The sequence below is a fragment of the Methyloversatilis sp. genome (assembly GCF_030696805.1).
GTDB lineage: Bacteria > Pseudomonadota > Gammaproteobacteria > Burkholderiales > Rhodocyclaceae > Methyloversatilis.
Map to the genome: position 1 here is coordinate 1 of NZ_JAUYRO010000041.1, position 56,024 is coordinate 56,024.

The window sequence follows — 56,024 nt, forward strand, 5'->3', positions numbered from 1 at the left end:
AACGAAACCTATTTCGAGCACGCCTACCTGGCGCGCTACCTGGGTTTTCCGCTGGTCGAAGGCTCCGATCTGATGGTGCGCGACGGCTGTGTCTGGCTGAAGAACCTGTCGGGCCTGCGTCGCGTGCACGTGATCCTGCGACGGCTCGACGACGACTTCTGCGACCCGCTGGAACTGGATGGTGAATCAGCCATCGGCGTACCGGGTCTGGTCGAAGCGGCTCGTCAGGGCAATGTGCTGATCGCCAATTCGCTCGGCTCCAACCTGCTCGAATCGGGCGCCCTGCTCGGCTTTCTGCCGCGCCTTTGCCGGCGTCTGCTGGGCGAGGAACTGGCCATGCCTTCGCTGGCCACCTGGTGGTGCGGCGAAGAGGCAGCGCTCGAGGACGCGATCGAGAAGCTCGACAAGCTGGTGATCAAGCCGGCCTTTCCGCAGCTGCGCATCCAGTCGGTGTTCGGCCAGGATCTGGACCGGCGCGAACGGGCCGCGCTGATCGCGCGCATGCGCGCGCGGCCGCACCACTACGTTGCGCAGGAACTGGTGCAACTGTCGCAGGCACCGGTGTGGGACACCCAGCATCCGCGCCGGCTCGTCGCACGTGCCGTGGGCCTGCGCGTGTTTGCCTGTGCGTCGCCGGACGGCTACGTGGTGATGCCGGGCGGCCTGACCCGCGTCGCCTCGGAGCGCGACGCGCGGGTGATTGCGATGCAGCGCGGCGGTTCGAGCAAGGACACCTGGGTGCTGACGCACGGCACAGTGAATACCTTCAGCCTGCTGCGCCGGTCGGTCGGTCCATCGGAGCTGGTCCGTGCGGGCACCAAGCTGTCGAGCCGCGTGGTCGAAAACCTGTTCTGGTTCGGCCGCTACTGCGAACGCTGCGACAACACGGCGCGCCTGCTGCGCGCACTCATTGCACAGCACATCGAACACGGCGACATCGCAGACCATGCGCTGACCCGGCTGTGCCAGCAGAAGGGCATCCTGCCGAAGGACCTCGAAGACGCGTCGATCAGCGATCTCGAGGAGGCGCTGCGCGCCGCGGCACTGGATGCCAAGCAGCCCGGATCGCTGGCCTCGGGCCTGCATCAGTTGTCGAATGTCGCCTTCAGCCTGCGCGAGCGGCTGTCGATCGACAACTGGCGCATCATCAGCCGGCTGGCCGATGACCTGAACGACGTACCGACCGAACTGGGTGAAGTGCTCGAGCGGCTGGACCGCAGCGTACTGGCGATGATGAGCCTGTCCGGCTTTGCGCTCGACGGCATGACGCGCGACCAGGGCTGGCGCTTCCTGTCGGTCGGCCGGCGCATCGAACGGCTGCAGTTCATGAGCCGGGTGCTGCGCGAGGCGCTCGCCGAGGGCGGAGACACGCCCGACTGGCTGCTCGAACTGGCCGACAGCACGATCACCTATCGCTCGCGCTACATGACGCGGCCGCAGTGGCTGCCGGTGATCGACCTGCTGGTCGCCGACGAGAGCAATCCGCGCTCCATCGCCTATCAGGCACTTGGGCTGACTGACTATCTGGCACGCCTGGCCGCGCATTTCGGCACCATCGAATCGGCGGCGCTGTCGGATGCGACGGCCGACATGCTCGCGCTGCGCGCTGACACCGATTTCCGCGTTGGTTCGCCGCGCCTGCTCGCGGTGCTCAACGCCTTGGGCGAGGCCGCCTACACGCTTTCGGAACAGCTCGGGCGCCGCTTCTTCAGCCACGCCGCGACGCCTTGGCCGGGTAACAACAGCTGATCATGGCGCGTCTCCGCTACAACGTGCTGCACGAAACCCGTTACGCCTATGCGCGCCCGGTGTCGCTGTCGCGCCAGATGCTGCATCTCACGCCGCGCGAAACACCGCGCCAGATCACGCTGGAGCATGGCGTCGACATTGATCCCGTGCCAGCTGAGCGGCGCGCCCGGCAGGACTACTTCGGCAATCTGGTGGACAGTTTCACGGTCAGCGCCGCACACGACGAACTTGTCGTCGTGGCCGATTCAACCGTCGAGGTAATCGGTCGCGAAGTGGCCGACAGTCCGGCGTCGCCTTCCTGGGAACGTGTGCGGGACCGCCTGCATCAAGTCGGCCCGGCTCCACTGCTTGAACCTTGCCAGTTCCTTTATGCCAGCCCGCACATCGAACCTTTGCCCGTCCTCGGCCGCTATGCACGGCTCGACTTTCATCGGGGCCGGCCGCTGTTCGAGGCGGCCAGCGCGCTGATGCAACGGATTCACCGCGATTTCGAATTCGATCCGGAGGCAACGACAGTCAGCACACCGCTGGAGACGCTGTTGAAGGAAAAGCGCGGCGTGTGTCAGGACTTTGCGCATTTCATGATCGGCTGCCTGCGTGCCCTCGGTCTGCCGGCGCGCTATGTCAGCGGCTATCTGCTGACGCGGCCGCCACCCGGCAAGCCCCGGCTTATCGGTGCCGACGCGTCGCACGCCTGGGTGTCCGTGTTCTGTCCGGGCACCGGCTGGATCGACTTCGACCCGACCAACTGCGTGCAGCCCGACGATCAGCACATCACTGTCGGCTGGGGTCGTGACTTCAGTGACGTCACACCGATGCGCGGCGTCATCCTCGGCGGCGGCGAGCACACCATCGAGGTGTGTGTCACCGTCACACCCGAGACGCCAGCCGATCGGACGACCAGTGCGCGGACGCTTGAACCGGAATGAATTCCCATCCATAATGCTGGTTTTTCCTCCGCGGGCACCGTCTGCAGTTGCCGAACATGGCGCAGCCGACCCGGGGTTCGATGTCCAGCAGTTGCGGCCGACTGGCGGCACTGCATCAGTGAAAGTACAGGCATGAAACAAGCTATCCACCCGAACTACGTCGCCGTTGCCGTCACCTGCTCATGCGGTAATTCCTTCGAAACGCGTTCGACGCTCGGCAAGCCCCTGCACGTTGAAGTGTGCTCGCTGTGCCACCCGTTCTACACCGGCAAGCAGAAGATCATCGACACCGCAGGTCGCGTCGAGCGCTTCCGTCAGAAATACGCCAACGTGCCGCGCAGCTGATCGGGCCGCACGTACGCTGAAAGGCAGCCAATGGCTGCCTTTTTTCATTTCCGGGTGCGCTTTCCGATGCGTCCTCCCGACCCACGCGCCGGATGGAGTCAAACGCCCGCACATCGCTTGGTGGCAAGCACTGCAGGCCCGACTGCCCCTAAAATCCGCCCGCCACCCTGACTGATCGTTCCGATGACGCTCCCGCCGTTGCTGCGCCAGACCCCACGAAACTTCCTGATCGGTGATCCGCCGCAAACTGCCTTCGTCATGGCTGTCGTGCTGGTCTACCTGTTCACCGGACTATTCGGCCGCGACCCGTGGAAGGGCGACGACGCTTTGCACATCGGCATCGCGCTGGCCTTCGCACGCGAGGGCGACTGGCTGCTGCCCCGTCTGGCCGGACAGGTCTGGCTGGACAGCCCGCCGCTGTTCCACTGGGTGGCGGCCCTCACCGGGCAGATCGGCAGCTGGCTTGGCTCAAGCTTCGCAGACAGCGCGCGCGTGGCCAGCGCCCTCTTCGCTGCGCTGTGGGTATGGGGCAGCGCCGGAGCCGCGCGCGAGCTCTACGGACCACCCGCGGCGCGAATCGCGCCGCTTCTGGCGCTCGCCAACATCGGTGTCGTGGTGCATCTGCACGATGCGCAACCGGCCACCACCATGCTGGCAGCGCTCGGTATCGGCATGTGGGCGCTGGCGCTGGTGGCGCGCAAACCATGGCATGGCGGTGCCGCACTGGTGCTCGCCCTTGCCATCGCCGGACTGGGTACCGGGCTGTGGCTGGCTGCCATCCTGCTGATCGCCGCGGCGGCGATGCCGCTGCTGCCGGTGTGGCGCAGCGTCGCCGGCACTCCGTCACGCATGGTGGCGCTGCCGCTGGCAATGGCGATCGGTACGCTGCTCGCAGCCAGCTGGGTATTGCTGCTCGACCCAGCGCATGCAACCCGCGTCTGGCAGCATGATCTCGACCGCCTGATTCCCGACGGCGCACGGATCGCTGCCGATGCAGCGGAGTGGATCAAGGTGCTTGCGTGGTTTGCCTGGCCGGCACTGCCGCTGGCGGGCTGGGCGCTGTGGACGCGAAGGCATCAGTGGCGGTCGCCGGTGTTTTCGCTGCCGCTGCTTCTGTTCGTGCTGCTGTTCGTGCAGGTCAGCGGCGACGGCATCGTGCGCAATCAGCGCGCACTGCCACTGCTGGCACCGCTGGTCGTACTGGGCAGCGCGGGCCTGCCGACCCTGCGCCGCGGTGCGGCGAACGCGCTCGACTGGTTCGGCGTGATGACCTTCTCCCTGCTCGGCTTCGTCATCTGGCTGGGTTGGGTCGCCATGCTGACCGGCTGGCCGGAGCGCTTCGCGCGTACCTTCTCGAAGCTTGAACCGGGTTTCGTCATGGCGCTGTCGTGGGGGCCGTTCATCCTCGCGACCATGGTGTCGCTGACCTGGCTGTGGATGCTGTGGCGCTCCCCCAGAACGCCGACGCGCGGAGCCGTCACCTGGGGATGCGGTGTATTGCTGATATGGTTCCTGCTCAGCAGCCTGTGGTTGCCCTGGATCGACTACGGTCGCAGCTATCGCGACGTCGCCGGTCAGATCGCAAGGGCGCTGCCAGCAGACGACGGTTGCATCGCGTTCAGCGGACTGCAGGACAGTCACCGGGCTGCGTTCTATTATTTCGTCGGTCTGAAGCTGGTCAATGTGATGAGCAAAGCCGGCCGACAATGTGACACCCTGCTTGCGTACCATGGGCGGGGCGGGCAACGCCCCGTGCTCGACGCGAGCTGGTCGATCGTGTGGGAAGGTCGGCGGCCGGGCGACCGGCACGAACGATTCATGCTGTACAGGCGAAGCTGAACCGACGCATCTACCGATAGAAGAAAGCGGAAGACATGAACCTGCTGATGCAGACGTCCGCATGGCCGGCCCTGAGGTCCAAGGCGATCCAGTTGTCGCGCGTGCACCTGCGGAATTTCTTCGAGCAGGACAGCGAGCGCTTCGCGCGCTATTCACTCGCGCACGACGGCTGGCTGATGGACTACTCGAAGCAGCGCGTCGACGACGAAACCTTGTCGCTGCTGATGGAACTGGTGCATGCGCTTGACCTTCCGCGCGGCATCCGCGCACTGGCCGCCGGAGACCAGGTGAATTTCACCGAGCGCCGCGCCGCGCTGCACATGGCACTGCGCGCACGCGATGGCGCTCACGCCGAACTGGTGCGCGACTGCCTCGGTGCTCTCGAACACTGGGTGGGCCTGGTCCGCCGACGCGAGTTGCTGGGCGCAACCGGTCAGACCATTACTCACATCATCAATCTGGGCATCGGCGGTTCGGACCTGGGTCCGCGGCTTGCGATGGAAGCGCTCGAACCGCAGTGCGACGGCCCGGTGGTCAAGCTGGTTGCCAACCTTGATCCGGTGGCGCTCGACCTGGCCTTGCGCGACTGCAAGCCGGCGCACACCGCGTTTGTGCTGTCGTCGAAGAGCTTCACCACGCAGGAAACGCTGGCCAACGCAAAGGTTGCGATGAAATGGCTGGCCGACGGGCTGGGCAGCGCGGGGGTCGGCCAGCATCTGTTTGCCGTGACCAACCGTCCCGCGGCGGCGCAGGAGCTCGGGGTCCCGGCCGAACGCTGCCTGTTTCTGCCGGAGTGGGTAGGCGGCCGCTACTCGGTCTGGTCATCGATCGCGCTGCCGCTGGCCTGCGCGATCGGGATGCCGGCCTTTCGCGACATGCTTGATGGCGCGCGCTCGATGGACGAGCATTTCACCCAGGCACCGATGAGCAGCAACCTGCCGGTCATGATGGGGCTGATCGATTTCTGGAACGCCAGCGGCATGGGGCTGGAAACGCTGGCCGTGCTGCCCTACAGCCATTTGCTGCGCAGCCTGCCGGCCTATCTCCAGCAGCTGGAGATGGAAAGCAACGGCAAGCGCTGCACGTCGACCGGTGATTTGAGCCGGGCGCCAAGCTCACCTGTCGTCTGGGGCGGCTCGGGTATCGTCGGTCAGCACGCCTATCACCAGCAGTTCTATCAGGGTACGCGCATGATGCCGATGCATTTCATCGTGCCGCGTCATGCACCCGACGAGCGCACGCGCCTGGTGCAGCTGAACGCGCTCGCGCAAAGTGCAGCGTTGATGCGCGGCAAGACGCGCGACGAGGCCCTGGATGAGCTCCGGCGCAGCGGGCTGTCGGAACAGGAAGCGACCCGGCTGTCACCGCATGTCGCCTGCCCGGGCAACCAGCCCAGCACGACGCTGCTGATGCCGCAGCTGAACCCGCGCACGCTGGGTCAGCTGCTTGCGATGTATGAACACAAGGTGTTTGTGCAGGGCTGGCTGCTGGGCATCAACAGCTTCGATCAGTATGGCGTTGAATACGGCAAGCAGATGGCGCGCGCACTCGCCAGCGGAAACCTGCCGGCCGATGCCGATGCATCCACCCGCGGTCTGCATGCTGCGCTGGGCAAACCGGGCTGACAGCTCCGACCGGCAACGTCGCCGGGCTTGGCCGAATGTCTACGGCGCCAGCCTGACGCGCGACCACGCCGCATCCGGTTGGCTGCGCCGGTACAGCAGTCGGTCGTGCAGGCGATCCGACCTGCCCTGCCAGAACTCGATTGCATCGGGCTGCAGGCGATAGCCGCCCCAGTTCTCCGGCCGCGGGGGTGCCGTACCGAATTTCGCTTCGAACTGCCGGACGCGCTCGGCCAGCGACTCGCGACTGGATATTTCGCGGCTCTGCGGCGACGCCCACGCGCCGAGACGGTTGCCGAGCGGGCGCAGCGAAAAATAGGCGTCCGACTCTTCCGCGCTGACCCGACTCACCCGCCCCTCGATGCGGATCTGCCGTTCCAGCACCGCCCAGAACAGCAGCAGGCTGGCGTGCGGATTGCCGGCAAGTTCGTCGCCCTTGCGACTATCGTAGTTCGTGAAGAAGACGAATCCGTCATCGCCATAGCCGCGCAGCAGCACGATGCGGGCACTGGGGCGCCCATCGGCGCCGACGGTGGCCAGCGTCATCGCATTCGGATCACGCTCGACCACACGGCCGGCGTCCTCGAACCAGTTGCGGAACTGCACGATCGGATCGTCCGGTGCGCTCGTCTCATCGAGGCTGCCAAGGGTGTAGTCGATTCGGTGCTGGGTCGGATCCATCAAAGTCTCCTTCATTCGGGTGCAGGAATGCGTTCGAGGCCGGCGACTTTTGCGCCGGCGGTGAGCTTGCGTGACGCAAACCAGCCCGCATTGGTTTCCAGTGCGTAGCGCGCCGGCCGGGTGGCACAGTGCGCCGTTTCATCGTGCGGCTTCATGTCGGCAATGTTGATGACCACGCCCTGCGCGTCGATGAACGCGACGCTGAGCGGAATCAGCGTGTTGCGCATCCACATGCAGTGCGTCTGCACCTGCGGAAAAACGAACAGCATGCCCGCATCGGCCGGCATTTCGGTGCGGTGCATCAGGCCGGTCATGCGCGTCGATTGCGTACGCGCGACTTCAACCTTGACGCGATACATGCCGACCGCCAGATCTACCGATGGCGGCGCGGCCTGGGCGCCCGTGCACAGAGCAATCCACAACAGGCAGTACAGTCTTCGGGTCATGGCAGGCGGTAGAGTGACGGGGATAGTGACGGAAATGAAGCTGCACGTATTGATCGACATCAGTCTGCGCTTGATCGAACGGGGCTGTGCACGGGGGCGGACGCGCATCAGTCGGGCTCGGCCTCCTGCCATTGACCCGGTTGCAGGCCGCCAAGTTGCCACGTACCGATGGCGATGCGGATCAGTCGCAGCGTCGGATGGCCGATCGCGGCCGTCATCCGGCGAACCTGACGGTTGCGTCCTTCGCTGATGTCGAGTTCGAGCCAGCAGGTGGGCACCGCGATGCGGTGGCGCACCGGCGGGTCGCGCGGCCACAGGTCGGCCGGTTCGTCGATGCGGCGCGCTGCGCACGGGCGTGTCGGACCGTCCTTCAGCGTCACGCCCGTGCGCAGGCGATCCAGCGCCGCCTCGTCCGGCACCCGTTCGACCTGCACCCGGTAGCGCTTGACCATCTTGTGCTTCGGATCGGTGATGCGATGCTGCAGTGCGCCGTCGTCGGTCAGCAGCAGCAGGCCTTCGCTGTCGGTATCCAGGCGCCCGGCCGGATAGACTCCGGGTACGGCGACCCAGTCGGCCAGTGTCGGGTGCAAGCCGTCGGCGGAGAACTGGCAGATCACGCCGAACGGCTTGTTCAGCAGCAGCAGACGGCTCACGCAGGCACGCCGGACGGCGCATCCGCATGTCCGAAGCGGCGCGAAAAACGCAGCTGCTCCGGGTAAGGAAAGAAGTCCTGTATGTGACCATCGCGGATGCGCTGCTGCGTTTCCTGCCAGAACTTCACGTCCAGCAGGTCGCGGTGATACTTCAGGAAAGCAGCCCGCACCTTGGGTGTGGACAGCAGGAAAGTGGCGAACTCTTCCGGAAAGATGTCGTTGCGCGCCACCGAATACCAGACCTCGCCCGACATTTCATGCTCGAAGCTGGGCGCCGGCGGAATGCGGCGGAAGTTGCAGTCGGTCAGGAATTCGATTTCGTCGTAGTCGTAGAACACGACCCTGCCGTAGCGCGTTACGCCGAAATTCTTCCACAGCAGGTCGCCCGGGAAAATATTGGCGATTGCAAGTTCGCGGATCGCGTTGCCGTATTCGTACACCGCGTGATCGATCTGTTCTTCGCTGGCCGTTTCGAGGTAGATGTTCAGCGGAATCATGCGCCGCTCGATGTAGCAGTGGCGGATGACCAGCGTGTCACCGTCGCGTTCGATCATCGACGGCGCCAGTTCTTCGAGCTGCTCCAGCAACTCGCGTGTGAAGCGGTGCGCCGGCAGCGCGATGTCGGAAAACTCGATCGTGTCAGCCATGCGGCCGACGCGGTCGACCTGCTTCACCATCAGGAACTTGCGCTTCACCGTTGGCCGGTCGGTGTCCTTCGAACTGCCGAACTTGTCCTTGATGATCTTGAACACATAGGGGTAGGAGGGCAGCATGAAAACCAGCATGACCAGTCCGCGGATGCCGGGCGCTTCGATGAAATTGTCGTTCGAGTGGCGCAGGTGATTGATCAGGTCGCGGAAGAACATGGTCTTGCCCTGTTTGCCCAGCCCCAGCATCGTGTAGATCTCCGAGCGCGGCTTCTTCGGCATCAGTGCGCGCAGGAAATGAACGTTGGCGGACGGCACCTGCATGTCGGCCATGAAGTAGGCGCGCGACAGCGAGAACATGACACTGACCCGCCAGGGTTCGAGCAGGATGGCGTCGAGAAACAGCCCGCCTTTGCGGTCATGCAGCACCGACACCATGAACGGATACTCCTGGTGGCCGTTGATCGCCTTGCCGATCACATAGGCCGCCTTGTTGCGGTAGAAGGCCGAACTGAGCACCTGCAGCTGGAAGTTGGCTTCCCGTTGCGGCCACTCGCCGCCCAGATGCGACTGCACGGCGCGCATCACGTAATCGACGTCGCGGTCAAGGTCGGTGTAGGGCCGCGTCCAGCCGAAGTCGCTGAAGATGGTTTTCATCGCCACCCGCAGGCCTGACTGGTTCGGGTAGTAACTGCGCCAGGTCGGCGGCGAGCTTTCGATCAGTTCGGTCGAAATGGCCGGCCGGACGAAGATGAAGTCGTTGTGGAAATACTGCCGGTGCAGGATCTTGGTCGTGACCGAATTGAAGAAGGTTTCCGCCAGCTCCGGCTGCTGGTGATTCACGAGCAGGCCGATGTACAGCAGCTTGGCCTGCTGCCAGGTGTTGTCGTCCAGCGAATCCGCGTGAAACTCGTTGTGCAGTCGATCGACGCACTCGCGCACACGGTCGTCGTAATACTGGATGCGCTCGCGAATGCAGCGGTGTTGTCCCTGCCAGTCCGCCTGCTCGAAACGCTCCTTGGCATTGCCGCTGACCATGCGGAAAAGGCGATAGTGCTTGTCGAAGCCGTCGATCAGCGCCTGCGCAATGGCCTGGGCGACCCGGTTCTGGCCTGCCGGAAGATTCATGTGCTGTCCGCCCTGTCTGTGAAGATCGCGATTCTATTGCCGGAGATTGTCTGACGGGCACCCGTGCCGCGCAATCGCGCTTGGCGAGTGCACCAGATGTCGCATCAAATCGCGATTGGGGGATAATCGCGCTGGCCTGCTGGTGGCAACCCCGCAGCAGGGACTATAACCAGACAACACACCAAGGAGCTGGATGGCATGAGTACAACTCACATCAAGATTCCCGCCGAGGGGACAAAGATCGTCGCGGGTAAACCTGTCCCGGATAACCCCATCATCCCGTTCATCGAAGGCGACGGCATCGGCGTGGACATCACGCCGGTCATGAAGGATGTCGTCGATGCAGCGGTGGCCAAGGCCTACGGCGGCAAGCGCAAGATCACCTGGATGGAGGTGTATGCAGGCGAGAAGGCCACCCGTATGTACGGCCCCGACGTATGGCTACCCGAAGACACGCTGGCAGCGCTGAAGGAATACGTGGTGTCGATCAAGGGCCCGATGACGACGCCGGTCGGTGGCGGCATCCGCTCTCTGAACGTTGCCCTGCGTCAGGAGCTTGACCTCTACGTCTGCCTGCGGCCGGTCTGCTACTTCCAGGGCGTCCCGAGCCCGGTCAAGCATCCGGAACAGATCAATATGGTGATCTTCCGCGAGAACACGGAAGACATCTACGCCGGCATCGAGTGGGCGGCCGAGTCGGATGGCGCGCGGAAGGTGATCAAATTCCTGCGCGACGAAATGGGCGTCAAGAAGATCCGCTTCCCGGAAACTTCGGCCATCGGCATCAAGCCGGTGTCGCGCGAAGGCTCGGAACGCCTGATCCGCAAGGCGCTGCAGTACGCGGTGGACAACGATCGCAAGTCGGTCACCTTCGTGCACAAGGGCAACATCATGAAGTACACGGAAGGCGGCTTCCGCGACTTCGGCTACGGACTGGCGCAGAACGAGTTCGGTGCCGAGCCGATCGATGGCGGCCCATGGTGCAAGTTCAAGAATCCGAAGACCGGACGCGACATCATCGTCAAGGATGCGATCGCCGACGCTTTCCTGCAACAGATCCTGCTGCGCCCGGCCGATTACGACGTGATCGCCACGCTGAACCTGAACGGCGACTACATCTCCGACGCGCTGGCTGCACAGGTGGGCGGCATCGGCATTGCACCGGGCGCCAACATTTCGGATCAGTATGCCGTGTTCGAAGCCACGCATGGCACAGCACCGAAATACGCCGGGCTGGACAAGGTGAATCCGGGTTCGCTGATCCTGTCGGCAGAAATGATGCTGCGCCACATGGGCTGGCTCGAAGCGGCTGACCTGATCATCGCGTCCATGGAGCGCGCCATCGGCGACCGGCAGGTGACCTACGACTTTGCCCGTCTGATGGACGGCGCGAATGAGGTGTCGTGCTCGGAATTCGGTCGCGCAATGATCGCGCGCATGTAGTAAGGCACGTGTCGTTCGCCGAAAGCGAAGTCTCGGACGCACGACGATACAAAACAAAAAACCCGGTCCTGGACCGGGTTTTTTGTTTTGTATCGCGTGTATCGCGATCAAGCCGCCTGGATGTTGGCTGCCTGTTTGCCTTTCGGGCCTTGCGTCACTTCGAAACTCACTTTCTGACCTTCCTTGAGAGTCTTGAAACCGCCCATCTGGATCGCGGAAAAATGCGCGAACAAATCCTCGCTGCCGTCGTCCGGTGTGATGAAGCCATAACCTTTGGAGTCGTTGAACCACTTCACAGTGCCGATTGCCATTTATGTCCTCCTCTCAGCGGCACGAATGACCTGAAATCCCCGTTGTTTGCGCACTTCAAGTTCTGATGCTCTGACTCCGGGAACTGCCCACCCTGCGGGAACTCCTCAACGGACTGAGAATCCGATCACGCAAGAGCTGAACCAAGTACAAATCGGCTTTTAGCCCAGATGTTCTGAGCGGTCAAGACGTTTTCATTGTGCAGTACGGCACTCCACCATGGCCACTATCCGGACCCGGTCCGCAACGAAGGCATCGCTCACATTGCCTCTGGAATGAGCGCCAGCCGGGCGGATCGGGCGCATCTGGACACCCCGGAAAAGACGCCTTGAAGCCGTAGAATTACCGTGTTGCAGAGCGGTTGATTGTGATTAGAATGAGGCTATGGTTACACGCAAGCAGGAAGAAACACTTCTTGAGCTTGAAAAGAACAGGGCGGAGCCCCCACCTCTCTTCAAGGTCATGGTGTTGAATGACGATTACACCCCAATGGACTTCGTGGTTGGAGTGCTCCAGAGGTTTTTTGCCATGAGCAGGGAACAGGCTACCCGCGTGATGCTCAAGGTACATACGGAGGGCGCCGGAGTTTGCGGCATTTACCCCAGGGACGTAGCAGCGTCCAAGGTCGAACAGGTGTGTACCTTTGCCCGCCAGCATCAACATCCGCTGGCGTGTGTCATGGAGGAAAATTGAAATGATCGCGCAGGAGTTGGAAGTCAGCCTTCACATGGCATTCGTCGAAGCACGGCAGAAGCGCCATGAATTCATCACGGTCGAGCACCTGCTGCTCGCGCTGCTCGACAATCCTTCGGCCGCAGAGGTACTGCGCGCGTGCGCCGTCAATATCGACGACCTGCGCAAGGAGCTGTCGGCATTCATCAACGAGCACACGCCCGTGGTCGATGGCAGCGAAGAAATCGACACGCAGCCGACGCTCGGATTCCAGCGCGTGATCCAGCGCGCCATCCTGCATGTCCAGTCGTCGGGCAAGAAGGAAGTCACTGGCGCGAACGTGCTGGTCGCGATCTTCGGCGAAAAGGATTCGCACGCGGTGTATTTCCTGCAGCGTCAGGGCGTCACGCGACTCGATATCGTCAATTTCATATCGCATGGCATCACCAAGTCGGCACAGCCGGCAGCTGCGAGCAAGCCCGAAGCCGAACAATCCGAGCAGGAGCCGGAAGGCAGCCAGGCCGGCGGTGCGCTCGACAGTTTCACGCAGAATCTGAATGCGCAGGCGCTGATGGGCAAGATCGACCCGTTGATCGGCCGCGACGACGAACTGGAACGCGTCATCCAGACGCTGTGCCGCCGGCGCAAGAACAACCCGTTGCTGGTGGGCGAGGCTGGAGTTGGCAAGACCGCCATCGCCGAAGGCCTCGCGCGCCGCATCATCGAAGGCCGTGTTCCCGATATTCTTGCCGACGCGACGATCTACGCGCTGGACATGGGTGCTCTGCTCGCTGGTACGAAGTATCGCGGGGACTTCGAGCAGCGTCTGAAGTCGGTGCTGAAGCAACTGCTCGACAATACGAACGCGATCCTTTTCATCGATGAAATCCACACGCTGATCGGCGCTGGCGCTGCGTCCGGCGGCACACTCGATGCGTCCAACCTGTTGAAGCCGGCGCTGTCTTCGGGCCAGCTGAAGTGCATCGGTGCGACGACCTACACCGAGTACCGTGGCGTGTTCGAAAAGGATCACGCCCTGTCGCGCAGGTTCCAGAAGATCGACGTCAATGAGCCAAGCGTTCAGGAAACCGTGTCGATCCTGAAGGGTCTGAAATCACGCTTCGAACAGCATCACGGCGTCAAGTATTCGGCGACGGCACTGTCGTCGGCAGCAGAACTGTCGGCCCGCTACATCAACGACCGCCACCTGCCGGACAAGGCGATTGACGTGATCGACGAAGCGGGTGCCGCCCAGCGCGTATTGCCCAAGTCGAAGCAGAAGAAGGTCATCGGCAAGACCGAGATCGAAGAGATCGTCGCAAAGATCGCGCGTGTTCCGTCGCAGCATGTGTCCAACGACGATCGCTCCGCGCTGCGTAACCTCGACCGCGATCTGCGGAACGTGGTGTTTGGTCAGGAGAAGGCCATCGATGCTCTGGCGACCGCGATCAAGATGTCGAGATCCGGTCTGGGCAACCCGCAGAAGCCAATTGGCAGTTTCCTGTTCAGCGGCCCGACCGGCGTCGGTAAAACGGAAGTCGCCCGGCAGCTCGCCTATTGCATGGGCATCGAACTGGTTCGTTTCGACATGTCCGAGTACATGGAGCGCCACGCTGTCAGCCGGCTGATCGGTGCACCGCCGGGCTATGTCGGTTTCGACCAGGGCGGCCTGCTGACCGAGGCAGTCACGAAAAAGCCGCATTGCGTGCTGTTGCTTGACGAGATCGAGAAGGCACACCCGGACATCTACAACATCCTGCTCCAGGTGATGGATCACGGTACGCTGACCGACAACAACGGTCGTCAAGCCGACTTCCGCAACGTGGTCATCATCATGACGACCAACGCCGGTCAGGAAACATTGCAGAAGTCGGTAATCGGCTTTACCGACGACCGCAAGCCCGGCGACGAAATGGTCGACATCAAGCGCCTGTTCACGCCGGAGTTCCGCAACCGTCTTGACGCCATCATTTCATTCAAGCCGCTCGACCGCGAAATCATCCTTCGCGTGGTCGACAAGTTCCTGATGCAGCTGGAAGGGCAGCTGCAGGAAAAGAAGGTCGAGGTCATTTTCTCGGAAACGCTGCGTGGCTGGCTTGCCGAGTCGGGTTTCGATCCGCTGATGGGTGCGCGCCCGATGGCGCGTCTTATTCAGGACACGATCCGCTCGGCACTGGCCGACGAGTTGTTGTTTGGCCGCCTGACCAATGGCGGCAGGGTGACCATCGACATCGATGCGGACAGGAAGGTAAAGCTTGTGTTTGATGAAGAGGAAGCTGTCGCACCGGCCTGATGCCGGCAGAAGCAGCAGAGGCGGCCCACGGGCCGCCTCTTTTTTTGCCTCGGTTTTCTTGCCCGACTTCAACCGTGTTTCCAATGGGAAAGGACACAGCATGACGATTCAAACAGCAGATCTGTGCGATCAATTCGAAGCCGAACTGCGGGTCTGCGCGCCCATGTTCCGCAGCTTCGGCGGGCACGGCGCCTTCGGTGGTCCGATCAGCACCTTGAAACTGTATGAGGATAATGGGCTGGTGCGCAAGGCACTCGAGACTGCTGGCAATGGCAAGGTGCTGGTGGTCGACGGTGGCGGATCGATGCGCCGGGCGTTGGTCGGTGACCAGATTGCTGCGATGGCAGTGAAAAACGGCTGGGCAGGTATCGTCGTTTATGGCTGTATCCGCGACTCGGCCGCCATTTCGCAGATGAGTATCGGAGTGATGGCGCTCGGTACCCATCCGTTGAAAACCGTGAAACGCAATGAAGGCCAGACCGACACCACTGTCAGCTTCGGCGGCATCGACTTCGTTCCCGGACATTATCTGTATGCGGATGGAGACGGGGTCATCGTGAGCGCGCGCGCCCTGATCTGACGAATACTCCGTATCGCAGCGCACCAAAATCCGTGCGGTTTCCGGATTTATTTCACACCCCCTGCCGCGTAAAAGCATCAAGCATATGTTTTTAAACATAAATATATTTCTTATATCTTATAGAAGACATCTTGTTGCTTTGCCCAAGGGTCTTTATACTTCGCCTGTCACGATCGTCGCCTGACACTGCTGTCAGCTGGCTTCCGGGCGCCCGGCCTGCATGTCACCACCCATGACGTCATGCCAACGCGGATTTCGTGGTTCGGCCCGCATCAGCACTCGATGGCCGAAAGAATGTCCGGACTACGCAACCGGACAGGGGCGTCAAGCCGCTTCAGATTCAGATGCAGGCCGCTCAGTGCGCATGCGCTGAGCGACCGTTTTTTGTTTTTTCTCCGAGGATGAGCAATGAGCACGAAAGATCAGGAAATCGCCAAGATTCAGAAGGACTGGGACGAGAACCCCCGCTGGAAGGGCATCAAGCGCGGCTACACGGCCGCCGACGTCTATCGCCTGCGCGGTTCGTTCCCGGTCGAGTACTCGCTGGCCCGCCGCGGCGCTGAAAAGCTGTGGGATCTGGTCAATAACGAGCCGTTCGTCAACTGCCTCGGCGCACTGACCGGCGGTCAGGCCATGCAGCAGGTGAAGGCCGGCGTGAAGGCGATCTACCTGTCGGGCTGGCAAGTTGCCGCGGACAACAATTCGTACGAAGCGATGTACCCCGACCAATCGCTGTACCCGGTTGATTCGGTGCCGACGGTCGTGAGCCGGATCAACAACAGCTTCAAGCGCGCTGACGAAATCCAGCACGCCAAGGGCATCTACGAAGGCGACAAGGGCTACATCGACTACTTCGCCCCGATCGTGGCAGACGCGGAAGCCGGTTTCGGCGGCGTGCTCAATGCACACGAGCTGATGAAGGCAATGATCCGTGCCGGCGCAGGCGGCGTCCATTTCGAAGATCAGCTGGCATCAGTGAAGAAGTGCGGTCACATGGGTGGCAAGGTCCTCGTGCCGACGCAGGAAGCCGTGCAGAAGCTGATCGCTGCCCGTCTGGCGGCCGACGTCTATGGCGTGCCGACCCTGATTCTGGCCCGCACCGACGCGGAAGCCGCTGATCTGCTGACCAGCGACTGCGACGCCAACGACAAGCCCTTCGTCACCGGCGAGCGCACGGCCGAAGGCTTCTACAAGACCAACAAGGGTCTTGACCAGGCGATCTCGCGCGGCCTGGCCTACGCACCGTATGCCGACCTGATCTGGTGCGAAACCGGTACGCCGGACCTGGCATTTGCCAAGGCTTTCGCTGATGCGATCCACGCCAAGTTCCCGGGCAAGCTGCTGGCCTACAACTGCTCGCCGTCGTTCAACTGGAAGAAGAATCTGGACGATGCGACCATCGCCAAGTTCCAGCGCGAACTCGGCGCCATGGGCTACAAGTACCAGTTCATCACGCTCGCCGGCATCCACAACATGTGGTACCACATGTTCGATCTGGCGCAGGACTACGTCGCCCGCGGCATGTCGGCCTACGTCGAGAAGGTGCAGGAGCCGGAATTCGCTGCCCGCGACCGCGGTTACACCTTCGTGTCGCACCAGCAGGAAGTCGGCACCGGTTACTTCGACGACGTGACCACCACGATCCAGGGTGGTGCTTCGTCGGTGACCGCGCTGACCGGTTCGACCGAAGAAGAACAGTTCCACTGAGTCAGTCCCCCGCGCAAGCGGAAAGAAAAAGCCGCCGGATGCAAATCCGGCGGCTTTTTTCCATGCGAACGTTGAAGGTTACCCGCGCCTACTCATCGTCACCCGACTGAGGCAATTCCGGCATTTGAGTACCGCCGGATTCCCAGTAAGCCAGATCTCCGTAAGTCAGCTTCAGCAGATCCACGAAAAGCCGGACGCGCAGCGGCAGGTGGCGGCGCTGTGGAAACAGCGCGAAGATGCCCATTGGCGGCGCGGCGAAGTCGTGCAGCACTTCCATCAGCGCGCCCGAGGCCAAGTCCTCGCGCACCTCCCAGTAAGAACGCCAGGCCAGTCCGAGCCCGCTGACGGCCCAGTCGCGCAACACGGCCCCGTCATTACATTCGACCAGATGCGTAATGCGCAACGTCAATGCCTCCCCATGTGCCATGAAGTTCCAGCCGCGCGACTGCGCGCGGTTCGGCCCGAGTCCAAGGCAGCGGTGCTGCAGCAGGTCGTAAGGATGACCCGGCTTGCCGAACCGCTGCAGGTATTCCGGGCTCGCCACGACGACGCGACGCGTCTCGCCCAATTTGATACTGATCATGCTGGAATCCGGAAGGCTTCCGATCCGGACCGCGCAATCCACGTTCTCATTCACCAGATCGACCATGCGATCGGTCAGATCCAGTGAAATCTTGACCTCCGGATTGAGACCCATGAAGCGCTTCACCAGAGGCGCTACATGACGGCGGCCGAAGCCGGCAGGTGCGCTGACGCGCAGCAAACCTGTGGCACGCGCCCCACCGGCACCGACAGCGGCATCGGCGCTGGCCATCTCGTTAAGGATGCGCTGGCAGTCCTCGAGGTAGGCCGTGCCTTCGTGAGTCAGCGTGAGCTTGCGGGTCGTGCGCAGCATCAATTTCACGCCCAGCCGCTCTTCCAGCGAGTCGATGCGCCTTCCGATCACGGCCGGCTGCACCCCTTCGAGCTTGGCTACTGCCGACAAGCTGCCCTGAGCAGCAACCGAAACGAAGGATTCAATCTCTTTGAAGCGGTCCATTTTGTACTTTTAGTAAAAGATAAATGTACTTAAGCGGAGCTTAACTATTACATAAGGAAAGTCTAGTATTTGTGCAGATGCAGCAATTCACGCCGGGCACAAGCCGGTCTGATGCATCGGACGTTAGACCTCGGTCCTCCCGTCTGCAGATGGCGCAACCCGACTTCTGCGGCACATCCTTCCGGCGACGGCACTACCGCCGATCGGCTGGATGTGAGGGACGGCCACCTCTGGTCCGGAGCACGTAGCACTTCCGCTCACGTCACACCGGCTCGCGAACTGCCATCGGAGCGCACGCTAATGACTATTGCCGAATCGACCCAGAAGCTCGACCGCACAACGGAACTGCCGGAAGGCGTGATCATCACCGCGCCGGTCAGTGCCGAGTACCGCACCATCCTGACGCACGACGCTCTTGCGCTGCTCGCCAAGCTCCACCGTCAGTTCGAGCCCCGTCGTCGTGAAGCGCTCGCAGCCCGCGTCAAGCGCGCGGCCGAACTCGACGCCGGCACGCCGATGGACTTCCTGCCCGACACGCTGCACATCCGCGAAGGCAACTGGAAGATCGCACCGCTGCCCCAGGCGCTCCAGCGCCGGCGCATTGAAATCACCGGGCCGACGGAGCGCAAGATGGTGATCAACGCGCTGAATGCCGGCGCCGACAGCTACATGAGCGATTTCGAAGATTCGAATTCGCCGTCGTGGGACAACCAGATCACCGGACAGATCAACCTGCGTGACGCCATCCGCCGCACGATCAGCGTCGAAAAGGACGGCAGGACCTACGCGCTGAACGACGAAGTGGCTGTGCTCCAGGTGCGTCCGCGCGGCTGGCACCTCGACGAGAAGCATGTGCTGATCGATGGTCAGCGCGTATCCGGCGGCCTGTTCGATTTCGCGCTCTACTTCTTCCACAACGCGAAGGAACTGATCGCCCGTGGCGCCGGCCCGTTTTTCTACCTGCCGAAGCTGCAGAGCCATCGCGAAGCCCGGCTGTGGAATGACGTGTTCGTCGCAGCACAGGACGCGCTCGGCATCCCGCGTTGCACGATCAAGGCCACGGTGCTGATCGAAACGCTGCACGCCGCGTTTGAAATGGACGAAATCCTGTACGAACTGCGCGATCACAGTGCGGGCCTGAATGCCGGACGCTGGGATTACATCTTTTCGTGCATCAAGGCGATGCGCAACAACCGCGACTTCTGCCTGGCTGACCGCAGCAAGATCCTGATGACCGTGCCGTTCATGCGCGCCTATGCACTGTCGCTGATCAAGACCTGCCACAAGCGCGGCGCTCCGGCGATCGGCGGCATGAGTGCGCTGATCCCGAACAAGAAGGATCCGGATGCGAACGAAAAGGCGCTTGCCGGCATCCGGGCCGACAAGCATCGCGACGTGACCGACGGCTATGACGGCGGCTGGGTGGCACACCCGGGTCTGGTCGCTCCGGCTCTGGCGGAATTTGTCGCAGTGCTGGGCGACCGGCCGAATCAGTTCGACAAGCAATTGCCGGATGTGAATTACGGCGCGGCCGACCTGCTCGACTTCCGTCCCGAAGGCCCGATCACGGAAACCGGCCTGCGCACCAACATCAACGTCGGCATCCATTATCTGGGTGCCTGGATGGACGGCAATGGATGCGTACCCATCCACGGCCTGATGGAAGATGCCGCGACGGCCGAAATCAGCCGGGCTCAGGTGTGGTCCTGGATCCGCAGCCCCAAGGGAATCCTGGATGATGGCCGCAAGGTCACGGCGGACATGGTGCGAGCGCTGATACCGCAGGAACTGGACAAGATCAAGGCGCTGCTTGGCGCCGGCTACAAGGACACCTACATGCGCGCCGCCAACCTGTTTGGCGACATGTGTGTGGCCACCGAACTGGCCGACTTTCTGACGCTGCCGGCTTACGAACGCATGGAGTAAGCCATACCCACCGCAGCATCACTGACGGCACCCCACAAGGGTGCCGTTTTTCTTTTTGCCCCCTCCCGCCGGGATCGGAAACAAAAAAGGCCCGGAAACCGGGCCTTTGCCATTTTTGCGGTGCGTCTATGCGCCCTTACTCCATCGGGAAAACCTTGCCCGGGGCAATCTTGCCGTCGGAACGACCCTTGAGGTAGGCGTAAAGGCCGTCGGCCTTCTCACCCTTCAGGAACGGGTGCGGGGGCATGCCGCGATCGGCGTGCGAACCTTCAACCACGATCTGGAGAAACTCCTCCTTCGGGACCTTCTTCAGGCTCTCGATCAGCGACGGGCCGACCATGCCTTCCTGATTGGCACCGTGACAGCGCTCACACGCCGCGGCACGCCAGGTACGCCAGCCAGTCATCGTCTTGGCGTCAACCTTGTTGCCTTCGGCAACGGTATAGGGGGCGGCGTCCTGCGCCATGGCTGTAGCCGCCATTGCAGCGAGCACGATGCCTACCAGTTGTTTGCGAATCACGATCAACTCTCCTCGAATAATGTGTGATGGTGCAGTTGGGAAAACGAATGTTCGGGTCAAAAAGATTACATGACCTGCGATAAACAAGGGATAAGTATCTGCTTATGGCTTTAACCCATCTGACTCATAATACTATCGCGCGGCTCCCGTGAAAAAAAGGGATGGCACAAACTTTCAAATAATCAAAGGCTTCCGGTCGAACCAAAGCCGCTTTCACCGCGCAACGACGCGTCGAACGTCTCGACGCGGCGCAGCTGCACTTGTACGACCGGTACAACCACAAGCTGCGCGATGCGTTCCATCGGTTGAAGGACAAACGGCGTGTCACCCCGGTTCCACAGCGACACGAAAATCTGCCCCTGGTAGTCGGAATCGATCAGTCCGACCAGATTGCCGAGCACGATGCCATGCTTGTGACCCAGGCCGGAACGCGGCAGCACGATCGCCGCCAGGCCGGGATCGCCCAGATGAATGGCGATGCCGCTCGGCACCAGCAGTGTGTCACCCGGATGAACCGTGGTCGTCGCCTCGATGCAGGCGCGCAGGTCCAGGCCAGCCGAGCCGGCAGTCGCATACGCCGGCAGGGCATCGTTCAGGCGTGGATCAATGATCTTGTAGTCGAGCACGGACATTGCGGTTTCAGCCCTTCAGCAGTCGGGAAATGTGTTCGAGGATGGCGCGCGCCACAGCCGGCTTCGACGCGCGTTCCAGCGGGTGACGACCTTCGTCGTCATACAGGACAACCAGATTGTCTTCGCTGCCCAGACCGTCCGACACCAGATTGCCGACGACCAGCGGCAGCCTCTTGTTGCGCCGCTTGTGCTGCGCGTAGGTGTCGAGATCGTGGCTCTCAGCGGCGAAGCCGACGCAGAACGGTGCGTCGGCGCGCGCGGCCACTTCGGCGAGAATGTCGGGATTGCGCACCAATTCCAATGACAACGAATCAGCCGACTTCTTGATCTTGCGTCCACTCGGGCTGGCCGGGCGGTAATCGGCTACCGCAGCCACGGAAACAAACACATCTGTACCCGGCAGGTTGCTCAGCACTGCGTCCCGCATGTCGCGAGCACTCACCACGTCGATGCGCCGAACGCCGCGGAGCAGCCCGAGCGCCGTCGGGCCGCTGATCAACGTGACACGGGCCCCGGCCCGCAAAGCCGCCTGCGCCAGCGCATAACCCATGCGCCCTGAACTCAGGTTGGTGATGACACGCACCGGGTCGATCGCCTCGGACGTCGGACCCGCAGTGATCAGGACCTGCCTGCCGGCAAGTGACTTCGGCGTGAAATGCGAAAGCACGGCTTCCAGCAGATCCGCCGGTTCGACCATGCGCCCGGCACCGACTTCGCCACAGGCCTGCTCGCCTTCGGCCGGGCCTTCCATATATGCACCGTCGCTCACCAGCGTTGCAACATTGCGGCGGGTAGCCGGGTGTTCCCACATCTGACGGTTCATTGCGGGTGCAACCATCAGCACGCAGCCTTCATCACGGGCGAGACACAAGGTGCTCAGCAAATCGTCCGCCCTGCCCTGCGCCAGTCGTGCGATACAGTCGGCCGTTGCGGGCGCAATCAACATGAGCTGCGCGTCGCGCGTCAGATCGATGTGCGCCATGCCATTGGGCATGCGCGCGTCCCACAGGTCGGACCATACGGATTGCCCGGTGATGGCCTGGAAGGTAGCTGGCCCGACGAAATGCTTCGCGGACTCGGTCATCACGACACGCACCTCCGCGCCGGCTTTCACCAGCAGCCGCGCCAGCTCGGCCGACTTGTAGGCCGCCACACCACCGCTTACACCGAGCACCACGGTACGCCCGGACATTTCGGAGACTGGTTTCATGACAATATAGTATCCTGATCCGGTTGAACTCAAGGATTGTAACGCGATGGCGATCAAGGACTGGAGCGAGGACCAGCGCCCGCGCGAGCGCCTGCTGGCGCACGGCGCGGAATCACTGTCGCCGGCCGAATTGCTGGCCATCTTCCTGCGCGTCGGCGTGACCGGCAAGTCGGCAGTCGATCTGGCGCGCGACCTTCTCGATCACTTCGACAACAGCGTGTTGAAGCTGAGCACCGCACCACTTGAAGAGCTGTGCCGCGTCAAGGGCATGGGAACGGCGAAATCGGTGCAACTCAAGGCCACGCTCGAACTGGCGCGCCGCGCGCTGTCCGAACAGCTGAAGGCGCGCGACGCGCTCGGTTCGCCCGACGCCGTGCGAAACTGGCTGAAGTTGCGCCTCGGCGGACTCGGGCACGAAGTGTTCATGGTGCTGTTGCTCGATGCGCAGAACCGTCTGGTGCAGGCGGTCGAACTGTTCCGCGGCACCCTGACGCAAACCAGCGTGTATCCGCGCGAGGTCGTTAAACTCGCGCTCGCGCACAACGCAGCCGGTGTCATCCTTGCGCACAACCACCCGTCCGGCGTTGCCGAACCGTCGCGTGCCGACGACTTTCTGACGCAGTCGCTCAAACAGGCGCTGGCGCTCGTAGACGTGCGCGTACTGGACCATGTGATCGTCGGCAGCGGCGCCACCTGCTCGTTCGCCGAGCGGGGTTTGCTGTGAAATACTTGAGCAGGAATTGAACAGTCCGCTATAATCGCGAGCTTTTCCGCTTCTGGAGCCAGAACATGTCCCGCGTTTGCCAAGTTACCGGGAAGTCGCCGATGGTGGGTAACCACGTTTCCCATGCCAACAACAGAACCAAGCGCCGCTTCCTGCCCAATCTCCAGCAACGCCGTTTCTGGCTGGAGTCCGAAGGTCGTTTTGTCAGCCTGCGTGTAAGCACGAAAGGCCTGAGGACGATTGACAAGAAGGGCATTGAAACCGTACTCGCCGAAATCCGCGCTCGCGGCGAGAAAATCTAACAACGCATTCAGTTCCGGCCGCGCCGGACTCGACACGAAGGGAATACGTCATGGCCAAGGGCGGACGCGACAAGATCAAGCTGGAATCCACTGCCGGCACCGGTCATTTCTACACGACCACGAAGAACAAGCGCACCAAGCCGGAAAAGATGGAAATCATGAAGTTCGATCCGAAGGCGCGCAAGCACGTGATCTACAAGGAAACCAAGCTGAAGTAAGGCAGTTTCCGCCGCCGTAGATTGTCGCGCTGAACAAAAAACCCGCTTCTGGCGGGTTTTTTGTTTTCTTGCAGCAACGTTCAGGTGCGTACCTCATCACCGGCATCCTGCGTCGCCACGACGTCCAGTCCGAGCCTGCGCTCGGTCACCCAGGGCACCAACCCCACCTCGGACGCGAGTTTCACCAATTCGATATCCGAGCTCACACCCAGTTTGCGTCGCGCCGTGGACAACTTGTTGGCCACCGTCTTCGGACTGAGATTCAGGTACTCCGCAATCTGGTCCAGCGAATGACCCGACACCAGCAAACGGCACATTTCGAACTCGCGTGGCGTCAGGTACCCGAACAGTTTTGATTCGGGCACATAGTTGGAAAACGCCACGCTCTCCGCGATGTGCCGGCTGAGCACGCGCTTGCCACGCGCGATCGAACATACGCCTTCCACCAGCAGGTCCGGTGAGCTGTCCTTGGTCAGCACACCCAGAGCGCCGGCCTCGAGCGCCTGCTGCACAACGCTGGGATGGGTGCACATCGTGAACATGAGGATGCGTGCGCGCGCGTCGAAAGTCACGATACGGCGCGTCGCCTCGATGCCGCTGGAACCGGGCAGCATGATGTCCATCACGACCACGTCGGGCGCGTGCTTGCGATAGGCTGCATAGGCCTCATCGGCGGTCGCAGCTTCAGCTGCGACCGCCAGCGACGGGTTCATTTCGAGCAGTGCGCGATAACCGGTGCGCACCACCGCGTGATCGTCGACAAGAAGAATGCGGGTCTGCCGGTTGTTCATGCTGCGACCTCCTGTTCGTTTCGGGCGAATGGCAGGCGAACCGTGACACGCCAGCCACCACCCGGGGCGGGACCGGCGACACACACCCCGCCGAGCGCCAGCGCGCGTTCGCGCATGCCGAGCACGCCGAGACCTGCAACACCGGTCGAAATGCAGTGCTCGCTGCCGTTGTCCCAGATATCGAGTTTCAGCATGCGCTCACCGTCTGTTTCATCCGCGGTGACGCGGATCAACAGCCGGCTGCAGTCGGAGTGCTTGAACGCATTGGTAACGGCTTCCTGCACGATTCGGTAGGCGCTTGCTTCAACGGTCGGACCGGCATCCCATGATTCGCCTTCGAGGTTCAGCACCAATTCCATCTGCCGCGGCGCCTGCGCACTGCGCTGTTCGACCAGCTGGCGAAGCGCGTTGTACAGACCCAGAGCGTCGATCTCGACCGGGTGCAGGGACTCGAGCTGGACCCTGACCTTGCCGAGCAGTTGTGCGAGGTGGTCAGCCAGTGCGTCGGTGCTGCCGCGATAGCGTGTCAGTGCAGACTCGCGCTGGCATGCCGCCGACAACAGCGCCACATGCGGCTGCATCGCCACCATATAAGTACTGAGTTCATCGTGCAGGTCGCGCGCGATCGCGCGCCGCGTCTGCTCTTCCATCACCATGAGCTTGCGCAGCAGCGCGGAACGCTCGCGGCTCACTTCGGCCAGCGAATTCGCCATCCGGTTGAAGCTGGCCGACAGTTCGGCCAGTTCGGGCAGGCGGAATTGCGGCAGCCGTGCATCGAGACGCCCGCCTTCGATATCGCGCAACGCGGTCCGCAGCGCATGGACCGGTTCCAGCGCGCGACAGATCGCCCACAGCAGCAACAGACCGAGCAGCACACTGTAGGCAACCGTCAGGTAGCTCAGGTGCTTGAAGCCCTGCCACTTTTCGAGCAGCTCGTCCGATGGCATCGGCGACACGCGGTAGAAACCTGCTATTTCCCCGTTCAGACGCCACGGCTTCATTCGCACGGTACCGTCCGTCGCTCCAGACAGTTCGCCGGATTCCGGCCACGCCAGGGTGCTGCGGGTATCCGAGGAAGCCATGACCTGCCCGGCAACGTCGAGTACATCGATGCGCACATGCCTCACCTCCTTCATGTGCTGCACACGCTCCAGCATCGAATCGAGCATCGGCGAACGCCCGTCGCCGGTGTTCAGCGGCATGTCCTCCGGCAGCAGCAGCAGCGCCATTCGCGTTCCCGATTCGATCTCTTCGACTGAATCGCTACGCCATGCCTTGTAGTGCAGCAGCCCGTGGGTCAGCAGCAGCAGGCACATCAGGAAAAACACGATCAGCAGCAGGCGGTACTTGAGCGTCATTCAGGACAGGGCACCAGGGCGAGGTGATAAGCAGCACTCGAGACGTCATCTATGACCGTCGTGCCTGCCGATGGTAGCGCCAGGTGACGGGGACAAAATCCCCTTCTCACGATGTGCCGGGCACCGCCGTCGCTGCGCTGCACATTCCTATAGTTCCCGGGACTGCTGGACTGACGGCCGGAGGGCTGCAGCGCAGGCGGTTGTGATCCGGAGAGGGCTGCCAGCCGCCACCGGATCACATCAGAGCGAATGCGCGCTTTAAAGCGTGCCTACCCAAGGAGGAGTACACCGCTATGTCACTGAAAAGAGCAACCCGACAGTCGGGGCTGAAGAAAAACAGGCTGAGCTGCGCGATCGGTGCCGCCGTTGCGGGCCTTGCGCTCACGGCTGTGTCGGGTGCGGCACTGGCCAATGCAGAGCTGATCAAGCTGTCGCAGGACGAGCGCCAGTGGGTCATGCAGGGCAAGGACTATGACCACAGCCATTACAGCGGCCTGAAGCAGATCAACCGCACTAACGTGAAGAACCTGAAGGCTGCATGGACCTTCTCGACCGGCGTCCTGCACGGCCATGAAGGGGGCCCGCTGGTGGTCAACGGCATCATGTACATCCACACGCCGTTCCCGAACACCACCTTCGCGATCGATCTGGACAACCCGAACAAGATCCTCTGGGAACACAAGCCGAAGCAGGACGCCTCGGTCCGCGCAGTCGCCTGCTGCGACGTCGTGAACCGCGGTCTGGCCTACGGTGACGGCAAGATCTTCAAGACCCAGCTCGATGGTCACATCGTCGCGCTGGACGCGAAAACCGGCAAGGAATTGTGGAAGATGGAAAACTCCGACCCGAAGGTCGGTTCCACGCTGACGCAGGCGCCGCTGGTCGTAGAGGATCTGGTCATCGTCGGTTCGTCGGGTGCCGAACTGGGTGTGCGCGGCTACGTCACCGCCTATCGCCTGAAGGACGGAAAGCAGGTCTGGCGCGCGTATGCAACCGGCCCGGACGAGGACATCCTGCTGGCTGACGACTTCAACATGGCCAACCCGCACTACGGTCAGAAGGGGCTCGGCACCTCGACCTGGGAAGGTGACGCATGGAAGATCGGTGGCGGCACGAACTGGGGCTGGTACGCCTATGACCCCGCGCTCAAGCTGCTGTACTACGGATCGGGCAATCCGGCACCGTGGAATGAAACCATGCGCCCGGGCGACAACAAATGGACCATGGCCATCTGGGGTCGCGACGTTACGACCGGCAAGGCCAAGTTCGCTTTCCAGAAGACACCGCATGACGAGTGGGATTACGCCGGTGTGAACTGGATTGGACTGTCCGACCAGGTCGTCGACGGCAAGAAGCAGAAGCTGCTGACCCACCCCGACCGCAACGGCATCGTCTACACCCTGAACCGCGAAACCGGCAACCTCGTTCGCGCCGACAAGATCGACCCGTCGGTCAATGTGTTCAAGGGCTACGACATGAAGAAGGGCGTGCCCATCCGCGATCCCGAGTACTCGACCCGCATGGACCACCTGGCCAAGGGCATCTGCCCGTCCGCCATGGGCTATCACAACCAGGGCCACGACTCGATCGACAAGAAGCGCGAACTGGTCATGCTCGGCACCAACATGATCTGCATGGACTGGGAGCCGTTCATGCTGCCCTACCGTGCCGGCCAGTTCTTCGTCGGTGCGACGCTGAACATGTACGCCACGCCGGGCAACAACAACAACATGGGTCAGGTGAAGGCCTACGACGTGAAGACGTCGAAGTTCAAGTGGGTCAAGGACGAGAAGTTCTCGGTCTGGGGCGGCACGACCAGCACCGCGGGCGACCTCGTCTTCTACGGCACGCTTGACGGTCTGATCAAGGCAGTCGATGCCGACAACGGCAAGACGCTGTGGGAATTCAAGCTCCCGTCAGGCGTCATCGGCCACCCGGTCACCTACGAGCATAAGGGCAAGCAATACGTCGCCATTTACTACGGCGTCGGTGGCTGGCCCGGTGTTGGCCTGGTGTTCGACCTGACCGATCCGACCGCAGGTCTCGGTGCAGTGGGCGCCTTCAAGGAGCTCCAGCAATACACCAAGATGGGCGGCGGCGTGATGGTGTTTTCGCTGTAGGACGTATCGGGTGCGGCACTTCGTGTGTCGCACCCTTAATGCAGGGATTCCATTATGAAACAGATACTTGTTGCAGCGCTTCTGTGTGCACTCGGCACCGGCGTACATGGCGCCGGCACGCTGAGGGTGTGCGCAGCCGACAATGAAATGCCCTATGCCAACGAACGCGGGGAGGGCTTCGAGGACCGCATCGCCGAAAAGCTGGCGGCCGCCATGGACATGAAGGTGGAGCGGGTCGGCTTCAGCGACCCGCGCTATGTGGTGCGCGACCTGCTCGACAAGGGCAAGTGCGACGTCATGCTCGGTGTGGATGCGGGCGATCCCCGCGTCGCAACGACCCGTGCCTACTACCGTTCGAGCTATGTGTTCGTCACCCGTGCCGACTTCGGCCAGGACGTGACCGGCTGGGACAGCCCGGTGTTGAAGACCGCACACATCGGCGTCATACCCGGTACACCGGCTGAAGTGATGCTGGTGCAGCTGGGGCGCTATGCCGACAGCTTCCGCTACATGATGTCGCTCGGCGGCAACAAGGCGCCGCGCAACCGCTACGTGCGTTACGACAGCGAAAAGCTGATCCGCGACCTCGCGGCCGGCGAAATCGACGTCGCCGTGGCGTGGGCGCCGTCGGTCGCTCGCTACATCAAGAGCTCGCCAATCGCGCTCAGTACGACGCCCGTACCGCCGCAGGCAAGCAAGTCCAACGGCGAGCCGGTGCACTTCCACTTCGACACATCGATCGCCGTCCGCAAGGACGATCGCGATCTGCTTGCACGCATTGAAGCGGCGCTCGCAAGAACCCGTGACGACATCGAGGGCGTACTGCGCGCCGAAGGCATTCAGATTCTGCCGCCCACCCCGGTGGCGGAAGGGAACAAGGACAGCAAGGGATGAACTTCCAGATCAACAAGTTGGCGGCTGCCGCTCTGATGGGTGGTTTGCTCGCCTCGGCGGTCGTTGCCGCTAACCCACCGCGCTTCTACAACATGATCGACGGCAGCGCGCTCGATTTCGCGGGCAAGCCGGAGAGCGAGGCGGTCAAGACGTTCAAGGCCACCGGCATCAATCCCTACAACACGGACCCGGCCAGGATCACCGAGGGTGAGTCCTTGTACTCGACCGCCTGCTCCGGCTGTCACGGTCACCATGCCGAGGGCAAGCTCGGCCCGGGGCTGGCCGACGACTACTGGACCTATCCGGCCAATGCCACCGACGCCGGGCTGTTCTCCAGCTTGTTCGGTGGGCTGCAGGGAATGATGGGTCCGCAGAGCGGCCACCTTTCGCAGGACGAAATGCTGGTGATCATGAGCTGGATCCGCTCGGTCTACAAGGGTGATCCGGCCAAGGCACTGTGGAAGCAGGCCAATTGAACAAGCGAAGTTTTTCAGCCCGCTGTCTGCGGGCCGTCTCGTGCAGCACCCTCATCACAACCAAGGAGGAATGACAATGAACATCCGCATTGCAGCCCGCTTCGCCGCTACTTCGGCGCTCCTGCTGCTGGCCGGTGCCGCCCAGGCCTACGACGGCACGAAGTGCAAGGCACCGGGCGACTGCTGGGAGCCCAAGCCGGGCTATCCGGCCAAGGTAGCCGGCTCGAAGTACGACCCCAAGCACGACGCCAAGGAAATTTCGAAGCAAGGTGATTCGATCAAGCAGATGGAAGCGCGCAATGCCAAGCGCGTCGAGCAGCTCAACTCCTCAGGCAGCTTCAAGTACGACGTGAATTGATCGTCGTGTTCACCCGACCAGGCGCGATTCCCTCTCGCCCGGTCGGGCCTTTTGAAGGTATGCGCCCGGTGGCGCACCGACCACCCCGATCTGGATTTCCGGATGCACCCCGAACCTGTTGATCTGTCAGCATGGCGCACACGCGCCCTCGATTTCGAACGCCAGCTCAATGACGTGCTCGTCGGCATGCCGCGCACCGTGCGACTGATGACCGTCGCCGTCTTTGCCCGCGGGCACGTGCTGCTTGAAGGCGACGTGGGCGTCGGAAAGACGACCTTGCTGAAGGCGGTCGCGCGCGGCATCGGCGGCGCCTATCAGCGTATCGAAGGCACGGTGGACCTGATGCCGGGCGACCTCGTCTACCACACCTACGTGGGCGACGACGGGCGACCACGTGTCGAACCCGGCCCGCTGATCGCGCAGGGCAGCGAACTGTCCGTATTCTTCTTCAACGAAATCAACCGCGCCCGGCCGCAGGTTCATGCGCTGCTGCTGCGCCTGATGGCGGAGCGTACGGTGAGCGCGTTCAACCGCGAATACCGGCTGCCTTGGATGCAGGTGTTTGCCGACCGCAATCGTGTCGAACGGGAAGAAACCTTCGAACTGCCGTCGGCCGCACGTGACCGCTTCCTGATGGAGATCAGCGTCGAAACGCCTGACGCACGTGACCAGCTGCGCGGCCTGATGTTCGATACCCGATTCCACGATGCCGACGCGCTGATCGAGAAAGTCACCCCGGCCACGCTCGACCACACCCGACTGAACGATGTCGCGACCGCCATCCAGGACACCGTGCAGTCGAGCGAGGTGCTCGACAATTACGGTGTCGACCTCTGGCTCGCCACGCGCCGCCCCGCGCAGTACGGCGTGCGGCTGTCCGATGTCGACATCGAAGAATTCATCCAGTCCGGAGCCAGTCCACGCGGTGTGGCCATGCTGGTGCGCGCCGCCCGCGTTCACGCCTGGCTGGAAGGTCGCGACCGGCTGGTGCCGGAAGACCTGCACGACGTGTTCTTCGAAGCCATTGCGCACCGGCTCTGCCTGAGCCCCGTTTACGAAAACCAGCGCCCGCTCTACGCACGGCCCTTCGTCGCCGAAGTGCTGCGCCAGATTGCATCGCCATGAGTGTTGTGCAGGCGCTTGCCTACCCTCTGCGCTGGCGCAGCCGCGCCGTCACGCCCGGTGCGCATCGCGGCACGCTGTCCGGGCCGGGCCATGACTTCGAACGCAGCGTGCCGCTGGCCGGTAACCGCGACGCCCGCAGACTGGACCTGCGCGCTTCGCTGCGCGATCCGTCGGAACGCGTCTGGGTACGCCTGTTCCGACAGCAGGCGACCGTACCGGTGGTGCTGCTCGCCGACGTTTCGCGTTCGATGGACTACCGCGGCGTCACGCACCGGCACGCGCTGATGGTGTCGCTGGCGGAAGGGCTTGCGGACGCAGCGTGGCGCATCGGCGATCCGTTCTCGCTGATCGCCTGCGACGAAGCACCGCGCCGCGAACTGGCATTGCCGCCGTGTCGCAGTTCGGCCGGCGCGCGAGCCGCCATTGCGCGTCTGCGCGCCTTCGAACCGCAGGGCCGCAGCAACGACGGCCTGCTGAAAGCCGCTGCGCTGCTGCCGCATCGACGCTCGCTGGTGTTCCTGCTGACCGATGCGCACATGCCGCTCGATCGACTGGACAAGGTACTCGGCAGCCTGTGCCGACACGACGTTGTACCGGCGCTGCTCGGCGACAGCCGCGAGCGCCATGCCAGCGCGCGCTGGGGCATCGCCCGGCTGCAGGACATGGAAAGTGGTGCCGAGCGCCTGCTGCTGCTGCGGCCCGCACTGGCGCGCGCCTTCGACGACGCCGACGACGCACGCCGACACGCGCTGCGGCGCACCTGCATGAAGCATGGCCGCCCGCCCCTGTTCATCGACGATCGCATCGACGCCACGCTGTTCAACCGATACTTCTTCCAGACATGAACGACGCTCACCGGTTTGCGCCGCTGGCACGTGGGCTGTCACGTGGATTCGCACGTCGACTGGCTCACGCACTGTTCGCCCTGCTTGCCGCCTGCATCTTTCCGTCGCCTGGCATCGCCGCACAAGGCGACGGCGTACGCCTGCATGACATCGCGTGGCCGCGCAGCTTCGGCTACCGCATCGGCGACACGCTGCCGATCCAGATCACCCTGGAGATCGACGACGGCTGGATACCGGACCGGGACGGTCTGCCCGAAGTGGGTCAGGGCGATCGTCAGTTCGAGTTGCGCCGCCTCGACGTCGCCGACGCCAGCCATCGCTGCGCGCAATGTCGCACCTACACGCTCGAATGGCAGCTGATGAAAAGCGTACGCGCACCGCAGACGCTGCAACTGGCGCCGACCACCTTGCGCTTTCGCAAGGACAACCAGGTACAGGCCATCGCGGTGCCCGCGTTCGCGATCAACGCAGCCCCCCTGCTGAACTGGCAGGCCAGGACGGACTGGATCAACAGCGTGCATCCGGGCTATCGCGCGCAGGATTTCGACGTCAGCGCGCCGCTGCTCCGCACCGCCGGGTGGACGCTGACCGCCGTTACCCTGCTGCTTGCCGGCCTGTGGGCCGGCGGGCGTCTGGGCGGTCAGGGCGCGCGACCGTTCGCCCGTGCCTGGCGCGAAGTACGCGCACTGCGGCTCGCACACGGCAGACAGGGCGACGGCGATGCCCTCGCCCTCGCCTTCCGTGCGCTGCATCGGGGCTGCAACGAAACGGTCGGCCGCACCGTGTTCGCGGTCGGACTGCCGGACTTCCTGCGCGATGCACCCGAGTTCGACGACCTCGCGGACGATCTTGCGGCCGCATTCGCCGCGTCGCGCAGCGTGTTCTACGGGCTGCCCCCCAGTGCGCGTTTCGCGCGTTTCGACGACCTGTACACCTTGCTGGGCGCCCTGCGGGATCGCGAACGCCTTCATGCACGGCACACGCCAACCGCCGCGAACGCCCCCGCTCCGACGACGGCGGCCGGCCACTGAGGTACGCGCACATGTGGTCGATCGATCATCCTGAAGCGCTGTGGGCGCTGGCGCTCGCCGTATTGCCGCTGTTCTGGCATGGCCAGCGCACGCTGGCGCACGGCTGGCTGCCCGGTGTACCACCCGACCCGGCATCGCGCGCCCTCGCGCTGATGCTGCGCGTGACCGGCGCGCTGACGGTTGCCGCAGCCGTCTGTGCATTGGCTGGCGTGCACCGTCAGGGCAGCGCGATCGAACGCGTGGGCACCGGAGCGCACATCGTCATCACGCTCGACCGCAGCGCGAGCATGAGCGACGGCTTTGCCGGCCGCAGCGCGCAGCAGGGCGACGAGCCCAAGGGCCGGGCCGCTGCCCGCCTGCTGGAAGACTTCGTCGCCGAACGGCCGCGCGACCTGTTCGGCATGGTGTCGTTCAGCACGGCCCCGGTGCACGGGCTCACGCTGACCGGCGACCAGGACGCGGTGCGCGCCGCTGTGCGCGCGTCCGCCGCACCGGGGGTCGGCCTGACCAATATCGCTGCCGGGCTGACCATGGCGCTGGAGCAGTTCCGCGACAAACCCCTCACCGGTTCGCGCGTCGTGCTGCTGGTGTCCGATGGCGCAGCACAGATCGATGCGCGCGCGCAGAACCAGATCCGCCGCCTGTTCGCGGAGAATCGCAGCGCGCTGTACTGGATATTCCTGCGCACCGCCGGTGGCCGCGGCCCGTCCGACCCGCCTGATCCGGAGAAGGGTTTCGATCCGGCGCCGGAATACTTCCTGAACGAGTATTTCCGCGACCTCGGCGTGTCCTACCGGTTGTACGAAGCCGACACGCCCGACGCGCTGGCGCGCGCCATCGCCGACGTGAGCCGACTGCAGAACCAGCCGTTGCGCTACTTCGAAACACCACCGCGCGACGAGCTCGCCGGCTTCTGCCTGGCCATTGCGCTGGCCGGCAGCCTGCTGCTGCTGCTGGCGCGCTCACTTGAGGTGTCTGCATGGTCCCGTTGAATCGTCTGGCAAGGCGCCAGTTGGCGCCTGTGCTGTACCTGCTTGCGCTTGGTGCACTGGCGCTTGCCGCCCATGCCGTGTGGCAAGCCTGGTGCGCGCACGATGCCAACCGCCAGATGCGCGACGGGGTGGCCGATTCCGGTGCGCCGCCGATGGTGCTGTTCGCGCGTGGCAAAGCACTTGATCGCGCGAACGACCACGACGCCGCACTGGCCGCCTACAGCGAGGCGGAAACGCGCGGTGACAATGCACTGGGCCATGCCGCCCGCCTGAATGCATCCAACCTGTATCTGCGCCGCGCAATCGAGGTCGCCACCCGCGAAGGATCGGCAGCGCGCGCCATCACCCTGATCGAACTGGCCAAGACCGGCTACCGGCGTGTGCTGCGCGCTCGGCCCGACGAGTGGGGAGCGCGTTACAACCTCGAACTGGCGCAGGTTCTGGTACCCGATTACGAAGTGCGCAACTGGCGACGCGAGGGCAAGGAAACCCGCGTCGATGACGACGCGCTGCCGGACAAGTCCGCCTGGACCGAAATGGTCGGCGCACCACGGGGCATGCACTGATGGCGGCCTCACCGCCGCTCGCACTCCGCCTCGCCGGCATGCGCACTGCCCGATTCCGGCTGCTGTGCGCAGCCGCGCTGTGCTTTGCCGTCGGTATCGCCGACCCGGGCCTGCACATCGAACGCACGGTGGGCACCTACCAGATGGTGTTCGACATCACGCAGAGCATGAACACGCAGGACATGGGCAGCGCCGATGCGCGCGTCAGCCGGCTCGAATTCGCCAGAACGCTCGCCGCGGGCACGCTCGACCGCCTGCCCTGCGGCACCCATGTCGGCGTGTCGGTGTTCGTCGAACGCAAGACACAGCCGCTGCTGATGCCGGTCGAGGTCTGCGCGCATCGCGCTGCGCTCCAAGACTCCATTTCGCATATCGACTGGCGCATGGCGTGGGCTGCCGACAGCCATCTGTACTACGGCACCTACTCGGCGCTGAACGACATCCGCACGCTGGCGCCGGGTGCAGCGCTCGTGTTCTTCACCGACGGCCACCAGGCACCAGCGCTGCACACCGGCCGCACGCCGGCGTGGGACGGCACACCCGGCGACATCCCCGGCGTGCTGATCGGGCTCGGCGGCAGCACCCCCGAACCGGTGCCCAAACTGGGCGAAAAGGGCCGCATCGATGGCTACTGGACAGCGGAAGACACCGCGGGTTTTGCAAGCGCCGGGGCGCCTACGCTGTCGGTGGCCGATATGGAGCGCATGGGCGGCGATCTGCGCAACGCGCCGCAGCGCGCCGCCGGATCGGACGCCGACCACCTGTCGCGCCGCCGCGACGATGTGCTCGACGACCTGGCCAGGCTGACCGGCCTCGGCACCGCCACCGCCCGCTCACCGGAACAGATAGCCGCGCTGCTGCGCGCACTGCCCGGCGGCCGACTGACCGCCACCCGATTTTCGCTGCGCGTGCCGCTGACGCTGGCCGGCCTGTGCGCCCTGCTGACCAGCCTCGCACCGCGTCCGACGCGCCAGTCTGCGCGACAGCGTCCGCGCATTCCATTCCACTTCAGGAGTTCCTGACATGCAGTTTTCACCTCCCGTCCACATCCTGACGGCCGCAGTGCTTGCGCTCACCGCACTCGCGGCCCACGCGCACGGACCGACACCGCAGAAAATCGACGAATCCGTCACCATCGCCGCCCCGCCGGCAGCCGTCTGGGCGGTGGTCGGCAACTTCGCCGACCTGGCCGGCTGGAATCCGGCGGTCACGGCCTCGTCGGCCGATCGCGGCAACGAAGCGGGTTCGACACGCACGCTGACCTTGCCTGCCGGGCAGGTGACCGAACAACTCGACGACTACGACGCAGCGGCGATGAGCATGAGCTATCGATCCGGCACGCCGGATCCGAAGGTATTGCCGGCCAGTTCCTATTCCGGCCGTCTGACGGTCAAGCCGGACGGCAGCGGCAGCAAGCTCGGCTGGCAGGTGCGCGGCTATCGCGCCGACACGGGCAACGATCCGGCCGCCGGCATGGACGACGAAAGCGCCGTGAAGGCCTTGCGCGCGCTGATGCGACCGGGGCTGGACGCCGTGCGGGCGCGCATCGAATCCGGCGGGCCACGCTGAGTGCGCGCAAGCGCCGCGTCGCGGGCGACACGCTGGCTGCTTGCGCTGTCACTGTGCCTCGGTGCGCTGCCGGCGGTTGCGTCCGACGATGTCTGGCCGCGCGTGCGTGCGGCCTTGTTCGGCGAGCGCACCTTTACACTGGACGAATCCGTGCTGGCGCTCGACGCCCCCGACCGGGCGGAGGATGCCGCGATGGTGCCGCTTGCGCTGCACGTCGGTCCGGCAGGCACAGCACTGCGCACGCTGTGGCTGATCATCGACGGCAACCCGTCGCCTGTGGCAGGCCGCTTCACGCTGCATGACGCCATCGTCGGCAGCATCGAAACGCGGGTGCGCATCGAGCGCTACACCCCGGTGCGGGCAGTCGGCGAAACCTCCGATGGCCGCCTGTACATGGCCGAACACTTCGTGCGCGCCGCCGGCGGCTGTTCGGTGCCGATCGGTCCGGCCGACGACGGCGACGTGCCGCTGGGCAGCATGCGGATGCGCCGCGTCGAGCGGGCAGACGGCCAGTACAAGGTCGAACTGCGCATCCGTCACCCCAACCATTCTGGTCTGGAAGTCGATCTGGACAGTCGCGGCTACATCGCGGCCGACTACCTACGCGAGGTCAGCGTGCTGCAGGACGGCCGCCCGCTACTCGATGCGGCACTCGACATTTCGATCAGCCGCAATCCCTATCTGCGCTTTGGCATCGCGTCCAACGCGCGCGACATCGAAGTGCGCGTCACCGACAGCCGCGACCGGCAGTTCGCCGCGCGCCTGTCACCCGGGCATGCGCCGTGAGCGCGGTCGTACGGCTCGTCGCCGGAGTGCTGGCGCTCTACGGCGCTGCGCTGCCTGCCATCGCCGCCCCGTCGGCCGAAGTGATGATGCAGCTGTCGCGCGTCGTGCTGAAGGTGTCCGCGTTGGGCGACGACGACCAGTTTTCGGTTGGCTCGGCGGTGGTGATCGGTCCCGACACCGCGCTGACCAACTGCCACGTCACACGACACGCGCACACCATCGTGCTGTCGCGCGGGCTGGCCCGCCATGCGGTCGTCGGCGAGCGCGCCGACACCTCGCGCGACCTGTGCCTGCTGCGCACCGCCGAAGCGCTGCCCTACCCTGCGGCCGAGTTGCGCCCGGCAGGCACGCTGGTCCCGGGCGAGCGCGTGATCGCGCACGGCTACTCCGGCGGCATCGAGCCGCAGTTTGCGCGCGGCGTCGTACTCGACCTGCACGGCGCTGGCGGCAGCCACATCATCCAGACCACGGCAGGCTTCAAGCGGGGCGCGAGCGGTGGTGGCCTGTTCGATGAAGCCGGACGGCTGGTTGGCCTGACCACTTTCCTGACGTCCGCTCAGCGCACCGAATACTTCGCCGTGCCCGCCGACTGGGCCGACCGGTTGCGCGAGCGACCGGAACAGCCGCCGAAGCCGCTGACCGGCGAGGCGTTCTGGGCGCAGCGTGAGGACCACCAGCCGCATTTCATGCGTCTGCTCGAACCGCTCGCCCAGGCCGACTGGCCCCGCGTGATGCAGCTGGCCGACAACTGGATGCAGGAGGAGCCGCATGTCGCGGCGGCAGCGTTGATGTGCGCGCGCGCCGCCCACGCGCTGCAGCAGACCGAACTTAGCGCGCGCTGTATCACTCGGGCAATCAACATCGCCGGCAAGGACGAGATCGAACTGCGGCGGATAGCCGGCTGGGCACTTGAGGCCGGGCGCGAGGATGCGCGCGTTGCGGCGGCTGCGGCACTGGCCCGACTGGGTGCCGCGATCCCGGCGCGATGATGGCGGCCGGATGAGGCCTGCTCCGTCGTGCCACGCGACACGGCGCACCACGCCTGACGGGATTTATTCACCGGATTTCCGGGCCGTCCTCGCCGCGCTGGCGGTCGGCCATCGCCGATAGTGCAGCCGGTCGCAATTCATCTTTCCTGCCCCATGTCCTTCTGCCTTCGCCGCCTGACCCTCGCCAGCGCGCTGCTTCCGCTGTTTGCCGGCCCAACATCGCTGCACGCCTCCGACACGGTCGCCACGGTCAATGGCCGGGCGGTACCGCGCGCCCAGCTGGATTTCATCATCAAGGAACAGGTGCGCCAGGGGCGCCCGGCAACGCCCGAGCTGTCGGGCAAGGCACGCGAAGAGGTGATCAGCCGCGAGGTGCTGGCGCAGGAGGCCGAGCGCAAGCTCGGTCAGAACGAGGCGCTCAGGACACGCCTCGATTTCATGCGTCAGCAGGCGCTGATCAACGCGCTGCGCGAAGACTTCTTCCTGAACACGCGGCCGACCGAAGCCGAACTGCGCAGCCTGTACGACGGCCTGGCGACGCAGGTCGGCGAGCGCGACTACCGGGTGCGTCACATCGTGGTCGAGCAGGAATCGCAGGCGAAGGCATTGATCGATCAATTGAAGCGGGGCGCCCGCTTCGAGGCACTTGCGCAAGCGCAGTCGAAGGATCGCGACAGCGGCCCTTCGGGCGGCCTGCTCGACTGGACGCCCGCGGGCGCCTTCTCGCCCGAATTCGCCGCCGCGCTGCCGACCCTGACCCGCGGCAAGGTCGCCGTACAGCCGGTGAAAAGCAGCGCCGGCTGGCACGTCGTGAAACTCGAGGACCTGCGGCCGGCGCAGCGGCCGAAATTCGAAGACCTGCAGCCGCGGCTGGCCGAATCGCTGATCGAGCAGAAGTGGCGCGCCTATCTGCAGGACGTGCGCGCCCGCGCGGTCGTTAAATGAGGCAGGCAGCGTATGTCGTGCTGGCCGGTGCCACCTGTCTTGCCCTGCCGGCAGCCGCCGATGAAGATGTGGCTGCAGCCGAGACGGTCGCAGCAGTCGAATGGGTCGAAGAAGCCGACGCGCAATGCGTCATGCAGGGCGGCGTGCTGATCGGCGTGCGCAACCGCGACCGGCAGCGCACGCTGCGCGTCTGGATCGAGCGCTGGTATCTCGACGTGCGCACGGCCGACCGCGGCCGTCACGACCTGCCGCCCGACGGCACGATCAGTCCGCTGGGCTGTTCGGAAACCCGCCAGGGCGCGCAGCGCTGGACCCTGCACGACGCCCGCTTCGTGGCGCCGGACGGCCGGTGACCGGATGATGGAGAAACACCTCTGCGCCGTCGCACTCCTGCTCGGCCTCGCAGCCCACGCCCTCGCAGCCGATGACGCCGGGCGCGCCTATGTGCGCGCCGGCAGCGATACGCTGATCCGCGCCTGCACGCAGAATGGTCACACGCTGAGCATTCTGGCGCGACCGGGGGTTGCGGTACCGGCTGGCGGCAGCGCCCCGGCCGGCCTGCCGGTCGAACCATTCATGCAGGGGCTGACTTCACTGGTCCGGCAGCAGGTCGGGCTGCTGCCGCACGGCGACTTCCTGCGCCCTGACAGCGATGGCACACGTCGCCTGAGCGATGCGGTCGAACAGTGGATGGACCGTTTCAACCGCGAGCACGGCGTGCAACTGGCCTGGTCCATCGCCGATTTCGGCGTCAGCGACAGCCCGCAGGCGGACTGCGCACGCTGAGCGCCGGCGCCCGGCCTCAGCTCACCACGGTCTGCGCTTCGCCGTCGCCGCAGCGCGCGATGCGACCGATGCGATACACGGTTTCACCGGCCCCGGACAGCGATGCCACGGTGCGGTCGGCGTCCGGCGCAGCCACGATGACCACCATACCGATGCCGCAGTTGAACACGCGGTACATTTCCTGTTCGGCCACGTTGCCGGCGTCGCGCAACCAGGCGAACAGCGGCGGCAGCGTCCAGGACGACGCATCGATGTGCGCCGACAGCCCGGCCGGCAGCACGCGCGGTACGTTGTCGAGCAGGCCGCCGCCGGTGATGTGAGCCATGCCCTTCACCAGGCCGGGCGCCTCCTTCATCAGCGCCAGCAGCGGCTTCACGTAGATGCGGGTCGGCTCGAGCACGGTATCGCGCAGGCTGCGGCCGTGGAAATCGGCATCCAGATCCGGTGCGTCGCGCTCGAGTATCTTGCGCAGCAGCGAATAGCCGTTCGAATGCGCGCCGCTGGAGGCCAGCCCGAGCACCACGTCGCCCTCGGCAATGGTTTCGCCGGTGATCAGCGCCGACTTTTCGGCGATGCCCACCGCGAAACCCGCCAGATCGTATTCGCCAGCCGGGTACATGCCCGGCATTTCGGCGGTTTCACCGCCGATCAACGCGCAGCCGGCCAGTTCGCAGCCACGGGCGATGCCACCGACCACGCGCGCTGCCGTATCGACATCAAGCTTGCCGCAGGCGAAATAGTCGAGGAAGAACACGGGTTCGGCGCCCTGAACGAGGATGTCGTTCACGCTCATCGCCACCAGATCCTGCCCCACCGTGTCGTGACCGTCGAGCTGGAAAGCCAGCCTGAGCTTGGTACCGACGCCATCGGTGCCCGACACCAGCACCGGTTCGCGATAACTTTTCGACACTTCGAACAGCGCACCGAAGCCGCCGATGCCGCCCAGCACCTCGGGTCGCATCGTGCGTTTCGCCAGCGGCTTGATGCGTTCGACCAGCGCATCACCGGCGTCGATATCCACACCGGCGGCGGCGTAGCTCAGAGGGGGGCGTGAATCCTTGGAAGCGGTCATGACATGCGGGGCGCACAGCGCCGGAAAAGATGAGGACGGGACGGGACGTAAAGCGAAACTTGCTACACTCGTGGCCGATTTCGTCGCGGATCGAAAGTTTTTTCGACAGCGTTCGTTTTTCGTCGGCGCACGCTCTTCAAGGGTGCGCATTCTACCCCTGACCGCACCACCTCATGACCTCTGCTGGCATCGACCGCAAACAAACCCTGCTGTGGGCCGGCGTGGGCCTTGCCATCCTCGCGCTGCTGTGGCTGCTCGGCCCGGTACTGTCGCCCTTCATGCTGGGCCTGGTGCTGGCCTACATCTTCGAACCGCTGGTCGAGCGGCTGTACCGGCGCGGCGTCCCGCGTACGCTGGCCGTGGTGCTGGTCATCCTGTTGGTGATCGGTATGGTGATCGGTCTCATCCTCATCCTGATACCGATCATCCAGCAGGAAGTGCGCATGCTGATCGAGCGCCTGCCCACCTACCTGACGGCCGCGCATGATCAGCTCGTGCCGTGGGTGAAAGAGCATCTGGGCATCAGGTTGCGGTTCGACGTGGCCAGCCTGCGCGGCTTCATCACGAAGAACTGGACGAGCGCACAGGACTTCGCGATGGTGGCGCTGGAGTACGTGACCAGCCAGGGCGCTGTCATCGTCGGGGTGATTGCCAACGTGCTGCTGACGCCGGTCGTCATGTTTTACCTGATGCGCGACTGGTACAGCCTGCGCGAACGTGTCAGCAGCTTCATCCCGCGCCCGTGGCTCGGTCGCACGTTGCGGATGGCCGACGAAATCGACGTCGTGCTGGCCGAATTCCTGCGCGGTCAGTTGTCGGTGATGGCCGCGCTGGCTGCCTTTTACGGCATCGGTCTGTGGCTGGCCGGCGTCGACTACGCGCTGCCGCTCGGGCTGCTGTCCGGCCTGCTCGGCTTTATTCCCTATGTCGGTTTCTCGGCCGGACTGCTGCTGTCGCTGATGGTGGCCGCATTGCAGTTCCAGGGTTGGCCGCCGGTGATCGGCGTGGCCATCGTGTATGGCGTCGGCCAGGTGCTGGAAAGCTTCCTGCTGACGCCCTGGCTGGTCGGCGAACGCATCGGCCTGCATCCGCTGGCCGTCATTTTCGCGCTGATGGCCTTCGGCCAGCTGTTCGGTTTCGTCGGCGTGCTGGTGGCGCTGCCGGCATCGGCCGCGCTGCTGGTCGGTCTGCGCGAGGTGCGCCGACACTACCTGGCCAGCCAGCTTTACCAGGGCGACTCGCCGAAAATCATCGAGTGATGCGCCAGCTTCTGCTCGACATCCGCCCGATCGCCGCGCCCAGCCTGAACAACTACGTTGCCGGGGCCAACCGCGAACTGCTGGCCCGGCTGCGCAGCACGGCCGCCGGCGAACCCGGGCCGTCCATCTATCTGTGGGGTGAAACCGGCAGCGGCCGCACCCACCTGCTGCGTGCGCTGGCGGCCGAAGCCACGGCACGCGGTCTTTACCTGGATGCCGACCAGGTGAACAACACCGCAGCCGATACGCTCATCGCCGCGCTGCAGGCGACCCGCGCCGGGGTGTGGCTGTTCGACGATATCCGCCTGCTCGAGCCGCTGGCCCAGGGCGCTCTGTTCCGTGCGATCAATCTGGCCGCCGCGCGCGGCATCACTGTGGTGGCCGCAGCCGACAGCGCGCCACGCGAACTGCCGCTGCGCGAAGACCTGCGCACGCGCATCGGCCAGATGCTGGGCTTCCGCATCCAGCCGCTGCAGGATGAGGAGCGCATGGAGCTGCTGCAGGCGCATGCCGCGGCACGCGGCATGAAAGTCGATGTCGACGTATTCGATTACCTGATGCGCCACGGCCGACGCGACATCCGCTCGCTGTTGGGCATCCTTGATCTGCTGGACGAACATTCGCTGACCCGCCAGCGGCCGGTGACCTTGCCGCTGCTGCGTGAAATCATGCAGACCCGACTTCTCTGAACCGGACTTATCACCCATGGAACTGGTGCTTTTCGACCTCGACAACACCCTGCTCGCCGGAGATTCCGACTTCGAGTGGGCGCAATTCCTGATCTCCAGAGGCGTGCTCGACCGCGAGCTGTACGAAGCACGCAATACCACCTTCTTCGAGCAGTACAAGGCCGGCACGCTGGACATCCATGAATTCCTCAACTTCCAGCTGGCTCCGCTGGCGCGCCACCGGCGCCAGGAACTTGACGCCTGGCACGCAGAGTTCATGGCGCAACAGATTCGTCCGCGCCTGACCGACGGCGCTCGCGGCCTGGTCAATGGGCATCTCGAAACCGGTGCGCTGTGCGCGATCGTCACTGCCACAAACAGTTTCATCACCGGGCCGATCGCGCGCGAGCTCGACATTCCGCACCTGATCGCCACCATACCGGCGCAGGTGAATGGCGAATTCACGGGTCAGCCACGCGGCACGCCGGCCTTTCGCGAAGGCAAGGTCGAGCGCGTAGAGCGCTGGCTCGAAGAACTGGGGCTCTACATGGGCAGTTTCCGCCGCACGTCTTTCTACAGCGATTCGCTGAACGACCTGCCGCTGCTGAGCCGGGTCAACCATCCGGTAGCGGTCGATCCGGACCCGACACTGGAAGCCCACGCGCGCGCGAAAGGCTGGCAGATCATGCATCTGCACACTGCGGGCGCCACCGACGGCAGTACCGAGAACGACGACTGAGCGATCACGGCGCGACTGTTTGCGCCGTCGCTATACTGCAGCAGCCACGACCGGATAAATGCCATGGAACGCAATACGCGCCAGCGCAGCGCGATACTGGGATCGATCGAAACCGCCGCCCGGCCATTGTCGCCGGCGGAAATCCACGAGCTGGCACGGACCGACATTCCTGCACTCGGGCTGGCGACTGTCTATCGCAACATCCGCATGCTGATCGACGATGGCCGGCTCCGTGAAGTCGATCTGCCCGGCGAGCCGCCACGCTATGAACTCGCCAATCTGGGTCATCACCACCACTTCAAGTGTCGTCAGTGCGATCGCGTGTTCGACATCATGGAATGTGCCACCGACTGGAACCGTCTCGCCCCGGCCGGCTTTTCGGTCGAAGCACATGACGTGACGCTGTTCGGCCGCTGCGACCAGTGCAGCGGTGACCAGAAAAAGGGCGATGCCGTGCCCGCGCACGTGCATCACCCCGGTCATACGCACGACTGACGGGCCGGCACGGGCCGCCCCGCCCGCACGGTCAGCCCTGCTGACGGCGGCGCATCACGCCGATCAGCCCCAGACCGGCGGCCAGCATCGCCCACGTGCCGGGTTCCGGCACCGGCGCCAGCAGCGTGCCGACTGCAGCTTCGAACACCTCTTCATCCAGACCGCTGTTGAACGCCAGGTAGAACGGTGTCGAGTAGCCAGCGGCGTCGGATGCCCCGATTTCCAGCGTGATGAGATAGGCGGCTGCCGTGGCGGCGCCGTCACCGGAAATCGTGAAGTCGAGGTGGGAGTGAATGTCGCCAGCAGCCGAAACCTGGGCGATCGCGCCGACCGGATCCGTCACGCCGGTCGAGCTGAACAGCGTGTTCGTGCCCAGCACGTCGAGGATGCCGAGGGTCAAGCCGGATGCGGCGGTCGACCAGGCAGCACCGTCCCAGGATTGCAGCACGCCCAGACCACGGTAACGAATGATGGCGCCGACCGGCAGCGCGTCGTCTTCGGAAACGAAACCGGGGTCGTCGGTCGAGAACAGGCCGCCGGCGAAGTCGCGGAAATCGGCTTCGTACAGCACGTAACCGTTGGCAGTGCGCTCGGCCAGACCTTCCGGATCGACGACGATGGCGCCGCCGGCCACGCCCAACTCGACATCACCAGCGTGCAGATGCTGGGCTTGTGCGGCACCTGCTGTCAGGAACAGCGCTGCCGACAGGCCGGCAGCGCGAAGAAGTGGAGCGAAGGACTGCAGATTCATGATGAAGACTCCCGGCAAGGATGATGGGAAAACGCGGTGCAGGAGCGGACGGAGACAGTGCTTGACGACGGTCCACATGCGCTCTTTGTTGATACCGCGTTATTATTATCACAATTTCGACGCCGCGCATCCTCTTCCGGTCCACCATGTTCCGAAAACCCGTTCCATCGCGCAGCGTGCGCCTGCGCTGGTTGCTGTATGCCCACCTGCCGGTGTTATGCCTGCCGTGTCCGCAGGCCATCGCCCAGGTCGAACTGCCGGACGTGACGATCGAGGCCGGGCGTCTGCCCGATAGCCCGGCCGAACCGGGCGGCCGCGCCAGCACGCTGCGCGGCGAAGCGCTACGCGATCGAAAGGCGGGCACGCTGGGCGAAACCCTGAGCGAAGAAGCCGGTGTGCATAACGCATCGTTCGGCACCGGCGTCGGCCTGCCGGTCATCCGCGGGCTGGGCGGGGCACGCGTGAAAGTGCTGAACAACGGCGGCGGCACGCATGACGCCACCACATTCAGCCCGGACCATGCCTCGACCGCCGATACGACGCTGGCCGAAAGCATCCGCATCCTGCGTGGCCCGGCCACCATCCGGTATGGCGGCGGTGCCATCGGCGGCGTGGTCGACGTCAGCGACGAACGCATTCCGACCCGGGTGCCGACCCGCCCGATCAGCGGCACGCTCGACACGAGCTTCAACCGCAATGGTGCCGAGCGCGTGCATGCGCTGCGGCTCGACGGCGGAAATTCGCTGTTTGCGCTGCACGGCAGCGCGCTGAGCCGCGACCGCGGCGACAGCCGCATCGCCGGGTGCGCCATTGACGATGCGGCGGTCGAACAGCAGTTCGGGCTGATCAATACGCGCAACAGTTGCGGCCGGCTCTACAACAGCGACGCGCAATCCGCATCCGGCACGCTGGGCGGCAGCGTGTTCATCGGCAATGCGCTTTTCGGCGCCGCAGTCAACAATGCCTCGAACGAGTACGGCATTCCGCCGGCGCCCGGGCACAGTCACGGCGGCGACGACCGGGTGCGCATCCGCATGGACAACCGGCGGGTGGACACGCGCGCCGAGTGGCTGGGCGAAGGCTGGCTGCAGGCGTTGCGTTACACGGGCGGCCACATCGACTACCGGCACGACGAAATCGACGAAGGCGTCGTGGCAACGACCTTCCGCAACAAGGCGATCGAACAGCGGCTGGAGCTGGAACATGCGTTCGGCAAACACCTGAGCGGCACACTGGGCGTGCATCACCTGCGGCGCGATTTCTCGGCGCTCGGCGAAGAAGCGTTCATCCCGCAGACCGGGCTGCGCAGTTCCGCGGTGTATGCGGTGCAGCGGCTCAAGTGGTCGGACTGGACGCTCGATCTGGGCTGGCGCGGCGAAGTTACCCGCGTGCAGGCCGGCGATCGCGAGCTCGCCGGCGGCTTCGCGGTGAGCTTCCCGGCGCGCCGCTTCAACACGCAGAGCACGTCGGCTGCGCTGAGCTGGCAACTGAGCGAACCGATGTCGCTGACGCTGACCGGCTCGAAGGCGCGCCGCGCGCCCGACATCCACGAGCTGTATTCGCTCGGGCCGCATTTCGCGACCCGCACCTACGACATCGGCGACCCCGACCTGAAGCCGGAAACCGCGCGCTCTGTCGAGCTGGGCGGGCTGTACGAGTCGGACCGCCTCAGGCTGTCGGCGAACCTGTTCGCCAACGACATCGACGACTACATGTTCCAGCGCACGCTGCCGGTTTTCTACGACACCGACGAGGAGCAGTTCCGCTTCGCCTGCGTGCGGCTGGAGGAATGCCTGACGGTCGTGCAGTACACGCAGAGCCGCGCGCGCTTTCGCGGCTTCGAAGCGGAAGCCGCGCTCAAATGGACAGCCACGAAACTGGGCGACATCGAGTGGTCGGTGTTCGGCGACCGCACACGCGGCCAGCTGACCGAACTGAACGAGGACGTACCGCGTCTGCCCGCGTTCCGCGTGGGCAGCCAGCTCGCATTGCGCCAGGGCGCCTGGTCAGGCCGCGTGCGAGTCACCCACCACGCGGCGCAGGACCGGCCTGGCGCCAACGAAACCGCGACCGACGCCCACACGCTGGTCAGCGCCAACTTGAACCACGTGCGCCCGCTCGGCGACGGTCGCACGCTGACGCTGTTCGCGCGTGGCCGCAACCTGCTCGACCGCGAAGCGCGCAACGCCACGTCCTTCCTGCGCAGCTTTTCGCCCGAGCCGGGGCGCAGCGTCGAAGTCGGCCTCAGTCTGACCTTCTGAGCCCGACGCCGACGCTCAAGCTCGGGCGCGGCGCGCCGCCGCGGCGCACAGGCACAGCCCGGCCAGCATCGCCATCCAGGCGGCCGGCTCGGGTACCGGCGCCAGCGCTCGAGCCAGAAAGGCAGTTTCATACTGCGGCATGCTCAGGCCATAGTTGAACACCACATGAAAAGGGTCGGAATCGACGTACAGACCACGACCACCGACCGACGCGGCGTCGGTCAGTTGCAGCGTCACCATATAGGCACCGGTCGCCGCCGCGCCTTCGAGGTACCAGTCGAGATGGGCATGGAAGGCGCCATTGCTGCCGGCGTCATCGATGGTGGCGGTCACCGGGCCGGTGATGCCGCTGCCGCTAAACAGCGTGCCGGCGGAATAGAGGTTGAACGCAGCCGCCGCACCCGGTGGCGCGAGTCGCGGATTGATGAGCGACTGGATGTAGGCATTGGCCACCGCAGGCGGCACGGCACCGAACAGGCGCACCCCGACGCCGCTGTCGGCTGTCGTCCAGGCACCTGATGACGGCGTCCATTGCTGCAGCGTGCCCAGCGCGCGGAAGCCGATGTAGTCACGCGCACCGGCGCTGCCGGACAACGCGCCCGCAAAGGCCTGGAAGCCCGGATCGTCGGTGCTTTTCGGCCCGCCCTCGAAGTCGCCGAAATTAGCCGGGAACAGCGCATGACCGGTCAGATGGTCCAGCGGCTGGATATCGAACGGCAGATCACCAAATGCACCGATGATCAGCTGGCTACCGGAAACGGGACCCTTGTCGAGGCTGATGGCGACATCGACGTGTTGGGCTTGCACGGATACGGCATGCAGCATCAGCAGGGCGACAGCAAGGCGGGGCAGGACGGACATGACGGGAACTCCGATCAGGATGATTGCCTGATGATAACGCATTGCTATTTACAACAGTGCGCAAGCGGCTTATCTTGATATCGCATTCTCGTTAGTGACTATGCATCCCACCCCACCCCGAAGGAGTTGTTTCATGATCAGATCAAGTCTGCTGATGCTGGCCGGCGTGCTGTCGCTCGGCGCCCAGGCCAGCGAACCGCTGCGCGCCGACGAAGGTATCGGTTACTACGTTGCGGTGGATTCGCTGGCGACCATCGCGTCCGGCACCTATGCCGGACAGGCCAATCCGAACCACGGACGTCTCACCTTCCTGTTCGACCACGGCAATCACTTCCACGGCATCGGCGCCTACAGCTACACCGGTCCGGGCAGCGCGCCCATCATCAATGGCACCAACGCCAACAACCGCATCCCGGAAACCTACACGCTGGCCGCTCCCCTGCCCCTGACTCCGGGCAGCGGCGGCTATGCAGGTCTGCTGGTCAGCAGCGTGCTGCCCGAAGCGGCCCTGCAGCGTGAGTACAGCTATCTCGGCATGTCGTCGATCCAGTCGCTGGCCGGCAATCCGGCCGGCAGCGAACGTGATGTGCTGTTCAACAGCAGCAGCGGCCGCTGGAACGACACGCTCGACAACGTGAGCGTTGCGCTCAAGCTCGAATCGATCACGCCGGGCCTGAAGGTGGCCGCCAACGGTGACTCCGACCTGTTCGACACGGGCAACCTCTATCTGCTCGGCGCCGGCAACAGCTTCGATTTCCTGCCGGTGTTCTGGACCGCCGCCGATGCCGCCCCCGGCACCTACAGCGCACAGTTTTCGCTGGTGAATCTGGGCAGCAATCTGTCCGTGCGCGACAGCGGCACCTTCCATTTCGACTTTGCCGTCGCGGCACCGGTGCCCGAACCCGGCACCTGGGCAATGCTGCTTGGCGGCCTGTTCATGATCGGTCTGACCGCCGCTCGCCGCGCCCGCTGAACCTGACCGGGCAGGTCAGCCTGCGCCACCTGCCCGGACGCGGTTCCCCGAACAACACCCCTGTGCCTGCACGCCCACCATGAACAAACGTGTGTACATCCCCATCGCGCCGCCCTGTCCGGTCACGCGCGACGTCAGCGAACCGGAGGATCTGGCGCTCGTACTCGATCCGGACTGCAATCTGGTACGACTTGCGCGGCCGGTGCCTGCCGGGCTGACCGACTATCTGCAGGCGGCATACGCAGCGGGCGCACTGCGCAGTGGCCTGCGTGCCGAACTCGAGCCCGGCGAAACCCTGGCCGCCGCAGCCCTGCCCGATCTGCCGGCACGCGACGCCCTGCGCGAAGAGGTGCGACAGCTGGCATCGCTGCTGGCCGATCTCACCGATTGCCTGAAAGTGGCGCTACGCATCGAGGTACTCGAACGCGCCATGTGCCCGCGCCTGCATGTCGATCATGTGGGTCTGCGCCTGCTGTGCACCTGGATCGGGCCGGCCACCGAATGGCTGGCCGATGCTGACGCCGACCGCAGCCGGCTCGGCACTGACGATGTGATGCCGGATCCGTCGGCGCTGCGCCGGGCCGACGCCGGTGACATCCTCGTACTGAAGGGCGAAGGCTGGCCGGGCAACGCCGGCCACGGTGTGCTCCACCGGTCGCCAGCGCTGACACCGGCGCAACCGCTGCGTATCATCGCGGCGCTCGACGCGCTCTTCCCCGTGTCCTGACATCGCACAGCGGTCTGCGCGACAGACCCCGAATGTCCGGACAAGGCCGGCGCCGTCACCCGACCTACTGCCCGGACGACCGACATGCCCGCCATCCTTCCCGTCACCCTGCTGTCAGGCTTGCCCGGCGCAGGCAAAACCACGCTGCTCAGGCAGCTTCGCGCACAGTCCGTCGGCCGGCGCATCGGCCTCATCGTCAATGAACTGCGCAGCGTGGATATTGCGGCAACCGGCGATCCGGCAACCGGCGCTGCGCCGGACGACGTCCTTGTCTGCCTGTCGCCGCCGGACATGCAGGCCGCCGCGGCGCACTTCGCTCAAGCCGGTTTCGACGCGCTGGTCGTCGAACCCTCCGGTTTTTCCGAACCGACCGGCATGCTGGAAACCTTCGGTGCCGCACTGGGTGAGCAGGCCCGTTTCGACACCCTGGTCACGGTGATCGATGCGTGGAACTTCTACCGCGACTATTTCAGCCGCGACACCGTCGCGCAGCGGGTCGCCGCCCACGGCGCACCGACCGGGAATGACCAGCGCGCGGTGATCGACGTACTGCTCGACCAGGTCGAATTCGCCGACGTGATCGTGCTGAACAAATGCGATCTGGTGAATGATCAGCAGCGCGGCATCCTGCTGGGCATGCTGCGCGCACTCAATCCGCGGGCGGAACTGATCGAGGCCACTCACGGCCGGGTCGCCCCGGCGAGCGTGCTCGGCACCGGGCGTTTCGATCCCGACACCACGGCCCGGGCCGCCGGCTGGATGCAGCTGATGCGCGGCTCACCCGTTCCCGAAACGCCCGCCTTCGGCATCCGCAGCTTCACCTGGCAGGCGCGCCGGCCCTTCCATCCGATGCGCTTTGCGCAGCTGATCCACGAAAAATGGCGCGGCGTACTGCGCAGCAAGGGCTATTTCTGGCTCGCCAGCCGCAACGGGCACATCGGTGAATGGGAACAGGGTGGCGCGATCAGCCGCCTGCGCTCGGGTGGGCACTGGTGGTGTTTCACGCGCGAGGAGGAGTGGCCGAACGACGCGGATCACCTCGCCCATATCCGGTCAAGCTGGGACGAAACGTGGGGCGATCGCCGTCAGGAACTCGTGTTCATCGGCATGGGCATGGACGAAGCCGCACTGAAACGCCGCTTCGAAGAGTGCCTGCTGACCGACGAGGAGATGGCCTTCGGCGAAGACGCATGGGCCAATCTGACGGATCCCCTGCCGGCGTGGCACGAGGATCACGATGAAGATGGGCAAGGCGACCACCCGGGCAACACCCCCGGGCCGGATCGCCACTGATGACGGTCAGCCGCCCGGCACGCCGGTGCGATTGACCTGGCTGTAGAAAATCTTCTGGTTGTGCAGGCTGCCGAGCAGCTCGTTCAATTCGCGGATCTGATCGTCGTTGGCACGGCTTTCTTCGCTGTTGGCGTCACCGCTGGCCAGCACGACATGCGCCAGGATGCCGATCCGCTCGCGCACCGCCTCTTCGATGAGATCAATCTGATGGATCGTAAGCTGGAACGACTTCTGGTGTTTCGACATGGTTCGGCTCCCGGGAGTGGCGCAATGCGACAAGCGTAGCGCGAATCGCCTGCGCGTGTGTTCCACGCGGCACGCAGCCGCGCGTGATTGCCTCCAATCCTGCCGGCCGGGTCGCCCGATTGCCTCTCCGGCCCTTGTGTTTGTGCGGAATACGGATGCAACATGGCAATGCAATGTGGTGCCGTGTGGGCAAATCTGTGCTGCCCCGGTACGCCACCTGACACATGCGGTGTCCGCAGTAACGCGAGCGCGGCCGCTGCACGACGAGCAGAGGACACCGGACGCCGTGGCTACGAAGCTTCACGAGGGCACACTAGACAACACCCCGGTCGGCTCGGACGATCAGGATCCGGACAGCTCGTTCTTCCGTACCTTGCTCGACAAGATGCCCGACGGCGTATTCATTGCGCAGGACTACCGCTTCGTCTTCGCCAACGCCGCCCTGCCCCGCATGCTGGGCTATACGCACGACGAATTCGTCGGCCTGTCCTTCGCGGCAGTGATCCCGCCCGAAATACTCGAATCCTGGAACGAACGCTTCCGCGCCCGCATCGGCGAAGGCGAAGAGCCGCCGAACACCTGCGAAGTCCGCTTCCTGTACAAGGGCGGCCAGCGAAAGCTGCCGATCGAACTGACTGCCAACCGCCTGATGTTCGGCGGCCGGCGCAGCGTGCTGGGCATCGTGCGCGACATTTCAAGCCGCAAGCGCACCCAGGAAGCCCTGCGCGAAAGCGAAGAGCGCTTTCGCGGCAGTTTCGAGCAGGCGGCCGTCGGCATGGCCATGGTGGATCTCGACGGCCGCTTTCTCAGCGTGAATCCGAAGCTGTGCCGCATCCTCGACTATCCGGCCACCGCGCTGCACGAACTCACCTTCCAGCAGATCACGCATCCGGACGATCTCGACGCCAATATTGAGCTGATGAATGGCTTGCTGCGCGGCGACCATGCCACCTACACGATCGAAAAGCGCTATCTGCGCGGCGACGGCGGCGTGCGCTGGGCGCGGCTGACCGTTTCGCTGATGCGTGAAGCCGATGACACGCCCTCGCACTTCATCGCCGTGATCGAGGACATACACGATCAACGCATGGCTCAGGCGGCGCTGGCCGACAGCGAATTGCGCCATCGCCTGCTGATGCACAATCTGCATGCCGGCCTCCTGATCTGCACACCTGACGCACGCATCACCTACGGCAACCCGGAAGTCTCGCGCATGCTGCGCACCGACCCCAAGGCGCTGATCGGCAAATCTGTCCCGGAGCTGGGCTGTACCTTCCGCGACGAGCACGGCAACCCGCTGTCACTGGAGAACGACCTGATCCAGCGCGTGCGACATTCCGGCCGCGAACTGACCGATCTGGTGATGAGCATCCATCGTTCGGGCGACGTCGCGCCTGTCTGGGCGCTGGTGCATGCCTATCCCGAGTTCGATACTTCACGCCGCTTTTCGCGCATCGTGCTGATGTTCATCGACATCACGGATCGCAAGCGGCTGGAAGCCGAACTGCTGGCCGACCGACAGATGAAGGCGGCCGCGCTCGATGCCATGACCTCGCATGTCGCGGTACTCGACCGGCAGGGCGTCATCGTCGAAACCAACGCAAGCTGGGAGCGTTTTGCCGAGCGCGGCGGCTACTTCGGCGGCAAGTCGTTCAATGGCGTGAATTACCTCGACGTGCTGGCGCATGTCACCGGGCCGGACGAGACATTTGCCAAAGCCGCGGGCGACGGCATCAAAGCCGTCATGGCCGGGCGCAGTCAGCTGTTCCAGATGGATTACCCCTGTCATTGCCCGAGCGAGCGGCAGTGGTTTGCGATGAAGGTGACCCCGATGGACGCGCAGCGCGAGCGCGTGCTCATCAGTCACGAAAACATCACCAGCATCAAGCTGGCCGAAGAAGCGATCCGCATTCTGGCCAACACCGATGCGCTGACCGGCCTCGCGAACCGGCGACACTTTCTCGAAACTGCGGAAGAGGAATTTGCGCGTGCGCAGCGCTACACCACGCCACTCGCGGTGCTGATGGCCGATCTCGACTTTTTCAAGGCGATCAATGACCGCTACGGTCACGCTGGCGGCGACACCGTGCTGCGCCATTTCGCAATCAGCTTGTCCAGCCTGCTGCGCGATTCCGACTCGGCCGGGCGCGTCGGCGGCGAGGAATTTGCCGTACTGCTGCCGCACACATCGCTTGATGGCGCACGGGCCTTCGCCGAGCGCCTGATGGAATGCATCGCGGCCACGCCGCCCGATATCGACGGCGCCCTCGCGCTCTACACGGTGAGCATCGGCATCAGCGAAATCGGCCCCGGCAGCAAGGATTTCTCCGCCCTTCTGCGATGCGCCGACGATGCGCTCTACCGCGCTAAGCACAAGGGCCGCAATCGCTACGAGGTACTCGTCGGCCCGGACGGCGGCCGGCCCGCCGGCAACTGAGCCGCAAGCGTCCTCAAACGGGCGCGCGGCCAGTCGCTCACGCCACCTGCCGGGCCGCACGGCACGCCACCGTGGCACGCAGCGTGCGTGCCAGCGATTGCAGCGAGCCGCCCGCCTGATAGCTGAAACTCACGTCGAGCACCTCGCCGGCCTTCAGGCTGATCGGCGCATCGAGCGGCAGCACGAGGTAGTCATTCAGCCAGTCCACCGTATCGCGTTCGGCGGCGCGGATCGCGAGAATGTTCTTGGTGACGAAGCGCAGTGCATTCACCGGGCCGTCCTGCTCCATCGTGAAGCTACCGGTCCAGCGGATGTCCGGCGACACGCTGTCGTCGAAGTCGAGCACGCTGTAGACCTGCGGTGCGGCCAGTTCCAGCGACCCTTCATGCACCGCGCCCACGCGCTGGAACTGCATGATCGGTGCCTGGAAGCCGAAGAAATCATAGGTTTGCTGCAGCGGCTGCACCGCCATCACGGCCGCGGTCGGAATGAATACAGGCAGGCGGTCTCCGAAGCGCGCGCGGTAGCGAGCCTTGAAGGCATTGATCACCTCGACCTGCTTCTCGCGCAGCATGCCGACGTGGATCATTTCGCAGATCACGACATCGACCGGTTCTGGCGGCAGGTACTCGAAGGCGTCGCCATGCACCACCTCGACCTTGTGCCCATTGGCGTTGTGCGCCAGCAGGCGGCGCGCCTCGGTCACCATGTCAGGGTTGTATTCCACACACCACACCTTGCTCGCGTTCGCCGCCGCAAAGCAGGACAGCACGCCGGTGCCGCCACCCAGTTCGAGCACGCGCGCCCCCGGGAATACCACGTGCTCGATGGCCGCCTTGAAATTGGCCATCCGGTTGGCGTCCATCAGCATGTTGTGGTGGTAGTGCAGCGGAATGAACTGGCCCAGGTAATGCGGCTCCGCAATCTCCTCGCGCAGCACGGCCTCTGACGAGGAATCGGCCTGCGGGCGCAGGAATCGGACTGCAGGTTCCATCAAAGACATGTCGAGCCCCTTCACGAAATCGTTGGTTCGGCCTGGATCGACGCGCCCTTGCCGGTCGAGCGAGCCGTCGGATCAGGTTTGCCGGCAACATCTGCCGGAAACTGGCCGCCGGAGACCGGAGCGCCGTCACCGGCGGCCGTTGCGGCCGGTGACGAGCTCTCCTTTGCAGCAACCGTGCCAGCTGCGGTGGCCGCAGCCGCCGCAGGCATGGTGCGAGGGGCGAACAGCGATGGCCAGCCGAGCGCCCAAGCAGTGCAACTTGATTCGGAGAAAATCGTCGGGGAATGCGAGTCAGGGATACTGCAGGGACAACAAAAAAGCGCCCCGCGAGGCGCTTGTTTGCTTGATGTCTGGCGGAGAGGGTGGGATTCGAACCCACGGTAGACTTGCGCCTACGCCTGATTTCGAGTCAGGTACATTCGACCACTCTGCCACCTCTCCGGGGTACTGCGGCACTTCATGGTCGTGAAGCGGCGCGCAGTGTAGCACAGGGTGCGCGGCGCCGGAAAAGCGGGCGCGCGCATTTGTGCCGCGTCGTCGTTCAGGCGCCGATGCGTTCCACACCACCCATCCACGGACGCAGCGCGGGCGGGACGACGACCGAGCCGTCGGCCTGCTGATAGTTCTCCAGGATCGCCACCAGCGTGCGGCCGACCGCCAGGCCGGAGCCATTGAGCGTGTGCAGGATTTCGTTCTTGCCCTGTTCGTTCTTGAAGCGCGCCTGCATGCGGCGGGCCTGAAAGGTTTCGAAATTGGAGCAGGACGAAATTTCGCGATAGGTGTTCTGCGCCGGCAGCCACACCTCAAGGTCGTAGGTCTTGGCAGCGCCAAACCCCATGTCGCCGGTGCACAGCGCGATCTTGCGGTAAGGCAGTTCGAGCCGCTGCAGGATGGTTTCCGCGTGGCCGGTCAGCGCTTCGAGCGCCGCCCAGGACTGGTCGGGCGTGACGATCTGTACCAGTTCCACCTTGTCGAACTGATGCTGGCGGATCATGCCGCGTGTGTCGCGCCCGTACGAACCGGCTTCGGAGCGGAAGCACGGCGTGTGGCAGACGAACTTCAGCGGCAGGCTGGCGGCCGACTGCACCGTGTCGCGCACGATATTGGTCACCGGCACTTCGGCAGTCGGAATAAGGTAGAACTTGCTGCCGTCGCCACGCGGCACGGCGAACAGGTCTTCCTCGAATTTGGGCAACTGACCGGTCCCGAACATGCTTTCCGCGTTGACCAGATAGGGCGCGTAAAGCTCGGTGTAGCCATGTTCCAGCGTGTGCGTGTCGAGCATGAACTGGGCGAGCGCGCGGTGCATGCGGGCGATGCCGCCGCGCAGCAGCGTGAAGCGCGCGCCGCTTATCTTGGTCGCGGTTTCGAAGTCGAGACCGCCGAGCGCCGTGCCGACGTCGACATGGTCCTTCACCTCGAAATCGAAGCTGCGCGGTGTACCCCAGCGCAGCACTTCGACGTTGTCCGCCTCGGACTTGCCGACCGGCACCGATTCGTGCGGCAGATTGGGCAACGAGGCCACGAAAGCCTGCATATCGGCCAGCACTGCGGCCAGCCGCTCTTCGCCGGCCTTCAGGGCGTCGCCCAGCCCGGCCACTTCGGCCATCACCGACGACGTGTCTTCGCCCTTCGCCTTCAGCTGGCCGATCTGCTTCGACGCGGCATTGCGTCGGGCCTGCAGGTCCTGGGTATCGGTCTGGATGCGCTTGCGTTCCTCTTCCAGCGACTGGAAGCGCGCGGCGTCCAGCGTGTAACCGCGCGTGGCGAGGCGTTCCTGAACGAAAGCGAGCTGGCTGCGCAGCAGTTGGGCGTCTAGCATGAATGTGAACCTGTGGCGGTGGAGTCGGAACGCGAGCACGCTTGCCGGGCCACCACACACGGCGTGTGCAGGGCGTTCCGGCACGATCATCGCGCACACGTTGCAACACAAAATTCTAACAGCGACCACCGCCTGCAACGGTATAGTAAGGCTGCCTTTTCCTTCTCACGCA

56 protein-coding genes and 1 tRNA gene are annotated in these 56,024 nt (G+C 64.4%); 39 read left to right on the forward strand and 18 right to left on the reverse strand.

Translation table 11 applies throughout. The features are described 5' to 3' along the window. The 5 genes from Q8R75_RS06720 to pgi form a co-directional block, all read left to right on the forward strand. On the forward strand, positions 1-1,749 hold a 1,749-nt coding region (locus tag Q8R75_RS06720; protein ID WP_305663550.1), incomplete at its 5' end, for a circularly permuted type 2 ATP-grasp protein. Between the two features lie 2 nt (positions 1,750-1,751). Next, entirely contained in the window at positions 1,752-2,678 is a 927-nt protein-coding gene (locus tag Q8R75_RS06725; protein ID WP_305615323.1) for a transglutaminase family protein, read from the forward strand. Positions 2,679-2,810: 132 nt separating this feature from the next. Next, positions 2,811-3,023 carry a 50S ribosomal protein L31 gene (gene rpmE, locus Q8R75_RS06730; protein WP_305615325.1) on the forward strand — a complete coding sequence of 71 codons (213 nt, stop codon included), beginning with the start codon at positions 2,811-2,813 and terminating at the stop codon, positions 3,021-3,023. Between the two features lie 183 nt (positions 3,024-3,206). Further along, positions 3,207-4,862 (forward strand): glycosyltransferase family 39 protein, encoded by a 1,656-nt coding sequence (locus Q8R75_RS06735; RefSeq protein ID WP_305615327.1) that lies wholly within the window; start codon positions 3,207-3,209, stop codon positions 4,860-4,862. 35 nt (positions 4,863-4,897) lie between these two features. Then, positions 4,898-6,487: a glucose-6-phosphate isomerase gene (gene pgi, locus Q8R75_RS06740; RefSeq protein WP_305615329.1), complete on the forward strand. Its 1,590-nt coding sequence runs from the start codon at positions 4,898-4,900 to the stop codon at positions 6,485-6,487. A gap of 39 nt (positions 6,488-6,526) precedes the next feature. Here the strand turns inward: pgi and pdxH are convergent, their stop codons facing one another. The 4 genes from pdxH to aceK all read right to left on the reverse strand — a co-directional run bounded on the left by pdxH (position 6,527) and on the right by aceK (position 10,039). Continuing rightward, complete coding sequence (pdxH, locus tag Q8R75_RS06745; protein WP_305615331.1) at positions 6,527-7,165, reverse strand: pyridoxamine 5'-phosphate oxidase; 639 nt, start codon at positions 7,163-7,165, stop codon at positions 6,527-6,529. Positions 7,166-7,176: 11 nt separating this feature from the next. Then, complete coding sequence (locus Q8R75_RS06750) at positions 7,177-7,611, reverse strand: DUF192 domain-containing protein (RefSeq protein ID WP_305615333.1); 435 nt, start codon at positions 7,609-7,611, stop codon at positions 7,177-7,179. 107 nt (positions 7,612-7,718) lie between these two features. Then, the gene (locus Q8R75_RS06755) at positions 7,719-8,264 is read right to left on the reverse strand and encodes a pseudouridine synthase (protein ID WP_305615335.1); all 546 of its coding nucleotides are present in this window, start codon (positions 8,262-8,264) and stop codon (positions 7,719-7,721) included. Beyond that, positions 8,261-10,039, reverse strand: a complete 1,779-nt coding sequence (gene aceK, locus Q8R75_RS06760; protein ID WP_305615337.1) for a bifunctional isocitrate dehydrogenase kinase/phosphatase — start codon at positions 10,037-10,039, stop codon at positions 8,261-8,263. The genes Q8R75_RS06755 and aceK overlap by 4 nt, the downstream gene beginning before the upstream one ends. Before the next feature lie 198 nt (positions 10,040-10,237). Here aceK and icd point away from each other — a divergent pair, with 198 nt between their 5' ends. Beyond that, positions 10,238-11,482, forward strand: coding sequence for an NADP-dependent isocitrate dehydrogenase (gene icd, locus Q8R75_RS06765; RefSeq protein WP_305626795.1), 1,245 nt, complete (start codon positions 10,238-10,240; stop codon positions 11,480-11,482). A 107-nt stretch (positions 11,483-11,589) separates the two neighbouring features. Here icd and Q8R75_RS06770 read toward each other — a convergent pair whose 3' ends face one another. Beyond that, positions 11,590-11,793, reverse strand: a complete 204-nt coding sequence (locus tag Q8R75_RS06770; protein WP_305611777.1) for a cold-shock protein — start codon at positions 11,791-11,793, stop codon at positions 11,590-11,592. A 382-nt stretch (positions 11,794-12,175) separates the two neighbouring features. On the opposite strand from Q8R75_RS06770, the gene clpS reads away from it, so the two are divergent. The 4 genes from clpS to aceA all read left to right on the forward strand — a co-directional run bounded on the left by clpS (position 12,176) and on the right by aceA (position 17,043). Next, the gene (gene clpS / locus Q8R75_RS06775; protein WP_069037761.1) at positions 12,176-12,484 is read left to right on the forward strand and encodes an ATP-dependent Clp protease adapter ClpS; all 309 of its coding nucleotides are present in this window, start codon (positions 12,176-12,178) and stop codon (positions 12,482-12,484) included. Position 12,485: 1 nt separating this feature from the next. Next, positions 12,486-14,756, forward strand: a complete 2,271-nt coding sequence (clpA, locus tag Q8R75_RS06780; protein ID WP_305611778.1) for an ATP-dependent Clp protease ATP-binding subunit ClpA — start codon at positions 12,486-12,488, stop codon at positions 14,754-14,756. A gap of 100 nt (positions 14,757-14,856) precedes the next feature. Beyond that, on the forward strand, positions 14,857-15,336 hold the full coding sequence (gene rraA, locus Q8R75_RS06785) for a ribonuclease E activity regulator RraA (RefSeq protein ID WP_305611779.1): 480 nt from the start codon (positions 14,857-14,859) through the stop codon (positions 15,334-15,336). A 408-nt stretch (positions 15,337-15,744) separates the two neighbouring features. Next, positions 15,745-17,043 carry an isocitrate lyase gene (gene aceA / locus Q8R75_RS06790; protein ID WP_305663551.1) on the forward strand — a complete coding sequence of 433 codons (1,299 nt, stop codon included), beginning with the start codon at positions 15,745-15,747 and terminating at the stop codon, positions 17,041-17,043. Between the two features lie 88 nt (positions 17,044-17,131). Here the strand turns inward: aceA and Q8R75_RS06795 are convergent, their stop codons facing one another. Further along, on the reverse strand, positions 17,132-18,082 hold the full coding sequence (locus tag Q8R75_RS06795; protein ID WP_305626749.1) for a LysR family transcriptional regulator: 951 nt from the start codon (positions 18,080-18,082) through the stop codon (positions 17,132-17,134). Positions 18,083-18,382: 300 nt separating this feature from the next. Here Q8R75_RS06795 and aceB point away from each other — a divergent pair, with 300 nt between their 5' ends. Next, positions 18,383-20,008: a malate synthase A gene (gene aceB / locus Q8R75_RS06800; RefSeq protein ID WP_305613190.1), complete on the forward strand. Its 1,626-nt coding sequence runs from the start codon at positions 18,383-18,385 to the stop codon at positions 20,006-20,008. A gap of 136 nt (positions 20,009-20,144) precedes the next feature. On the opposite strand, the gene Q8R75_RS06805 is transcribed toward aceB, so the two are convergent. The 3 genes from Q8R75_RS06805 to coaBC all read right to left on the reverse strand — a co-directional run bounded on the left by Q8R75_RS06805 (position 20,145) and on the right by coaBC (position 22,370). Continuing rightward, positions 20,145-20,528, reverse strand: a complete 384-nt coding sequence (locus Q8R75_RS06805) for a cytochrome c (RefSeq protein ID WP_305613191.1) — start codon at positions 20,526-20,528, stop codon at positions 20,145-20,147. A gap of 182 nt (positions 20,529-20,710) precedes the next feature. Beyond that, positions 20,711-21,160, reverse strand: coding sequence for a dUTP diphosphatase (gene dut / locus Q8R75_RS06810; RefSeq protein WP_305613192.1), 450 nt, complete (start codon positions 21,158-21,160; stop codon positions 20,711-20,713). A gap of 7 nt (positions 21,161-21,167) precedes the next feature. Continuing rightward, on the reverse strand, positions 21,168-22,370 hold the full coding sequence (gene coaBC, locus Q8R75_RS06815) for a bifunctional phosphopantothenoylcysteine decarboxylase/phosphopantothenate--cysteine ligase CoaBC (protein WP_305613193.1): 1,203 nt from the start codon (positions 22,368-22,370) through the stop codon (positions 21,168-21,170). A 46-nt stretch (positions 22,371-22,416) separates the two neighbouring features. Here coaBC and radC point away from each other — a divergent pair, with 46 nt between their 5' ends. The 3 genes from radC (at position 22,417) to rpmG (ending at position 23,614) form a co-directional block, all read left to right on the forward strand. Further along, a complete protein-coding gene (radC, locus tag Q8R75_RS06820; RefSeq protein ID WP_305613194.1) occupies positions 22,417-23,094 on the forward strand; it encodes a DNA repair protein RadC in 678 nt (225 codons plus the stop codon). A gap of 65 nt (positions 23,095-23,159) precedes the next feature. Continuing rightward, complete coding sequence (gene rpmB, locus Q8R75_RS06825; RefSeq protein WP_069037770.1) at positions 23,160-23,396, forward strand: 50S ribosomal protein L28; 237 nt, start codon at positions 23,160-23,162, stop codon at positions 23,394-23,396. Positions 23,397-23,446: 50 nt separating this feature from the next. Continuing rightward, complete coding sequence (gene rpmG / locus Q8R75_RS06830; protein WP_069037771.1) at positions 23,447-23,614, forward strand: 50S ribosomal protein L33; 168 nt, start codon at positions 23,447-23,449, stop codon at positions 23,612-23,614. 80 nt (positions 23,615-23,694) lie between these two features. Here the strand turns inward: rpmG and Q8R75_RS06835 are convergent, their stop codons facing one another. Both Q8R75_RS06835 and Q8R75_RS06840 read right to left on the reverse strand, forming a co-directional pair. Continuing rightward, positions 23,695-24,405, reverse strand: coding sequence for a response regulator transcription factor (locus Q8R75_RS06835; protein ID WP_305626746.1), 711 nt, complete (start codon positions 24,403-24,405; stop codon positions 23,695-23,697). Then, positions 24,402-25,763, reverse strand: coding sequence for an ATP-binding protein (locus tag Q8R75_RS06840; protein ID WP_305613473.1), 1,362 nt, complete (start codon positions 25,761-25,763; stop codon positions 24,402-24,404). The genes Q8R75_RS06835 and Q8R75_RS06840 overlap by 4 nt, the downstream gene beginning before the upstream one ends. A 293-nt stretch (positions 25,764-26,056) precedes the next feature. Here Q8R75_RS06840 and Q8R75_RS06845 point away from each other — a divergent pair, with 293 nt between their 5' ends. From Q8R75_RS06845 to Q8R75_RS06920, 16 genes are all read left to right on the forward strand, one after another. Beyond that, positions 26,057-27,883, forward strand: coding sequence for a methanol/ethanol family PQQ-dependent dehydrogenase (locus Q8R75_RS06845; protein WP_305613474.1), 1,827 nt, complete (start codon positions 26,057-26,059; stop codon positions 27,881-27,883). Positions 27,884-27,937: 54 nt separating this feature from the next. Continuing rightward, positions 27,938-28,777 carry a methanol oxidation system protein MoxJ gene (moxJ, locus tag Q8R75_RS06850; RefSeq protein WP_305613475.1) on the forward strand — a complete coding sequence of 280 codons (840 nt, stop codon included), beginning with the start codon at positions 27,938-27,940 and terminating at the stop codon, positions 28,775-28,777. After that, a complete protein-coding gene (moxG, locus tag Q8R75_RS06855) occupies positions 28,774-29,253 on the forward strand; it encodes a cytochrome c(L), periplasmic (protein ID WP_305613476.1) in 480 nt (159 codons plus the stop codon). The genes moxJ and moxG overlap by 4 nt, the downstream gene beginning before the upstream one ends. Before the next feature lie 76 nt (positions 29,254-29,329). Further along, positions 29,330-29,611 (forward strand): methanol dehydrogenase, encoded by a 282-nt coding sequence (locus Q8R75_RS06860; protein ID WP_305613477.1) that lies wholly within the window; start codon positions 29,330-29,332, stop codon positions 29,609-29,611. A gap of 102 nt (positions 29,612-29,713) precedes the next feature. Then, complete coding sequence (locus Q8R75_RS06865; protein WP_305613478.1) at positions 29,714-30,736, forward strand: MoxR family ATPase; 1,023 nt, start codon at positions 29,714-29,716, stop codon at positions 30,734-30,736. Further along, complete coding sequence (locus Q8R75_RS06870) at positions 30,733-31,581, forward strand: VWA domain-containing protein (protein WP_305613479.1); 849 nt, start codon at positions 30,733-30,735, stop codon at positions 31,579-31,581. The genes Q8R75_RS06865 and Q8R75_RS06870 overlap by 4 nt, the downstream gene beginning before the upstream one ends. Then, positions 31,578-32,612 carry a hypothetical protein gene (locus tag Q8R75_RS06875; protein ID WP_305613480.1) on the forward strand — a complete coding sequence of 345 codons (1,035 nt, stop codon included), beginning with the start codon at positions 31,578-31,580 and terminating at the stop codon, positions 32,610-32,612. The genes Q8R75_RS06870 and Q8R75_RS06875 overlap by 4 nt, the downstream gene beginning before the upstream one ends. A gap of 11 nt (positions 32,613-32,623) precedes the next feature. After that, on the forward strand, positions 32,624-33,604 hold the full coding sequence (locus Q8R75_RS06880) for a vWA domain-containing protein (RefSeq protein ID WP_305613481.1): 981 nt from the start codon (positions 32,624-32,626) through the stop codon (positions 33,602-33,604). Next, positions 33,592-34,170 (forward strand): hypothetical protein, encoded by a 579-nt coding sequence (locus Q8R75_RS06885; protein ID WP_305613482.1) that lies wholly within the window; start codon positions 33,592-33,594, stop codon positions 34,168-34,170. Before Q8R75_RS06880 ends, Q8R75_RS06885 begins: the two co-directional genes overlap by 13 nt. Further along, positions 34,170-35,192, forward strand: a complete 1,023-nt coding sequence (locus Q8R75_RS06890) for a hypothetical protein (protein WP_305613483.1) — start codon at positions 34,170-34,172, stop codon at positions 35,190-35,192. Before Q8R75_RS06885 ends, Q8R75_RS06890 begins: the two co-directional genes overlap by 1 nt. Before the next feature lies 1 nt (position 35,193). Further along, complete coding sequence (locus Q8R75_RS06895) at positions 35,194-35,739, forward strand: SRPBCC family protein (protein ID WP_305613484.1); 546 nt, start codon at positions 35,194-35,196, stop codon at positions 35,737-35,739. Next, positions 35,740-36,525 carry a quinoprotein dehydrogenase-associated SoxYZ-like carrier gene (locus Q8R75_RS06900; RefSeq protein WP_305613485.1) on the forward strand — a complete coding sequence of 262 codons (786 nt, stop codon included), beginning with the start codon at positions 35,740-35,742 and terminating at the stop codon, positions 36,523-36,525. Then, on the forward strand, positions 36,522-37,514 hold the full coding sequence (locus Q8R75_RS06905; protein WP_305613486.1) for a serine protease: 993 nt from the start codon (positions 36,522-36,524) through the stop codon (positions 37,512-37,514). Before Q8R75_RS06900 ends, Q8R75_RS06905 begins: the two co-directional genes overlap by 4 nt. A 153-nt stretch (positions 37,515-37,667) precedes the next feature. Beyond that, positions 37,668-38,459 carry a peptidylprolyl isomerase gene (locus Q8R75_RS06910; RefSeq protein WP_305613487.1) on the forward strand — a complete coding sequence of 264 codons (792 nt, stop codon included), beginning with the start codon at positions 37,668-37,670 and terminating at the stop codon, positions 38,457-38,459. Further along, positions 38,456-38,812: a hypothetical protein gene (locus Q8R75_RS06915; protein WP_305613488.1), complete on the forward strand. Its 357-nt coding sequence runs from the start codon at positions 38,456-38,458 to the stop codon at positions 38,810-38,812. Before Q8R75_RS06910 ends, Q8R75_RS06915 begins: the two co-directional genes overlap by 4 nt. A 7-nt stretch (positions 38,813-38,819) precedes the next feature. Then, positions 38,820-39,245: a hypothetical protein gene (locus tag Q8R75_RS06920; RefSeq protein ID WP_305663552.1), complete on the forward strand. Its 426-nt coding sequence runs from the start codon at positions 38,820-38,822 to the stop codon at positions 39,243-39,245. A 16-nt stretch (positions 39,246-39,261) separates the two neighbouring features. Here Q8R75_RS06920 and purM read toward each other — a convergent pair whose 3' ends face one another. Continuing rightward, positions 39,262-40,317, reverse strand: coding sequence for a phosphoribosylformylglycinamidine cyclo-ligase (gene purM, locus Q8R75_RS06925; protein WP_305613490.1), 1,056 nt, complete (start codon positions 40,315-40,317; stop codon positions 39,262-39,264). Between the two features lie 173 nt (positions 40,318-40,490). On the opposite strand from purM, the gene Q8R75_RS06930 reads away from it, so the two are divergent. The 4 genes from Q8R75_RS06930 to Q8R75_RS06945 all read left to right on the forward strand — a co-directional run bounded on the left by Q8R75_RS06930 (position 40,491) and on the right by Q8R75_RS06945 (position 43,478). Then, positions 40,491-41,576 (forward strand): AI-2E family transporter, encoded by a 1,086-nt coding sequence (locus Q8R75_RS06930; protein WP_305613491.1) that lies wholly within the window; start codon positions 40,491-40,493, stop codon positions 41,574-41,576. Next, positions 41,576-42,265, forward strand: coding sequence for a DnaA regulatory inactivator Hda (gene hda, locus Q8R75_RS06935; RefSeq protein ID WP_305613492.1), 690 nt, complete (start codon positions 41,576-41,578; stop codon positions 42,263-42,265). The genes Q8R75_RS06930 and hda overlap by 1 nt, the downstream gene beginning before the upstream one ends. Before the next feature lie 16 nt (positions 42,266-42,281). Continuing rightward, on the forward strand, positions 42,282-42,983 hold the full coding sequence (locus Q8R75_RS06940; protein ID WP_305613493.1) for an HAD family phosphatase: 702 nt from the start codon (positions 42,282-42,284) through the stop codon (positions 42,981-42,983). Between the two features lie 63 nt (positions 42,984-43,046). Further along, positions 43,047-43,478 carry a transcriptional repressor gene (locus tag Q8R75_RS06945; RefSeq protein ID WP_305613494.1) on the forward strand — a complete coding sequence of 144 codons (432 nt, stop codon included), beginning with the start codon at positions 43,047-43,049 and terminating at the stop codon, positions 43,476-43,478. A gap of 31 nt (positions 43,479-43,509) precedes the next feature. Here Q8R75_RS06945 and Q8R75_RS06950 read toward each other — a convergent pair whose 3' ends face one another. Further along, the gene (locus tag Q8R75_RS06950; protein WP_305613495.1) at positions 43,510-44,229 is read right to left on the reverse strand and encodes a PEP-CTERM sorting domain-containing protein; all 720 of its coding nucleotides are present in this window, start codon (positions 44,227-44,229) and stop codon (positions 43,510-43,512) included. A 146-nt stretch (positions 44,230-44,375) separates the two neighbouring features. Between Q8R75_RS06950 and Q8R75_RS06955 the strand changes: the two genes are divergently transcribed. Next, positions 44,376-46,490, forward strand: a complete 2,115-nt coding sequence (locus Q8R75_RS06955; RefSeq protein ID WP_305613496.1) for a TonB-dependent receptor — start codon at positions 44,376-44,378, stop codon at positions 46,488-46,490. Positions 46,491-46,505: 15 nt separating this feature from the next. On the opposite strand, the gene Q8R75_RS06960 is transcribed toward Q8R75_RS06955, so the two are convergent. Then, positions 46,506-47,351: a PEP-CTERM sorting domain-containing protein gene (locus tag Q8R75_RS06960; protein WP_305613497.1), complete on the reverse strand. Its 846-nt coding sequence runs from the start codon at positions 47,349-47,351 to the stop codon at positions 46,506-46,508. 133 nt (positions 47,352-47,484) lie between these two features. Here Q8R75_RS06960 and Q8R75_RS06965 point away from each other — a divergent pair, with 133 nt between their 5' ends. From Q8R75_RS06965 to Q8R75_RS06975, 3 genes are all read left to right on the forward strand, one after another. Further along, entirely contained in the window at positions 47,485-48,324 is an 840-nt protein-coding gene (locus Q8R75_RS06965) for an all3515 family Zur-repressed PEP-CTERM protein (protein ID WP_305613498.1), read from the forward strand. Between the two features lie 79 nt (positions 48,325-48,403). After that, entirely contained in the window at positions 48,404-49,051 is a 648-nt protein-coding gene (locus Q8R75_RS06970) for a DUF1826 domain-containing protein (protein ID WP_305613499.1), read from the forward strand. A gap of 84 nt (positions 49,052-49,135) precedes the next feature. Continuing rightward, entirely contained in the window at positions 49,136-50,344 is a 1,209-nt protein-coding gene (locus Q8R75_RS06975; RefSeq protein ID WP_305613500.1) for a GTP-binding protein, read from the forward strand. Positions 50,345-50,350: 6 nt separating this feature from the next. On the opposite strand, the gene Q8R75_RS06980 is transcribed toward Q8R75_RS06975, so the two are convergent. After that, complete coding sequence (locus tag Q8R75_RS06980; protein ID WP_305613501.1) at positions 50,351-50,590, reverse strand: hypothetical protein; 240 nt, start codon at positions 50,588-50,590, stop codon at positions 50,351-50,353. A gap of 286 nt (positions 50,591-50,876) precedes the next feature. Here Q8R75_RS06980 and Q8R75_RS06985 point away from each other — a divergent pair, with 286 nt between their 5' ends. Further along, entirely contained in the window at positions 50,877-53,027 is a 2,151-nt protein-coding gene (locus tag Q8R75_RS06985; RefSeq protein ID WP_305613502.1) for a PAS domain S-box protein, read from the forward strand. Between the two features lie 37 nt (positions 53,028-53,064). Here Q8R75_RS06985 and Q8R75_RS06990 read toward each other — a convergent pair whose 3' ends face one another. From Q8R75_RS06990 to serS, 3 genes are all read right to left on the reverse strand, one after another. Next, positions 53,065-54,021: a methyltransferase domain-containing protein gene (locus Q8R75_RS06990; protein WP_305626735.1), complete on the reverse strand. Its 957-nt coding sequence runs from the start codon at positions 54,019-54,021 to the stop codon at positions 53,065-53,067. A gap of 360 nt (positions 54,022-54,381) precedes the next feature. Continuing rightward, positions 54,382-54,471 (reverse strand) — tRNA-Ser (locus tag Q8R75_RS06995). 100 nt (positions 54,472-54,571) lie between these two features. After that, complete coding sequence (serS, locus tag Q8R75_RS07000; protein WP_305663553.1) at positions 54,572-55,852, reverse strand: serine--tRNA ligase; 1,281 nt, start codon at positions 55,850-55,852, stop codon at positions 54,572-54,574. Positions 55,853-56,024: the final 172 nt, after the last annotated feature.

Bases quoted from the DNA above. Each gene is read 5' to 3' on its own strand.
- Q8R75_RS06725 (WP_305615323.1), top strand. From the start codon at position 1,752: ATGGCGCGTCTCCGCTACAACGTGCTGCACGAAACCCGTTACGCCTAT.
- rpmE (WP_305615325.1), top strand. From the start codon at position 2,811: ATGAAACAAGCTATCCACCCGAACTACGTCGCCGTTGCCGTCACCTGC.
- Q8R75_RS06735 (WP_305615327.1), top strand. From the start codon at position 3,207: ATGACGCTCCCGCCGTTGCTGCGCCAGACCCCACGAAACTTCCTGATC.
- pgi (WP_305615329.1), top strand. From the start codon at position 4,898: ATGAACCTGCTGATGCAGACGTCCGCATGGCCGGCCCTGAGGTCCAAG.
- pdxH (WP_305615331.1), bottom strand. From the start codon at position 7,165: ATGGATCCGACCCAGCACCGAATCGACTACACCCTTGGCAGCCTCGAT.
- Q8R75_RS06750 (WP_305615333.1), bottom strand. From the start codon at position 7,611: ATGACCCGAAGACTGTACTGCCTGTTGTGGATTGCTCTGTGCACGGGC.
- aceK (WP_305615337.1), bottom strand. From the start codon at position 10,039: ATGAATCTTCCGGCAGGCCAGAACCGGGTCGCCCAGGCCATTGCGCAG.
- icd (WP_305626795.1), top strand. From the start codon at position 10,238: ATGAGTACAACTCACATCAAGATTCCCGCCGAGGGGACAAAGATCGTC.
- Q8R75_RS06770 (WP_305611777.1), bottom strand. From the start codon at position 11,793: ATGGCAATCGGCACTGTGAAGTGGTTCAACGACTCCAAAGGTTATGGC.
- clpS (WP_069037761.1), top strand. From the start codon at position 12,176: ATGGTTACACGCAAGCAGGAAGAAACACTTCTTGAGCTTGAAAAGAAC.
- clpA (WP_305611778.1), top strand. From the start codon at position 12,486: ATGATCGCGCAGGAGTTGGAAGTCAGCCTTCACATGGCATTCGTCGAA.
- rraA (WP_305611779.1), top strand. From the start codon at position 14,857: ATGACGATTCAAACAGCAGATCTGTGCGATCAATTCGAAGCCGAACTG.
- aceA (WP_305663551.1), top strand. From the start codon at position 15,745: ATGAGCACGAAAGATCAGGAAATCGCCAAGATTCAGAAGGACTGGGAC.
- Q8R75_RS06795 (WP_305626749.1), bottom strand. From the start codon at position 18,082: ATGGACCGCTTCAAAGAGATTGAATCCTTCGTTTCGGTTGCTGCTCAG.
- aceB (WP_305613190.1), top strand. From the start codon at position 18,383: ATGACTATTGCCGAATCGACCCAGAAGCTCGACCGCACAACGGAACTG.
- dut (WP_305613192.1), bottom strand. From the start codon at position 21,160: ATGTCCGTGCTCGACTACAAGATCATTGATCCACGCCTGAACGATGCC.
- coaBC (WP_305613193.1), bottom strand. From the start codon at position 22,370: ATGAAACCAGTCTCCGAAATGTCCGGGCGTACCGTGGTGCTCGGTGTA.
- radC (WP_305613194.1), top strand. From the start codon at position 22,417: ATGGCGATCAAGGACTGGAGCGAGGACCAGCGCCCGCGCGAGCGCCTG.
- rpmB (WP_069037770.1), top strand. From the start codon at position 23,160: ATGTCCCGCGTTTGCCAAGTTACCGGGAAGTCGCCGATGGTGGGTAAC.
- rpmG (WP_069037771.1), top strand. From the start codon at position 23,447: ATGGCCAAGGGCGGACGCGACAAGATCAAGCTGGAATCCACTGCCGGC.
- Q8R75_RS06835 (WP_305626746.1), bottom strand. From the start codon at position 24,405: ATGAACAACCGGCAGACCCGCATTCTTCTTGTCGACGATCACGCGGTG.
- Q8R75_RS06840 (WP_305613473.1), bottom strand. From the start codon at position 25,763: ATGACGCTCAAGTACCGCCTGCTGCTGATCGTGTTTTTCCTGATGTGC.
- Q8R75_RS06845 (WP_305613474.1), top strand. From the start codon at position 26,057: ATGTCACTGAAAAGAGCAACCCGACAGTCGGGGCTGAAGAAAAACAGG.
- moxJ (WP_305613475.1), top strand. From the start codon at position 27,938: ATGAAACAGATACTTGTTGCAGCGCTTCTGTGTGCACTCGGCACCGGC.
- moxG (WP_305613476.1), top strand. From the start codon at position 28,774: ATGAACTTCCAGATCAACAAGTTGGCGGCTGCCGCTCTGATGGGTGGT.
- Q8R75_RS06860 (WP_305613477.1), top strand. From the start codon at position 29,330: ATGAACATCCGCATTGCAGCCCGCTTCGCCGCTACTTCGGCGCTCCTG.
- Q8R75_RS06865 (WP_305613478.1), top strand. From the start codon at position 29,714: ATGCACCCCGAACCTGTTGATCTGTCAGCATGGCGCACACGCGCCCTC.
- Q8R75_RS06870 (WP_305613479.1), top strand. From the start codon at position 30,733: ATGAGTGTTGTGCAGGCGCTTGCCTACCCTCTGCGCTGGCGCAGCCGC.
- Q8R75_RS06875 (WP_305613480.1), top strand. From the start codon at position 31,578: ATGAACGACGCTCACCGGTTTGCGCCGCTGGCACGTGGGCTGTCACGT.
- Q8R75_RS06880 (WP_305613481.1), top strand. From the start codon at position 32,624: ATGTGGTCGATCGATCATCCTGAAGCGCTGTGGGCGCTGGCGCTCGCC.
- Q8R75_RS06885 (WP_305613482.1), top strand. From the start codon at position 33,592: ATGGTCCCGTTGAATCGTCTGGCAAGGCGCCAGTTGGCGCCTGTGCTG.
- Q8R75_RS06890 (WP_305613483.1), top strand. From the start codon at position 34,170: ATGGCGGCCTCACCGCCGCTCGCACTCCGCCTCGCCGGCATGCGCACT.
- Q8R75_RS06895 (WP_305613484.1), top strand. From the start codon at position 35,194: ATGCAGTTTTCACCTCCCGTCCACATCCTGACGGCCGCAGTGCTTGCG.
- Q8R75_RS06910 (WP_305613487.1), top strand. From the start codon at position 37,668: ATGTCCTTCTGCCTTCGCCGCCTGACCCTCGCCAGCGCGCTGCTTCCG.
- Q8R75_RS06915 (WP_305613488.1), top strand. From the start codon at position 38,456: ATGAGGCAGGCAGCGTATGTCGTGCTGGCCGGTGCCACCTGTCTTGCC.
- Q8R75_RS06920 (WP_305663552.1), top strand. From the start codon at position 38,820: ATGGAGAAACACCTCTGCGCCGTCGCACTCCTGCTCGGCCTCGCAGCC.
- purM (WP_305613490.1), bottom strand. From the start codon at position 40,317: ATGACCGCTTCCAAGGATTCACGCCCCCCTCTGAGCTACGCCGCCGCC.
- Q8R75_RS06930 (WP_305613491.1), top strand. From the start codon at position 40,491: ATGACCTCTGCTGGCATCGACCGCAAACAAACCCTGCTGTGGGCCGGC.
- hda (WP_305613492.1), top strand. From the start codon at position 41,576: ATGCGCCAGCTTCTGCTCGACATCCGCCCGATCGCCGCGCCCAGCCTG.
- Q8R75_RS06940 (WP_305613493.1), top strand. From the start codon at position 42,282: ATGGAACTGGTGCTTTTCGACCTCGACAACACCCTGCTCGCCGGAGAT.
- Q8R75_RS06945 (WP_305613494.1), top strand. From the start codon at position 43,047: ATGGAACGCAATACGCGCCAGCGCAGCGCGATACTGGGATCGATCGAA.
- Q8R75_RS06950 (WP_305613495.1), bottom strand. From the start codon at position 44,229: ATGAATCTGCAGTCCTTCGCTCCACTTCTTCGCGCTGCCGGCCTGTCG.
- Q8R75_RS06955 (WP_305613496.1), top strand. From the start codon at position 44,376: ATGTTCCGAAAACCCGTTCCATCGCGCAGCGTGCGCCTGCGCTGGTTG.
- Q8R75_RS06960 (WP_305613497.1), bottom strand. From the start codon at position 47,351: ATGTCCGTCCTGCCCCGCCTTGCTGTCGCCCTGCTGATGCTGCATGCC.
- Q8R75_RS06965 (WP_305613498.1), top strand. From the start codon at position 47,485: ATGATCAGATCAAGTCTGCTGATGCTGGCCGGCGTGCTGTCGCTCGGC.
- Q8R75_RS06970 (WP_305613499.1), top strand. From the start codon at position 48,404: ATGAACAAACGTGTGTACATCCCCATCGCGCCGCCCTGTCCGGTCACG.
- Q8R75_RS06975 (WP_305613500.1), top strand. From the start codon at position 49,136: ATGCCCGCCATCCTTCCCGTCACCCTGCTGTCAGGCTTGCCCGGCGCA.
- Q8R75_RS06980 (WP_305613501.1), bottom strand. From the start codon at position 50,590: ATGTCGAAACACCAGAAGTCGTTCCAGCTTACGATCCATCAGATTGAT.
- Q8R75_RS06990 (WP_305626735.1), bottom strand. From the start codon at position 54,021: ATGGAACCTGCAGTCCGATTCCTGCGCCCGCAGGCCGATTCCTCGTCA.
- serS (WP_305663553.1), bottom strand. From the start codon at position 55,852: ATGCTAGACGCCCAACTGCTGCGCAGCCAGCTCGCTTTCGTTCAGGAA.